The following is a 44,527-nucleotide window of genomic DNA, read 5'->3' on the forward strand; positions in this document are numbered from 1 at the left end:
TGGATGCATTTGTTGAAAATACCATCCAGGAAATCCGTGAAAAAGTTGGGGACGGAAGAGTACTTCTTGCGCTTTCAGGCGGAGTTGATTCCTCTGTGGCAGCAGGACTGCTTTCCAGAGCAATCGGCAAACAGCTTACCTGCGTATTTGTAGATCACGGTCTTCTTCGTAAGAATGAAGGCGATGAAGTTGAGGCAGTATTTGGACCGAATGGTCAGTTTGACCTGAACTTTATCCGTGTCAATGCACAGGAAAGATACTACAGCAAGCTTGCCGGAGTTACAGAACCGGAGGCAAAGCGTAAAATTATCGGAGAAGAATTTATCCGTATTTTTGAAGAAGAAGCAAAGAAGATCGGTGCAGTAGAATTCCTTGCACAGGGAACGATTTACCCGGACGTTGTAGAAAGCGGACTTGGCGGAGAATCAGCAGTGATCAAGTCTCATCACAACGTAGGAGGACTTCCGGAGTATGTTGATTTCAAAGAAATCATTGAACCACTTCGTGATCTCTTCAAAGATGAAGTCCGCAAGGCGGGTCTTGAACTTGGACTTCCGGAGAAGCTTGTATTCCGTCAGCCATTCCCGGGACCGGGACTTGGAATCCGTATCATCGGAGAAGTAACGGCTGAAAAAGTACGGATCGTACAGGATGCAGATGCAATTTACAGAGAAGAGATTGCAAACGCGGGACTTGACCGCAGCATCGGACAATATTTTGCAGCCCTGACCAACATGAGAAGCGTTGGTGTTATGGGTGACGAGAGAACTTACGATTATGCAGTTGCACTTCGTGCAGTAAATACGGTAGATTTTATGACTGCTGAGGCAGCAAAGATTCCGTATGAAGTACTTGATAAAGTAATGAGCAGAATTATCAATGAAGTTCGTGGGGTTAACAGAGTATTCTATGATCTGACGAGTAAACCGCCGGGAACGATTGAGTTTGAATAAATCGAGTTGCTTAAAAAAGCCAGTGTTTATGCGGGTTTCAGCGATTTCGATTAGTCTTTTGATAACAAATTGATAACAGTCATAGCAAGTGCCATTATTCTTGTTATCCAGTGGTTTATGGGTAACGGAACAATTAACAGGTGGCTTGCAGACTAAAGTTCGGAGCTTGGCTCTGAACAAATTCCATATTATAAACTAAGCCCTTAGCTGTGGTTAATAACCATAGTTAAGGGCTTTTTTGTCGTTGCCAAAGCATCTGTAGGGAGCTGCCAGTGGCAGGTCCTGTAGGTGCTTATTTATCTTTCAAGTGGTCTTTGAATGCTTCCACGAGAGCGTCACTTAATTCCTGTGATGGAACTTTTGCCCAACGCTGTGTGGTGTCGAACTCTGGATAATGGTAACGCCAGTTATCGTATTCTTCTCTGTTGATTTCTTCGGAAGATAGCTTGTCTGCCTGTTCTTTCCAAGCATACAGCATTTTGAGGAGTTCATATGCTTCTCTGCCTTTGTCCTTGTTGACCTTTAAGCATACCTCTCCGTCTGCTTCACTGACAGTAAGACCGTAAATATCTTCAAGGGTAAACAGAGTGTGCATAAGACCGATATAGCTGTCTATGTCAGGAACATCAAGAGCCTGTGGAGAAACATCAAGCACCTGTGCCAATGCATTTGTAAGGTCTGCTTTCGGTTTGCGTGTACCAGTTTCGTACTGTGCCAAACGCACATCAGCACTCTTTTCTGGAAAACCGATTGCTGTACCGAGATACTTTTGTGTCATACCACGCATTAGTCTGAAAAAATGTATTCTTTCGCTGATAGCCATAATGATACGCTCCTTTTATATTTAGTGAAATAAGTATAGCAGAAATGTTTAGTGGAAGTCAAGAAAAACCGAAACAAAAATGTTTAATATTTTCTTTGCAACCACTTGACAATAGCAAATATGTTTAGTAAAATAAATTACGAATTAAACAAATATGCTTAATGCGACAACTGAATGACCGTCCGAAAAGCCAAACCGCCAAGACCTCGTCGGAGCAAGTTCCGTATCGTTCGCTTGTGTGCAAGCACAAAAGCTCATTCGCTGCACTGCTCCTCCTCTTCCCCAAAAGTCTCCGACTTTTCGGGAACCCCTATACGAGCGAGCGCCTGATGTACTGCGGTGCATTGGGACAGCACAGCGCCTGCCGACAAGCAGGAGTGCCTGTTGGAACTTTAACACGGAGAAAGCGGCAAGCAAAAAATTATTTTAAGAAAGGAAGAAAAAGGATATGGAAAACAGATTTATCCGAGCCGAAGATGTGGCTCAGGAACTAAACGTATCAAAACCTTATGCATATAAACTCATCAGACAATTAAATGAGGAATTGAAAGCAAAGGGCTTTATTACGATTGCAGGGCGTGTAAATCGCCAGTATTTTTACGAAAGGCTCTACGGAGCAGGAAAGGGGGAAATGTAAATGCCGGTATTTAAGAATGAAGATAACGGTACTTGGTATGTGATGGCAAGGTATGTGAACTGGAAAGGGGAACGCAAGCAGAAATGCAAGCGTGGCTTTGCTACCAAACGAGAAGCACAGGAATGGGAAAGAATGTTCAAATTGCAGACTTCTTCAGACCTTGATATGAGTTTTGAAGCCTTTACGGAGCTTTATATCAATGATGTGAAGAACCGTTTGAAGGAAAACACGTGGCTTACCAAAGAGCATATCATACGCACAAAGATACTTCCGTATTTCGGGAAACTGAAAATCAGCGAGATTTCCACAAAGGAGATTATTACTTGGCAGAATGAAATGCTTGCCTATCGTGATGAGAAGAAAAAGCCTTATTCACAGACGTATCTGAAAACGCTGCACAATCAGTTGTCCGCCATTTTCAATCACGCTGTCCGCTACTATGAACTGCGTTCCAATCCTGCGGCAAAGGTGGGAAATATGGGACGTGAGGAACACAAGGAAATGCTGTTCTGGACAAAGGAAGAATACAAGAAATTCTCTTTTGAGATGATGGACAAGCCTGTTTCCTTTTATGCGTTTGAAATGCTTTACTGGTGCGGTATCCGAGAGGGCGAGCTGTTAGCTTTGACTCCGGCAGATTTCAACTTTGATAAGGAAACAGTCACAATCAATAAATCCTATCAGCGTTTGAAAGGGCAGGATGTGATTACTTCTCCGAAAACGAAAAAGAGCAACCGCACGATTAAAATGCCGAAGTTTCTGTGTGAGGAAATGAAAGAATATCTCGGTATGCTTTACGGATTGAAGAAGAAAGACCGTATCTTTACGGTGACGAAAAGCTATCTTCATCACGAGATGGACAGAGGGGCAAAGGCGGCAGGCGTGAAGCGTATCCGCATTCACGATCTCCGTCACAGCCACATTTCACTCTTGATTGATATGGGCTTTTCTGCGGTGGCGATTGCTGACCGAGTTGGTCACGAAAGTATTGATATTACTTATCAGTACGCACACCTCTTTCCGTCAAAGCAGATTGAGATGGCAGAAAAATTAGATGATTTAGGGAAAGGAGATTTTGAAAATGTCAGCTAAGAACAGAGATAACAAAAATCGTTGGAGGAATATCACAGTAGGGTTTCGAGTATCGCCCGAAGAAAACGAACTCATTAACAGAGCTGTAGCTCTATCAGGATTGCCAAAACAGGAGTATTGTTACCGCCGTTGCTTAAATCAGGATGTGGTGGTACAGGGCAATCCGAGAGTGTATAAGGCGTTGAAAACGGAATTTGCCACAGTCCTTGCGGAACTGAAAAGGATTGAAGCAGGAAAAGGTGTGGATGATGAACTGCTGAGTGTAATAGAACTGATTTCCATTATTCTCGGCGGTTTGAAAGGAGAGGATGCGAATGGAGAATAAAAAAGAAATGACTATTCCAAATGTATCTGCGGCAACAGATGCGGAACAGTCACTTTCCAAATGTACTGACAATAGTATAGTCAATCAGGATACGGATTTCAAGGGGTACGAGCAATCTTTTGAAGAAATGCAAAGGGAAATACTCAGACAGTTAGACCCTTCCTATCTGAAAACAGTATCAATGACAACGCTGTATGATACGGTGTTTGAGGTTCAGACACCACTTATCGACGGTCTGCTCCAAAGGGGAACTTACCTTTTCGTAGGTTCCCCGAAAGTGGGAAAGAGCTTTATGATGGCACAGCTTGCCTATCATATCAGCACAGGCACACCGCTTTGGGAGTATAAGGTGCGTAAGGCAACGGTGCTTTATTTTGCCCTTGAAGATGATTACCCACGTTTGCAGAAGCGATTGTTTCAGATGTTCGGTGCAAAGGAGACAGGCAATCTGTATTTCGCAACGGAATGTAAAACGGTCAATGGCGGACTGGAAGAACAGATAAGAGGGTTTATGAGGGAACACCCAGACACAGGCTTGATTATCATAGACACCTTAAAGCGTGTGCGTGAAGCAGGCGGAGCAGATTACAGCTACGCAAGTGATTATGATGTTGTGGCAAGGCTGAAAGCGTTGGCAGACAGTTACAAGGTTTCAATGCTTATTGTTCATCATACACGCAAACAAAAATCGGAAGATATATTCGATATGATTTCAGGCACGAATGGTCTGATGGGTGCGGCAGACGGTGCATTTGTTCTCAGTAAGGACAAGCGTACTTCCAACAATGCCACACTTGATGTTGCTGGCAGAGACCAGCAGGATATGAAAATCCATCTTGTAAGGGACAGCGAGCGATTGGTGTGGAACTTTGCAAAATCGGAAACGGAGATGTGGAAAGAACCGCCCGAACCTCTGCTTGAGAAGATAGCGGATACGCTCTTTTCGGAAAGTGACAGATGGGAAGGAACTGCTTCGGAACTTTGCGAAAGGCTTGCGGTGGATATAAAGCCGAATGTACTTTCTTTAAGGCTCAGTATCAACGCAAGCAGGCTGTTTCGTGATTACGGTATCCGTTATCAGAACAGCCGCACACACGACGGAAGAAAGGTTTCACTTTGGAAAGAAACCGAGCAGACGGCGTGACAAACGGTGTCAAAGGTGTCAATGTTTTTGAGAGCAGCACGCTGTGAAAAACATTGTCACCATCGTCACACTTTGACACCGGATAAAGTTTAGGGGAGTGTGCAGAGAGTGCCTTTTCAAAGGCGGCTCTTTGGTCTCGCCTGCTGGCTCGGTCGGTTCGCAGGCGTGTGTGCCACCGGCACACGCTCACCCCTCGGAGAGCCTTCGGAGAACGCAAAACCTGTTTACAGGTCGCATTTTTGATGGGTGTACCCGTCAAAAGTGCTTTTGCGTTACTTTTGACAAAAGTAACAAAACCTGAGAATGTTGAAATTTACAGATGGGAGATGAAAAAATGCAGAGAACGATAAGTGCAATGGTCGGTAAAGGCTCGGTCAATCACAATAGCCGAAAGTTCCGAGCAGAAAATGTAGACGGAACTCGTACTCATCTCAATATCGACTACTGCAATGAAAATATAAAGACAGTTTATCACGAATTGTTTGATGAAGCATTGGAAAGATACAATGCCAAGCAGATAAGGTCAGACCGAAAGATAAAAGATTATTATGAAAAAATCCGAAGTTCCAAGCAGGAAAAACCGTTCCACGAAATCATTTTACAGGTGGGCGGTAAGGGAAATATGAACGCCGATACGGAAAACGGAGAACTGGCAAAGCAGATTTTAGATGAATACTATCAGGGTTTTCAGGAGCGAAATCCACAGCTTCGGGTGTTCTCGGCTCATCTGCATATGGATGAAGCTACACCACATCTGCACATAGATTTTGTACCTTTTACCACAGGCAGCAAGCGTGGACTTGATACAAGAGTGTCACTAAAGCAGGCTCTTGCAACGCAAGGTTTTAAGGGCGGCAGTCGTGGCGATACGGAGTGGTCGCAATGGATACAGTCCGAAAAAGAACAGCTTGCGGCGGTGATGGAACGTTATGGGATTGAGTGGGAACATTTAGGCACACACGAAAAACATCTTTCTGTTTTGGATTATAAAAAGCAGGAAAGAGAAAAAGAAGTGGCGGCATTAGGTGCGAAAATCGAGCAGAAACAGATTGAATTTGATGTGTTGTCGGAACGAGTATTGAACTATGATAAGGCAAAAGACGAGCTGTCAAATCTTGAAATAGAGCTTGATACTGCACCGAAATATCAGTTGCCAGAACCAGAGAAATTTATGACTGCAAAGGCATATAAAACCAAAATGGCAGAGCCGGTTGTAAGGAAATTGAAGCAACTTGTCAAAACGGTGCTTGCCCGCTGCTTTGAGGGGTGGGACAACTATCATAGGCTGAATACAGCGAATGCACAGTTATACCGCACCAATCAGCGTTTGGAGAAAGTCAATGAAAGATTGACCGAAGAAAACAAAATCCTAAAAGCAGAAAATAAAGATTACAGCCTGCTCCGTAAGGTTTTTGGTCGCAAACAGATAGATGATTTGTTGGAGCAGGCAAGAACAGTTAAAGGTCGCAAGCGTGATAATACACGATCACGATAGACAAAAATCACAGGAGGAAAAGGAAAATGACAAAGACAATTTTTGAAGAAATGGGCGGAACTTATAGACAGGTGGGTGATTATTTATTGCCGAACATCACAGTACCAGCCGAAGAAGAAATAGAGCCGATTGGTTTATGGGGGAAACGACATGCAAGGCATTTAAAGGAACACTATAAAGTGTTATATATGAACCTGCTGACAAGCGGAAAGCTGCATAGTTATCTTGCAGAAGTCGATAAGCAAGCAGAGGATATGTTTCTTCGACTGGTAAAGGAATATGCCGACAGACAAGATGTGACGGAACAATTAAAGAAAGATAATCCCTACGAATGGATTGGAAGAATGAATAATATTCAGGCTTGTGTGAGGGAAGTTGTAGGAACGGAGTTGATTTACACATAAGCGTTTTACGGTATGGTGCTCCTGCGTTTGCTGGAGTGCTGTGGTTGTGGTTGTAAAGAGGTTGTGAAAGATTGAATTTCGTAATGGTTGGATGTATAATTAGGAAGTGAAAATTTTAATTTGCACTTCCATAAGGTGAAATGTATTGACACAAAAAATACAGTATGATAGTATTGCCATTAGAAGAAAGAAAGGCACATTTTGTGTAAGGTGAGGAAATGATTAATAGATAATTTGATTTAAGTAAGACACATATAGTTATTGAGCCTGTAGAGAATAGGTTTGTTTTGTGTACGCTTAAGTTGGATTATCGCAAGAGGCATTTCCTTTGTTTTCCTTTTGGAAAAGAAATAAGGGGCTATTTAGCGAGTCTATTTTTGCGTATGCAAAAAAGACTCGTTTTTGTGTGTTCAAAATAATAATTGGCTCAGACTTCGAAAAGGAGAAACTTTAATGTTGCAGATAAAAAAATTAAATTTAACACATAAAAAAGACCTGAGAATAATTCTTAATGATTTCAACCTTGTGCTAAATGATGGAGATAAGGCAGTTATTATTGGAGAAGAGGGAAATGGGAAATCGACATTAATGAAGTGGATATACAATCCGTCGCTTGTAGAAAACTATATAGAAGCAGATGGGGAAAGGATAATGGGACACGAACGTCTTGGTTATCTTCCGCAGGAGATGCTCGATGAAGATAAGGAAAAAACAATATACGAATATTTTTCTGAAGAGGAAATATTCTGGGAGAAAACGCCTAAAGAATTGTCTGTTATTGCGGGAAAATTTGGAATGAAAAATGATTTTTTCTACAGTAACCAGACAATGGGTAGTCTTTCAGGAGGCGAAAAAGTCAAGACACAACTTATGAGGCTTTTCATTCGCGATGTTTCTGTGCTGTTGTTGGACGAACCTTCCAATGACATCGACATTGCGACGCTTACATTACTGGAAAAAATCATAAATGACTGGAAGCACATTGTGCTTTTTATTTCACACGATGAAACGCTGATAGAGCGTACTGCCAACATGGTGATACATATCGAGCAGATTATACGAAAAACAAAGGCGAGATATACCGTGGCAAAGCTTCCCTATAGACGCTATGTGGAAGAACGGCTTCATAAATTTGAAATCCAAAAACAGCGGGCACTGAGTGACCGTAGGGAGAAAAAGATTCGCGATGAAAAATATCAAAGAGTTATGCAGAGTGTACAAGGTGCATTAAGAAGTTGTACCAGACAAGCACCGTCTGTTGCCAAAAACTTAAAGGACAAAATGCATACGGTTAAGGCAATGGAACGAAGATTTGAAAAAGAAGATGAAAATATGACTCAGATGCCGGAACAGGAAGAAGCAATCTTTGTCAAATTAGGGGATGAAAACTCACACATTCCCGCAGGAAAAACGGTCATAGAATATGAACTTTCAAAGCTTGTGACTCCGGATGGCAAAAGAATTTTAGCAGAAGGAATTCATTTAAAAATAAAAGGTTCAGAAAAAATCTGTATGATAGGAGCCAACGGGGCAGGAAAAACGACTCTTCTAAAAAAGATAGCGGAAGAACTCCTAAATCGGAATGACATTAAAGCAGAATATATGCCTCAAACTTATGAAGACCTGCTGGATTTGGATGTTACACCGGTTGATTACCTTGATAAAACAGGAGATAAAGAAGAGCGTACAAGAATTAGAACATACCTTGGTTCACTTAAATACACACCAGATGAAATGGAGCATCCGATTCGGGAGTTATCAGGCGGACAAAAGGCGAAAGTGCTTCTCTTGAGGATGAGCTTAAGTGGTGCAAATGTTCTTATTCTGGATGAACCGACAAGAAATTTTTCACCATTGTCCGGTCCGGTAATAAGAAAAATGCTCCGAGAATTTCCGGGGGCTGTCATTAGCATTTCTCACGATAGAAAGTATATTGAAGAGGTGTGCGATAAAATATATCAGCTAAATCCTAATGGATTACAGCTAATTGGTGATTGATAACAAAAAGGATGAAAGACTGACAAATTTCAGGCTTTTAGTGAGTTGGAAAGCATACAAAGATTTGAATTTGGAGGATAGATTATGGTACGTACAGAAGATGCATGTGAAATTATAAAATATGCTTTGCAAAACGAAATTAAAGTATATTTAGATGGCGGATGGGGTGTTGATGCACTTCTTAAAAGAGAATCAAGAATACACAATGATATTGATTTGTTTGTTGAACTGAAACATTATCATGATTATATTTATGTGATTAAGCAGCATGGATTTGAGGAAGTAAATACTGATTATACAACGGATGGTCATACTGTCTGGAAAGATGATAAACAAAGAATCATTGATTTACATTGTTTTGAATTTACAGATGACGGAATTGTTTATGAGGGAGATATATTTCCATCAAAAACTTTTTCCGGTATTGGAAAAGTTGGAGATATAACTGTTTCTTGTATTGAACCATTGAGTCAGGTAATGCTTCATTTGGGATATGAACACGATAAAAATGATGTGCATGATGTGATGCTGTTGTGTGAAACATTTCAAATAGCAATACCAGATGAATATAAGGAAAAGTAAAATTTCAGTTTTGTGTTGAATCTCTAAGCAAAATAGCTTATAATTTGACATGCTACATATAGTTATTATCCACAGTTATCGAGTAGGTGTTATCAATGCCGATAACAAAATGATAACATTAGCTCGTATAGGCAGGATAATATGGATATATCAAATAATCAAAAGAACGAGAAACATTACAGAGAATAATTCCTAAACAAAAAGCGTTAGTCTTTGTAGAGTTTGAATAGTTGAAGCTGAGCTGTAAAGCCTTTGTTTACAAGGGTTTTACAGCTTTTCCTTTATAGGATTGCATTTTCATTGCATTATTTTTTTTCAACTGTTCTGTGATAGATTGCTGTATGTTGATTGCTGGTATAATTAGCAATGCTTTCAGTAGCAGATTGTACTTGTAATATTCCAGTCAGCTTTTTAGCAACTTCAAGATTCGTATTTGGATACAGATGACCATAAGTGCCGAGTGTTGTCTGTATTTTTTCATGTCCTAAACGTTCCTTGATAAGTAAAGGATTTTCGCCCATGCTGATAAGCAATGAAGCGTGTGAATGTCGCAAGGCATGAATTTTAATACGATGAACACCTGCTAAATTTGACAACTTTTCCAAAGCTCTGGGAAGCGTTGTTTTACTGGTTGGAGTTCCGTTATAACTTAGTACAAGTGGACAATCGGGAAGAACCTGTTGCTGAACACTTTGCCAAGCCTTTAGCTCATTGAGTGTATCTGAATCAATATAAATAGTACGGATACTTGCCTGTGTTTTCGGCTCAACGAATTTATAGTCCGTCATTGTTCGGTAATATAATGTTTTGGTAATGCTAAGCAAGCCTGTTTCAAAATCTATGTCTGACCAATGTAATGCTGACGCTTCGCCAATTCGCATACCAGTCATAAATAATAACCAGAACGATATAAACAGATAATGTTCATAATAGTCTTTCTTACAGAGTAAGGAAATAACCTTTTGAAATTCTTCTAATGTCCAGAAATCAACTTTGGTTTTCTTGCTTTTGATATTGCCTATCATACGAGAAGGATTTTTCTTCGCAATTCCAAGAACAATAGCTCTGTCAAATGCGATAGAAAGCATTCCCTGTACGATACGAATGTAATTAGGGCTAAAATCTTTTGCAAGTTTCAACTGCCAGTTTTGAACATGAATAGGTTCGATTTCGTCTGTTTCCATTTTGTAGAAATAGGAAAAATGTTTCTTGATGGTAGTAGCACGATTAAGATAAGTGCTTTCTTTTACCTGTGTTTTATACCATGGCAGGTAGGTTTCTTCTATAAATTGCTGAAAAGAAACGCCATCTTTTTTTGTTGTTAATTCTTCGGTAGAAGCTAACACCAGTTTTGAATATTCTTCCTTTGCTTCTTTTTTCGTTCTGAATCCACTTCGGTATTTCTGTATCTGTTTTCCGGTAATGGGATTGTAGCCTAAATTAGCTCTGAAATAATAAGTTCCGTTATCTGCTTTCTTAATAGGGTCTTTTGCCATGATTTCACTCCTTACATGATATGCAAGAAGTACAATCAATCGTTTGTGTCTGATAATGTAATCCCTAATAATTCTTCCACGGCTTCTTTGGGTACTCTGTCCAATTTACGGGATTGGTAATAAGTATGCCCTTTTTCAATCATAAGTTTTTTTGCTTTTCTTATGATGTCTGCCGAGAAAGAAGTTCCATAACCTAGTGCTATGAGGTCTTTTTTTGTTACGGTAATCATAATCCTCCTTTCCATAGACCAGATAAGGAAATCTCAATATCTTGTCTATCAGTATATCAAATGATGAGCAAAAAAGCTCTATTAAGATGATTTTTTCTTGCAAAATCGTTGTTAGATAGTTTTACAAGCAATCAGACGGCTTCGGCAAGCTCCGCTGGTATCTCAACCATTCCCATTCCTGTGGGCTGAACCGTGTCATACGGGTGTATCATTATCCTGTGTTGCAGGTCATGGCAGAACGACTTTTCCAACGGTCGCTCCCAGATCATTGCATGAATCGCTATCTCCCGATTGGAAAAGTCACGGCGTACAACCTCTGATGGCTCACTGCAAGCACAAACGTATCTGACTGCTTTATTCACTTGTCAAAGAACTGTTAGGCTCTTGTCAGCCTGTATCAATTCATTTTTACAAATGGACTGATACAGAATGATAAGAAAAAGCGGAACAGGAAAGAGGGGAGTTTATTAAATCATGCTCCGCTCAAAGATTACTTAATGTTCGTCTATTTCAAATTCACATATCATTTTCAAAAGGGCTTCTCTGATACGTCCCTTTAATTCCATATCAACCACAATGTATACGTTGCCGTATTCATCGTAAAACGGGCGTAAACAGCATTTTGATATATAGGCTTCATAGAACAGCAACAGCTTTTCTATGGCGTTTTCGTTACCGTCCACGGCTGATGATATGAGAAAAAATGATGGAAGTGTGTGTTGCTTATTCTTCATTTGTTTTCTTCTCCTTTAACTGCTTTCTGATTTCTTCAAGTGAATTTCTTCTGTGCCTATATGATGTGCTTCGGTTGATATTCAGCTTTTCGCCTATCTCCGAATCGCTCATATCCAAGAAGAAAAACATCAATACAATGTTCCGGCTTTGCTCCGGCAACTGTTTCAGTGCTTCTGCAAGTTCTTCATCAAGTACACGGATTTCTGTACCGCACACATCGAATGTTGTATATTCACTTTCGTAATCGTCCCATACAATCAATTTCTCAACAACAATCTCTGGAAGCTCACAAAAGGATACTTCCTTTGCCTGTCGTCTGGCTAATTCCTTGCGGTAGTTGCGGACAATGCCTTTCACAACCTTTTTGAGCTTACAATCAAACTGACACTGTATTGTCTTTTGGAAGTCTGATGGTTTCAAAATCACACCCCCTTTCTCTATAAAGTGAAAAGTATGTATCCCTCTTTCCGCACCATATCTGTACGGCAGGGTGTGATTTGTTGCAGGATTGAAAAAATTTTTTGTAAATATGAAAACAGCCTATTTGCATCAATAACAAATAGACTGTTTTTAAAACATCTGATATATGAGTTTTTAATTCATGTTCAAGGACTGATGATGTACTAAGAAAAAAACGGAATAAATTCGGTTGTTGGTATAGACTGCCTGTTTTACTTAGAATCACAAATTGCTCCTTGACCAGAGCAATCCTGTGAAAATAGAAAAAGGACAGCTCTGGTTATACCAAAACCGTCCCTATATTTTTGGACATTATAAAAGAGATTACTCACAGAACGGTTTTTTTTATTTACCGAACTAGGTAATACTTTATTTGAATTTATAGTGCATATAATATGAGTTTTTAATACATTCTAATCGCACAACATGAAGTATAAACTCATGCTAGGTGATTAAAAATGAGAAAAAAGAAAGATACACACAGCTTTGATTTTCGTCCTTTAGGACTGGCAATCAGAGAAGCCAGAGAGAAAGCAGGGCTTTCCAGAAATGATTTAGGCGATAAAGTCTTTTACGGAGAACGTCATATCGCAGATATTGAAAATATCGGAAAACACCCTAGCTTTCAGTTATTCCATGATTTAGTTACAATGTTCAATATATCTGTTGACGAGTATTTCTATCCAGCGAAGAATGTTGAGAAAAACACAGCCCGCCGTCAGATAGATTCGTCACTTGATTTATTGAGTGATAATGAATTAAAAATCATTCAAGGTACGATTGACGGTATCTTGAACAGCAGAGAGAATAAGAAGTGATTTGCTTCTTGTTTTCTCTGTTTTCCTATACAGATTCTTCAACATTTATTTGTTGATCTGCTCCGCAGGCAACAAATAAGAGCCGACTATCCTTATTTCTTTATCGTAAATTTACTTGTTACACAGTAATGAAAAAAGCCAATAGTTTGTAACTGGACTTTACAAACTATTGACTTTACATTTTGATGTCCACTCTTCAATGAATTATCATACGAATATATCTTCAATACTTTATAATTCAAGAGTAATAATAAGGCTATTGGCATGTACTTTTGCAACAATATTTCCGCCAAGAATGGCAACAAGTGTTTTTACTACCGCAAGTCCCAATCCTGTACTTCCATTATGTCTTGATTTATCGCCTGTATAAAAACGGTCAAAAAGTCGATTGCAATCAATTTCTGAACTGTCACTCATTGGATTTTCAATGGTAAATATAATATTATTATTTTCTTTCTCCATAAGTGTTATTTTTATCGTTCCAACAGAATACTTAATTGCATTTGTCAACAGATTTTGTAAAATTCGTTCTACCATATTTTTATCAGAATATACGTATATTGAATAATCTGGGAGATTTATTTCGGGTAAAATATTCTCCTTTTCTAATGCAACGGCATTTTCCGTAATTAAATTTATTAACATATTAGATATATTAAACTTTTCTTTTTCTGGAACTGTCTGCTGTTCTGCCAAAATAGAAAGGTCATAGAATGTTTCTACCAATTCTTTCATTTTTTCGGCTTTGCTAAAAATCACTTTTACACGCTGTGCTTGACTGGATTCCAAATTTTCTTTTTGCAATAATTGTAAATGACCAAGAATGACTGTAAGAGGTGTACGTAAATCATGTGATATATTAGCAACAGATTCTTTTAAATACTCTTCATTGCGTAATACGCCTGCGACAGCCTGTCGTTGTCTGATATTATATTGATTCAATATACCAGCCAGTCTTTCTAAATCTTTATCAATCAACGAAATGTCTAACATCTGCTGTGAATTTCCAGAATTCAATTCATTAACTTGATCCGCAAGATTACGGATTTGTTTTTTTAATTGAATATATCGAAATAGCAGTATTACTAAAAATATTGTTATGATAATTAAAATCCATTCTATGTTAGACATTTTCTCCACCTATTTAAAATCACATTTACAAAATTTTATCCACGAAAGCAATACCAATATACCAGACCATATACATCCTACTAAAATAGCTATCGGTTGAAAAAAGGTTTTCATGCTGACAACGATTCTGATTTGATAAGTAGGTAAAAAACCGACTGGTAATCTCAACATCATTCCATAGCCAAGATATAAGCTAAGACCAAAAATAATAATTGCTGTAACCGAGGTTGCTTTTACAGCATCCTGTAAATAGCAACAAATAAGTATTGCAATTAGAAATATCGCACTATTAAGCAGACAAGAATAAATGATTGCTTTTATAATATTGTAAAAAAACATTCCCACGTCTGCAACACCAAAGCGTCCAAATTCCCTTATGCACCCTGAAACTGGATAGACAAGAGCCATAAGATTAAAAGCAATTAAATACGATATTATTTTACTTGTAAAAATTTGTTTTCTGGAATGTCCAGCACTGACCTCTAAGTTTATTGTTCTCTTAGAAAATTCCTGTCCTAAAATCAATGCAAGTATAGCCGACATGATGATAAGAAGAAACGTAGAATCATACACCATTCCATTAAAAATATCAGCAAGAGAAGAAGCAATTTCTTCTGTCGGTCCCATGACCTCTGTAACATAAGTATCTGCTGTAAAAAATCCTAAAATAAATATTCCAATCATACCACACCAGTAAATAGAATTATGTAACAACTGATATTTTTCCAGTTTTAATAATTTATCCATAAAAAACACCTCCGGTTATTTCAAGTCTGTATGTAAAAAAGCACTACCTGCAATGAAATATAAAATAAAATTCCATAAAAAATCTACAAACAAGCAAAAGTTTGTCGAATAGACCTTTTGCAATGAAATTAACCTAAGTTGTCCCATTGGTATTATTCTGCTGATTATTTGTGCAGATTCACTGTTCAGCAAAAAAATCATAACAAAAAATAAAACCATTGAAACTGTCAGTGTTTTTCCCATATCACGAAAAATAAAAGCAAAAAACATCGGTAATGCACACAGTGTTATCATGGCAAACAGAGTTAGTAAAACCATAGTATATGTGCTATCATTCCAAAAAAGTTTTTCTCCAATATAAAATTGACTAATAATTCCATGTACAAATAATGGAAATACCAGAATGATAATACAACCTATTTGAGATACAATTAACTTTACTCTAAATATAGAACTTCTTTTATGTCCGGCAGTAATATAAGTATTTAAAGTTCTTCCACTAAAATCACTTCCAATGAACAATGCTATAAACACTATACTCAAAAAATAGAGTAACGGAATATTGTATAATGATGCCATAATTAAGTTTGAAGAGCGTTCTTTACTATCTAACAGCAATATGCTACTCAAAAGGAGATTGAATATTCCAATTCCCCAAAAATACCAACTGTGAAACAACTTATATAACTCAGTTTTTAGGAGATTTGACATCTTTTGTTCCTCCTATTTTGCTCAAAAAATAGTCCTCCAAAGTATCGCCAGATACAGAAAGTCCTGTTACAAGAATGTGCGATTCTGCCAAAGCAGACGCAACTGTCTCTAAATCATTCAAATAATCATACAAACGAATTATGCCATCTGGCATTAGTTTAAAGTTATCTGTATGAAGATTCTCTTCCAAAACCAGAACCGTTTTCTGAACATCTGTTGTTTTAATAGCTATATGTCGTTTACACCGTTCATTTAATTCATAATCAGAAATCTCTTCTATAATTTTTCCATGGTCAATCAGAATAAATTCTGATGCTGTTTGATACAATTCTTCTAAGATATGGCTTGAAACCAAAATGGTCATACCATATTCTTTATTCAAAATTTTCAATAAATTTCTGATTTCTACAATTCCAGCAGGGTCAAGACCATTGATAGGCTCGTCTAAAATCAATAGTTCTGGTGTATTTAAAAGTGCAATCGCTATCCCCAATCGTTGACGCATACCTAATGAAAAATTGCGGACACTCTTTTTACCTGTATCTTGCAATCCAACCATATCTAATGTCCTTTTAATAACTGATTTATCTGGTATGCCTCGTTGAATACGCTGTACTTCCATATTTTGATAGGCAGTCATTGACGGGAATAGAGCAGGCGTTTCAATCATACTTCCAATTCGTTTACGCTGTTTCTGCAATTCTTCTGTTCCAGAATTTCCCCATAAAGAAAGTGTACCACTTGTTGGAAACGCAAGCCCTGTGACTAATCTTAAAAAAGTAGTCTTACCTGCTCCGTTTTGACCAATAAATCCATAAATTTTTCCTTTTTTTATTTGTAAATTTATGTGGTCTAATGCTAATGTTTGTTTATATTCTTTGGTTAAAGACTTTGCTTCTAAAATAATTGAACTCATATCCCAAACCTCCTTTACTTAAACCAGTATAACGGGCAATTTTAAAGAATTTCTTAAATCGTAATGAGAAAAGTTAAAAAAATAATAAAGCTAAGGAACGTTTAATCCTTAGCTTTATGTAGGCGGTAGCCAATGCCCCAAACAGTATCAATAAATTCTGTATCAGAGCATATCGCTTTTAATTTATTGCGTAAATTACTGATATGAACATTAAGTGTATTATCCTCAGCAATATATTCCGTATCCCAAACACTTTGAAAAAGATTCGATTTTGAAAATACTTTATCTGGATATTTCATCAACAATTCTAAAATGCCAAATTCTTTAGCGGTTAAGGATAATTCTATTCCATTCAAAAATGCTGTATTTTTCTCTAGGTCTAAAGTCAGATTGTTATATTGCAAACATTCTGTCTGGCTATTTTGAAATTGTACTCTTCGCAGATTACTTTCAATTCTGGCAAGCACTTCTTCCATATCAAAAGGTTTTGTGATATAATCGTCTGCTCCCAGACGAAGCAAGTCGATTTTATTTTGTGTAGTTTCTTTCGCTGAAATAATAATAACAGGTATCGTAAATTTCTTGCGTACATCAGATAAAATAATATCACCACTCCGATAAGGAAGCATAATATCAAGTATAATCAAATCAATTTTTTCTTTATTCAAAAAATCCAGAACATGAAGTCCATCATATTGGCAATGCACAGCATATCCTTTTTCTTTTAGAAAATCAGCCAATAACGCATTTATTTCTAAATCATCTTCAATAATCAATATTTTATTCATTAGCCTACCTCATTCCTGCAATGCTACTTTCCCATTATACATTTAAGGTTGTATTTCCTCAATACCATTGCAACCAATTATATGAGAGGGATTCTTATTTTGTCAATCTAATTGTAAGCAGAATAGTATAGATTGGATAAACAATTACCATACTATTCTGCTGTAACATTTATTCTACAATCTTCCAGTTATCGTCCTTATGAAGCACAAGCTCATACTGTGAGATTTGCGTCATTTTCGACTTGTTATCCAGATACTTTACGGACACGCTGACTTTGAGGTTGTCGCCGTCTTTGGTAAAGACAGGGTTTACCAGTTCCGAAAATACATAGTCGCCGGATACAGGAGCAAGCACTCCGTCTTTGACATAATAGGCAAGTTCCTTTTCCGTAGCTGTCGGGTAGAGCTTAAAGAATGTTTCCAAGAAAGCGGTAGCGTCCTTGACTGTGTCGGAACTGACACTAACATCGGCTTCCTGTGTTTTGGGTTCATACTTTGATTTCTGTATTGCCGGAGCAAGGGTAGGATTCTGGGTAATGACCATTGCACCGTCTTTATCCACATGAACGGTCACGGTGTAGTTTTCTGTGACTGCCTGTGTCTGTTCTCCCTCTTTTACCTGCTGATCTACTTCGTAGGCAACGGTAAAATCGTCCGTTCCAGACTGTTCCACGTTCCAGACCAGTACATTTGTAACGGTCGCACTGATCGGTATGTCCGTTCTGATGGTATCGGCGTTCAAGTCCTGTAATTCTTTGGTAAGGTATTTACTGATTTCCGTTGTCCTTGCTTCAATGGCTTCCTTGCTGGTATCCCATGAGTAGTAGGCTTTCGCAAAGTTCTTGACGAAATTCTCAATCCCATTGGTGTCGTTCAATCTTAGCTGAATGATTTCTTTTTCATGTACCGTGTGGGTGTCAATAGCGGTAAAATTCTTATACACACCAAAGCTGGTGCTTGCTAAAAGCACCGCCCACAACAGCAGGACAGATTTTTTATGTGTCCCGACTTTCATGGTACGCACTTTCTTATTCTTAGGTGCTTTCTCTGTTTTTTCTTTCTTCTTAAACATATTTCAAGTCCTTTCTATTGTTTGATTCTTCCGGCACAAATGATGTGCTGTTGCCAGTAGGCAGAGGTCAAATCGGTATAGCCGATTGGATTTCCGGCATGATACATCTGATTGTTACCCACATAGATTCCTACATGGGTAACATAGTCACTGGTGTTGTAGGTGGAATGGAAAAAGACCAAATCGCCAGCCTGTGCCTGTGACAATGGGATATGCTGGGTTGCGTCATACTGTGCCTGTGCGGTTCGTGGCAGGCTGATTCCGGCTTTTCCGTAGCACCACTGGGTAAGACCAGAACAGTCAAAAGAGGTATTCGGGTTACTGCCACCATAGACATATTTCCAGCCTTGATACTTCAACGCTTCATTCATAACCGCCTGTACCGTTTCGTTACTGAACTGCTTCACGGTCAGATATTGGTTGACCAGCTCCACATAAAACATATTCCCGTAGTTATAACGCCAGCCACCATTTTTACTGACTGCTATCGGGTTCGTATAGGTCACTTTTGTACCGCCGGATTTATTCTTTGCGAAATTCTCTGCAAGGTTGAAGCTGTGCTTTTTCCCGTTCTTCGCCACATAGTCTGCATAGCCACCACCATAGTTATAAGATTGAATGACCACGTTAATGTCATTCATACCTTTGGCTTTACAGGAAGAAAGCAGGGACGCAAAATATTTACACCCCTGCTTAATGGATTCTTCTGTACTTAATGAGTTTGGCGGTAGTCCAAGACTTTCGCTGGACTGCATGACATCGGTAGCCGTACCGCCACTTTCCACCTGTATGATGGCAAGCAGGACGTTCACATACTCCGAGATACCGTTTTCTCTGGCGTATTTTTCTACCATCGGCTGATGTTTGAGGACATCGGCTGACAGGTTCATTCCAGAATAGACAGGCGAATAGCTGTTTGAACTGTCGTCATCTTCACCGGAAATCAGTATCCCGAAAAAGAGGACAATGGAGAAAAGGACAGGAAATATCGTACCTATGATAAGGATACGCTTTAATCTCATTTCTTCCGTCCTTTCTCCGGTTGCTTCGTAACAGTCTTACGATTTTGTTTTTGGTTGACCTGTGTTTTCTGTACCGTAGATTTCTTATGATTGCTGATGGATTCTGCTACGTTTGGCTGGTTCGCTCTGGCAACAGATTTAACCTGCTGTTCCTGTCTGATATTGGTTCGGACGGTTTCTTTTCCAGCCTTGAATTCTGCATTTTTTACCACAGGAGAAGTAGCAGGACGTTTCATATCCGGCTTCGTAACTATATCGGTCTGTGCAGGTTTTGGAACAGGTGTGGCAACAGGGCGTTCATGGCTTCTGGTAGCTCCGGCTGTCGCTGATCCATTCGCATGAACTGTCTGTTTTGCTTCCTGTGCTTTCTGCAATTCCTGTTTTTTCTGTGAGATATTTTCCCTGTGCAGATTGCGTTTCTGTGTACGCCGTTCCTGTCGGTTTTCCCGTTCTTCCACAACGCCACGCTTAAAGTCTGATACATTATCCTTTGCTTTCTGTTTTGCAGAGTGGACAGCATAACCAGCCTGTGTCGGCAAGTCTTTCACATTTTCTTTCAGAGAGGAAGCACTGTCACGGACTTTATTTTTCGTATCCATCACAGCACCTACCGCAGAACCGACACGGCTTCCCATGCTGGCAGAGGTATTTTCCCGTTTCTTTGGCGGTTGGTTCGTTGCTGGATTTCCGGCTCTGACAACACTTGCACCAGCCACTGCACCTGCAACACTTCCAGCACCGACAGCCCTTGCAATCCTGTGTTCCATACGTCTTGCCCGATGTCGCATGAATACCATCGGTCTACGGAAAATCCGGCGACCTATCTGCTGGCTGTCATTGGCATTCAGGCTGAACATACTCATTAGTTCTCCGAGTTTCATATAGATTCCGGCAAAGCAGATTATCTGCAAAAACGCCACCATAAAGAACGGATAGTCCGTGGAGATGTTGTAGAACATACTGGAAATCGAAAATGCCACGGTCACAATCAGTGTGATTCCGGCTCTTGTCATAATGGCATTGAACACACGGACAACTGCCTGTTTCGCCATATTTTCATAGGTTGGTATCATGGACAGTAAGAAGCTGACAGGCAGAAACATGGCATATATGATAAAAAGTATCTGGGAAAATAACATCATGCCGGTAAGCAGGAAGATAAAGATTGTAATACCGAGATTGAAAATGAGCAGGAAGAACACCATACCCAGACGGTTGACGACCTGTGGAATGGTAAGGTTGTCATTGTCGTTATCTTCAATCTCTGTTTTCACAACATTTTCCCTTGTTTCCCCATCTTCATCGGACGGGCTGGCAGATACCAGAGCTTCTACACGGTCAATCCCGATTTCTTCGGTATCGCTGTTCCCGAACTGCAATAACAGCCACGGTTTTTCTACCTGTATCGAAAACAGGCTGTCACGGATAAGGTCTACGCTGTCTTTCCCTTTGCTTTGTGAATCGGGGAGCATGATTTTTGTCCCCAAGTCCAGAGAAGCGGTGCTGATGTCCGAACTGAAATCATTGATTTTCTGGATATAGTTGGGAGCATAAGCAATAAAGGACGCAGACACAATGAACACCACCACAAAGTTAATAACAGCGTGAAGTGCCGTGCTTGTTTCCCGTTTGAGAAGCCCTGTATAGGCGGTATAAACACCTACAATCAGAATGATAATGAGCAGGAATCCCACATAGAATCCACTGCTGGAAAATCCATGTTCGGTCACTCCAGCAAGTGTCTGGATACTTTCCCCGATACTGTCTGCCATGTCATTGATGAAGTCCAGCTTATACGCCTGTTGCACCACATATCCTGTGGCATTGCTAAGATACAGGCTGATTGTCCAGACAAAATTTGTGATACAGTAAAGCCCGTACTGCACCGATTTTCCAATGCCGTCCAGCCAGTTCCACGGAAGCCATGACCAGCTATTGTCCACAAAGAAATCAAGCTGATAATTGGAAAGTGGATACTTTGAATACAGGTTGTCTGCATTGACTGCATCATCGACCAGTCCAGACGCATGAGCCACTGTCCCAAGCAGGGACAGCAGTACCAGCGTGACGGTCACGGCAAGCAGAACCATTTTCAGTACATGGAATACCTTTTCTCTTGTGATAGATTTCATCATTCCAAATCCACCTCACTTTTTATCGGCGGTCTGGTATCAAAGGCATGGAGCAGTTCTACAAAGACAGGGTGTATCTGTACCACACCGACACGCCCGTATAAATCCTGCATTAAGCATTGTCCGTTCTCCAAATCCCTCAACCGCTTCTGGTTATTTTCGTCCTCACTGTCCAGCCCGAAAAACTCTAAGGTCTGCTTGATTTCATTGGTATCTGTGGAACGGAACGCAAATTTTAAGCCGATGTTATTTTTCAGACTTTCTTTTGATACGTCCCCAGAGGACTGTGTGACAAAATATACTCCGGCGTTCATGGCTCTACCAGCACGCACCAGTTTATTTGATAAGGTTTCGCCCTGTGCCACATTTAGAAACGCCCATGCTTCGTCCAAGTCCACGATTTTGAAAATACTTCGGTCACTGTGAATGAAATCAAGGGCAAAGGTACTGATAACAATTAAGATGGATACCGACAACAGTTCAATGGTCGTGTATTCCTCAAAGGTAGTATCCTTATCCGGCAGAACCAAATCTGCAACCTGTATGATGTTGAGCTGGTTATCCAGACTGATTGCATTTTCCACCGAACCGTCCGAGAACAAAAGCTGTGCAAAATCATAGTCCGTAAAACTTTCGATATGGTCTGCAATGTTACGGGATACGGCGGTATCCTCTTTTCGCAGTTCCTCAATGACCTGCAACAGCCCGTGGTTCTGATTCTGGGATACCGTGCGGACAGCTTTTCTAAGGACAGGAAACTTTTCGCCATCACGACTGCTGATACCTGTAAGGAACGTCAGAATATCAATGGCAAGACTTTCAGCGTCCTTGACATCTTTCATAATCACATACGGGTCTAACAGCCCTTGATTGCTGGAATCACTGGTAATGTTTACAATGTTGATTTCCTCTGCAATCTCCGGCAGTGTTTCTTTCCAGTTCCCACGCTCACTTTTCGGGTCTAGGATAACTGCCTGTCCACCGAACAGAACGGAATAATACACCAGCAGGTTATTACAGAACGATTTTCCACCACCAAGCGAACCTACAAAAGCAGAAGCCAACGCATTTGTGACCGTACCTTTTACCCCTTGACTGGCAAGGGACGGTTGCAGGTAGACATTTCTTCCCGTATCCACGGAATAGCCGATATAGATTCCTGTATTTTCTCCCAACATCTGGGTAGCACCAAAGCCAAGTCCGGCTAAAAAGTCGGATTTCACATACTGGATATAATCATTGATATAACGTTTGCTGGCTGGAAGAAATTCTCCATGCAGTCCCATCATATCTCCGGCAGGGCGAACCAGCTTCACGTTCAAATCATCGTAAAAATCCTTGACTTCATCACAACGGCGTTTCAGTTCGTCAAGATCGGGTGCAGACACCCGTATGACGTAACTTAACTTATACATACTTTCCTTGCTCTGGTCTAAATCTGTTTCCAGTTCATCGACACTGTCTAAGGCTTCCACCACATTTGAACTTGTTTCATTTCCGGCTTGATAGGCGTGATTGTCCAAGTCCTTTAATTCCTTTTTCTTGTTGCGTACAGTGGTTAAGGCTTTCTTATTCCCGACAATCTCAACATTCATGGACGTATCCACGGGGAATGTGAACTGCTGTTGCTGGAAATAAAAGATTTCCGATGATGGGAAGTCCAGCTCTCCGACAATGGCATTGACTGTAAAGTAGGATACATAGCTTTCGCTGTCCTCATGTTCCAGACGCAAATATCGCTGGCTTTCTTCCACCACACAACGGGTAGGACGGATAAGGTCATAATACTTAATCAGTGTTTCTCTCTTTAATTTTCTTTTTGGCAGAGGATACACATAATCTTCATAAGCTATCCCGTCCCTGCCGTAGAGGTGTTCCATCAGATAGGCAAAATCTTTGGCTTCCAGTCGGCGGATTTTGAATCTACGGGAGATTTTGTTTTCCAGCAGTTTTTCCATCTTCGCATAACGGTTGATTTCATTATTGCTCATGGAAACAAAGTCATTCATCAGCGTGTGCCTTACCTCATTCAAAAACTCACGGAATGTCAGAAATACCGATTTTTTGATGTTCTTCAGATTGACTTCGTCCTCTGTGACCATAAGCTTGAATCCCAGAAAGAAACGGTAATCAACTTGATTGTCGCCTATCATGGATACAAGGGCTTCGGTCTGGTCGTCTATCTTCTGGATTGCTACCTCACGGAGCTTTCCAGTTACCAGCTTCTTTGACTGTTCCTGTATGCTTCGGATTGAACTTTCAGTTGCAATCTGCAACGCATGAATCTTTCCCTCACGGGACTGTGCGATAAGCTGACGGAAGCTGTCATGCACAAGGTATTTCTGTTCTGGGGATAAGAATGAATAATTGTACGGTATCAGCTCATAGTAGGCGAACACCTCATTGTCCTTATTCCAGACAAGGTTGTTGTCGATATATTTAATCGGGAACATAGGTCACACTCCTTACTGCCGTGATAGTTTCCTCAAATTTCTGCTTATGCAGGTTCACGGCTTTTCCGGCATAAGTCACTTTGGGACGCAGAGCATACAGCACCATCGTCTTGATGTAACTGTATGGCTTTTTCCCGTCAAAGGTTTTCTGTGACATAAACCATGTGAGGGCAACGGGAATCCCGAAATATTTTAAAAATGCTCCCTCAATCATGGAAAGTGGCGGTACATCTGCAAACAGAATGATGATAAATTCCGTCAGTACAAACCATGTAATCTGGGTAAAGGTCACAGGGAATGGCAGGTTTACATCATTGATGGCATACAGTACCTTTTCCACGTTCCAGATACTTGTATAACTTCGGATTTTCTTCACTTGTAAATACTCCTTTCTTCATTTTCCTAACAACAGGGACAGCCGGATTTTCCAGACTGCCCCAAGAGAAAAGCTGACAGTAGCACCAGTGGCGGTGCTGATCTGCCAGCCCTTAACGCAGTACCTCACAGATACCAGCGTTTGTTGCAATAAATGTCCCCTCTATATCGAGGTCACGCCCGTAGGCTTCATAGTCGATATAGTTCTGTAAAGAGGACGGGATTTCTCCGAGTACCTGTTCTTCATCAATCAGATAGTAGGCTACATCGGTCATTGTTTCACAGCCGGAATACAGAATGATGTCGTCTTTATGCTCCACCAGTTCTTCCAGACTTCCATAGCAGGATATAAAACTGTCCAAGTCGTCCAGCAGGTAATCGGGTAATTCTTCCAACTGCTCATAGATACGGTTCAGTTCTTCAATGGAAGTGTATTCGCTAATCTCCATCGGGAAGTTGTCCGTATCATGGATTGCGTATTCCTCATACTCTGCATTTAAGCCGATACGTTCAGCAATCACTTCTTCGTCCAACGGAAAAGAGAACCAGTCGCCGACCAGTTCTCCCTCATTGTACTTGCCAAGATTGGCTATATAGACTTGCATATCATCAATCATAAGCGGTCACTTCCTTTCACTCATTGTATTCATAAAATCTGCCATGCACACACAGGAAATGTTCTGATGTTTCTTCCATATCTGAACAGTTCCGATGGTATGTAATATTGCAAAGTCCGGCTTCCAGCTCTTGCAGGTTTGAAAACCATTCTCTTTGAATTGCAGGTATATCTTCGTGTGGGATTTCACTCTCTGAAATTGCAAGGCAGACATTATTTAGCAAGTCGAGGTCTGTATCTTGCAGGATTTCAAAAGGAAAATCATAATCACTGATAAGATAACGGTCACTGTCCGGCGGTAAGCCGATGGATTGCTTTAATGCTTCTATGTTGCAGGGAAGTGTAAACCATGCACAGCCTGTATCTTTTTCCTGTTCATCAAGATTGATAACAAATACTTTCATTTCTGCCATAAGCAATACCACCTGTCAAAGTTTAAACATACCATTGTTGCAGACAGCATAACGTCCTTTTTCTTCCAGCTCATGAGCGTAGGATTCCAGATTAAAATATTTCTTTCCCTTTTCGGATAAAGCAGAAAATTCAATGTTATGTTCCAAGCGGTAACGGGCAACGTCCATGATGTTGTGGCACTCTGGATAAAACAGAAATTCTTCTGATTTCTGCAATAAATCCTCAACACCGCCACAATAGGGAATCAACTCTTTGTATGCCTGCTGAACTTCTGGCGATAAATCCGTGTAAGCAAAGTACAGCTTGTTTAACCGTCTGACAGAAGTTGTCCTTACAATGTCGCCAGCAAAAGGGAGCTTCATATCAATGATTTGATAATCATTGCTGTCAGCTTCCACGCCGAGCAGGTCACGGAACAGCTCATAATCAATGGGTAAATCAAACCAGCGAGAGGTTTTATCCTCTGCTAATTTAGTCGTTTCAATCAATACGCTACATTCTTCCATAGGCTTTACGCTCCAATAATCTTATTAAATAACTGTAACAATACGTCTTTTACGCCGGACGCATTGAATACAAGACCAACGGCTACTAAGGCAACTACCAAGAATCCGATAAGTTTGGAAAACTCACGCTTGAATCCCAAGTAGATTCCGATAACAACAATCGCCATCAGCACAAGGCTCTGTGCGTTGCTTAAAAACCAGTTATAAAGGTTCTGTCCAAAATTCATGCTTTCTTTTCTCCTTTCAGTTCCATCATTTTTCGGTCAGACTGTCTGCCAGCCTGTAAAATACACATGGCAATCACGCCAACTGTTCCACCTAAAGAGAAGAACAGGAAATCAAATAATAATCGTTGCATGTTTCAATTCTCCTTTTCCAAAATCACATCTTCGGTAGATGTGGTCTGTTGTTCGATTATCTTGTAGTGCTTTTCTGTCAGTTTCGTGGATTTACGGATTTCTTTCAGATAATCAATCCCTGTTTTCGCTGTGATTGTTTCCAGCATTTTAAGTGTCGGGTCAACCTGCCGTTGAATCCAGCGTAGGGTTCTGTCCAGTGTGTAGGGTTCGGGTTTGGTCGTGAGCTTTAACGGCTCTCTGTTTTCCCCGATGAACCACGCCCAGCGGACAGATAATTTCCAGTCGCTCCGTTTCTTGTCTGCTTTCTTATCCACAAAGCGTACATAACGGTTGATAATAGAAAATGCCGTCCGTTCAGCGTCATAGTAAGTCAGCAGGTCACGGACAGCATAATAAGCACGTTCATTTTTTAACCGTATTTCAAATCTGTTTTTTATCGGTGCTTCCTCAATGGGAATCCCAAGTTTGATGTACTGCTCATAGCTTTTTTCATAAACACAGAAGTACACCTCACTTTTCAATGAGCCGATATAAAGTGTATAGCCCATACCAGCCTTGTCCTGTTCCTCATGCTTGACCAGTTCGCCGGAAGCATAGGACTTAAAGGAACGGAACACCGATACACATTCCTCATTCCGGCATTTTTCGGTCAGTTCTGGAATATCTAACATTCCCGTATGGTCATTGATGGCAAGGTCAAGGCGTTTCATCACACCACCGTCCACCAGAGCGTCCATAAGGAAATCATACCAGCTCCGTTCCTGTGCCAGCAGATAACTTTCAAACTGGCGACAGCCTTTTCCTTTCAGTTCCAGCAGGACACCTTTTTCTTCATCGGGAGAAGTATATACGAAAATATCTCCGATGTAGTAGTGTTCTGTATAACTGTAATGCCCGAAGTCCTCATGTATCATGTACTGAATATTGAGCTGTAAAATATCTTTGATGATGTGTCCAATATCCAGTGTCGGAAACCGTATCCTCACATAATCAAACAGCATGGTAAGCGGTGCTTCTGGATTGAATTTTTCCAGAGCTTCCAAAAGTTTTACTTTCATTTCTTCTGTGACCGCCACCTTGCCGGATTCGATACGGCTTAAATGTTCACGGCTGATTCCAGCCATGACCGCAAGTTTCGTCTGGGATACACCGTACTGCAAACGTCTGTCTGCAAAATCCTGTATCCACTCTGTATCATTCAGCGTGATACCCCCTTTACGAAAAAACTGTGACATTTTTAATCCGATGTCACAGCAGTAAAAAAAGCTACCAAACGTTTGATTTTAGCCAAGAATCGGTAACTTTTGTGTATGTTTCCTTGTGATTTGTGCCCCTCTGTTAGATACCGAGGGGCTTGATATATGCTGGCGTGGCTACCGCCACACCAGCAAGGCTAGTCCGTACCTGTGGCTTTCGCTTCGCACGCCACCTGTCCGTCCTGCCTTATGTGTGCAAGTCCCCCAATCGTACCCAAGAAATCATAGCCTTTGGGTACAAGGGGAGTATAAAATTCAGATATGACACTTGTTCCCACATCACAGTATCCACGTCCTTTGATTCGCTTCTGGAAGAACTGTTTTTTTACATCACTTCCAAAGAGCATACCGTAGCCGAGTTCACTCATGCGACCAAGTCCCACACGGAAATTGAAGTTGTCTCTGATACCGTCCCCGAAATACTTTGCGTCTGGACGCTGGCAAGCCACAATCAGAAAGTATCCAGCCTGCCTGCCGAGCATGACGATTTTCTTTAGCTGGCTTAACAGGGCGGTGCTTTCTTTTGTTGTGAGCATTTCTAGGAAAGCCACGTATTCATCAAAGATAAGGAACTTTGGAGCAAGCCCCAGATAGGCATAGTTTTCCCCTGTACGGTAGTTCGGGTGCAGTTTCATTTCTTCCGAGCGTGTGACCATGCCCTCATAAAAGGCATTGACGCAGTCAATCATATCGTCTTTCGTGTGGTAGACATTTTCCATGACCATTCCCAAGTCTGCAAGGTCAGCGTTCTTCGGGTCAAGAATGTATAAATCCGCATTGGTTCTAAGCAGGGCTTCAATGATGGTCAGCAGAAAATAGGTCTTTCCACCACCTGTACCACCGCAGATAAGGGCATGGGGGAGTGAATCATATTTCCATACCAGATTTTTCATTAACCGCAGACCGCCGTTTTCTGCAATCATTTCATCAATCGAAATACGGTTCGCTATCATATCATAGAGCAGGGTGTATTCGATGTATCCGTCATGCAGTGTTTTGTCGGTAAGTTCACAGTACAGCCCCGATTCCAATTTATCCTCTAAGGACAGGAGCTGTTCTTGATATTTTCCCATTGTGATTTCACACAGAATATGCAACAAACCATTGTCCATCTGGTAGTAGATTTTTGGAAACCACACGATTTTTTCTCTTGATCTGCTTTGCAGGTCAGTGAAAAAACCGCTGTCTTTGGTGTTTTCCGCTTCATACCATTTATTTTCCAGCACCATACGAGCCAGTTTTTGTCGGTGGAGCAACCGCTTGATACGGTCATATCCATAACGGTAGTAGAGAAAAGCGACCAATGCACAAACACCAGTCGTTATCAGAACCGTAATGGAATTGTAGGCAGTCCAAGTAATTCCGGCATGGAGCAGGTTAAAATCTTTCCAGTCTATAACAAAGAGCTGTCGCAGATTCAGTAGCAGGAACACCGCAACGAACAAAAGCAACAGCCAACCGATACAGAAGTGATAGACCAGCGATTTGTCACTGGCACGAATCCTGTTACCTTTCTTTTTCCACGTCATACGCTAACACCTCTTATTTCTTCGGCGGTTGCTGTGGAGCATTGTTCTGTGGATTTCCGGCATGAGTGCCTTTGTTCTTCAAAACAATATCGTCTGCTTTTACATACCAGTCCACATCTGCACCACGGTAATTTGCATTGGCTACCGTATCTGCAACAGGATTGATAAGTTCCACTTCGGCGTTGTAGTCATAGTCCTTTAAGGGAACAGTCGCCGGAACGGATACCTGTATCATGCGTCCCTGTGTGTTGCACTTCAAATCGTAAGTACGCTCCTTGATTTCTTCACTGACCGTTCCATCTTCATTCTGTACATGAACCTCACGGCGTAATGCGGAGAACTTCAACACTCCGAAAGTCTTTTCTTTATCAATGACGATTCCATTTGCTAATCTCATAATCTGAATACCCCCTTATTTACTTTCTGCTGGTAACATATCGTCTGCAAGCAGGATATAATTGACAAATCCACGTTCCCCGATTTTATAACCATCGGTAGTGATTCGTGGGTTGATAAGTTTTACTTTCTGTTCCGGCGAAAAATGTTTTTCACCAGCTTTGGCAGGAAGCACAACGACAACATCATCAGCTCTCTGCACATCGGAATACAGGTTGTAGCTTCTGGTAATGACAGCCATACGCCCGTTGATTCTCTGCTGTTCCGTAGTATTTTCTCCGGCAAACTCCAAGTTTCCGAATGTCTTTTCCATATTTGGTACGACAAATCTTAATTCCATGATAATTGACCTCTTTTCTTTCTATATATAAGTTCTTTCTTGCTGTACTTTGTGGGGAGCTACACTCCCCACGCCCCTAGTGGACTTCACGCCCCCGTAAATCAGAGCTTCACGGGAGCGTGAAGTTGCAAAAAGGGTGGCGACCTTGAACGCTCCACCAACCGCTACATTACCGCCTTATGATTTCTTTCTACGGCGTTTGAAGTAAAGCATACCGCCAAGCCCTACGCAGGAAAGACCGAGCATGGCAAGATAAGCATAGATATTGGTATTATCGCCTGTTTTTGGGCTGTCACTTGTCTTAGTAACCATAGATGGTGTATCCGGCGTGTCGGTATCCTTTGGTGTGTCTGGGACTTCCGGCACTTCCTTGATTGTCACAGTCTGTCCATCGTCTGTGATGTCCTTATGTTCTGTCACTTTCTTTGGTTCGTCTGGATTGGTCATATCGTATAATTCCTCAAATGTGACAAGGCTCTTGCCACCAAGAGAAGAACCATCAAAAGTAAATGCAATCTCAACTGTCATTTTTTCATTGTCGGCTGTAAACTCATAATCATTGGATACTTTCTTTCCATCAATCAGAAGTTCTGCATTTTCCTCTTTTAACATCTGCCAGCCGGAAAGTTTGTATTTTGTTCCAACTTCCAGCCCATCTAATGTGACTTTATCCACAATCGTTACATCTTTTCCGGCTTCGATTTCTTTCTTGCCGTTCTTGTCCGTAGCGGTCGTATGGATTTTGATGATACGTTCTGTGATAAGAACAGTCTGTCCATCATCGTTGATGTCTTTATGTTCGGCAACCTTGACAGGCTCTTTCGGATTGCTTATATCGTACAATTCCTCAAAAGTAACAAGGTTCTGACCGCCAAGAGCTGAACCGTCAAAACTGTAAGTAATCTCAACCGTCATTTTTTCACTGTCAGCAGTGAAAGTATAATTACTGTCTACACGTTTCCCGTCAATCAGAAGTTCGGTGTTTTCTTCCTTTAACATCTGCCAGCCGAAAAGTTTATATTTTGTTCCAGCTTCCAAGCCATCAAGTGTGACTTTGTCCACGATCTTGATGTCCTTTCCGGCAACAATCATTTTTTCGCCTGTTTTCTTGTCGGTCGCTGTGGTATGGATTGTGATTTCTTTTTCGTATTCATCAGTAAGTGTCCCTAAATCTACGGTCACTTTATTTCTGGATACGACCACCTCAAAAGCTGGAATCAGCTTAAATCTGGCGTTGGAATCACACTTTAATTCCTCAATCACATAGGTATCATAGAGTAATGCACCTTTGCTGTCGTCTGGTTCAGATGTACCAAACCATACACCGTCCTCACTGGATTTTCCGGCATTGGTATTGACCTTGTGGGAAGCCCAGCTTGAAGCAGTGGAGAACTGACCGTTTTTGTCAGTAACTACGATGTGGGATTCTCCCGTTGTCTTGCTTGTGATTCTGAACGGAACACCTGCAAGGCGTTTGTGTGTACCTGCACCGATTTTTACACCCTCAATATCGCCACGTTTAATCTGGTTGTAGACAGAGTGGGATTTATCGGTCAAGTCCACGATTTTTCCATCTTCCGTGATAGAAAAGTCGATTGCTTTTGCACCGTCTGTTAAGTAGCCCTCTGGTGCTTTGCTTTCTTCTAATCTGTAATTTCCGTAAGGGAGTAAATCAGCAGAAGTAGAAGCAATTCCATCAATGCCTGTCTGAATCTTCTTGACAGTTTCATTCTTGTTGTATAGTTTTCCCTCAACCAGTACAGGACTGTCATTTAAGGAAATGATATTAAATTCTGTGTACTGTAAGGTTGCACTTCCTTGTGCTTTGGTATCCTTTGTTTCAAGGTCACGTTTCTGGATTTTTACACCGCCACGGATAACCTTGTCAGATACGGAATACTGGTTGCTTCCAGAAAGTACGGCAAGTTCGCCATCTTCGGAAATCTGTGTAAGGTATGTTCCCTTAATCTGTTCAGAACTTCCGTCAGCCTGCATATATGCACCATCTAATAAGTAGCCGTTTGGTGCTTTCGTTTCTGTGACAGTGAGTGTACCAAGTGGCAGTACATTCTTACCGTCCTGTGTATAGAAGCTGTCGCCGGATACTTTGTAGCTGTCGGCAAGTCTGGATACATAATGGATAGTTCCGTCACTGTCTTTTTCGGCAACGGTTTTGGTTGTCCATGTACGGGTAGCCTTTGCAGGAAGATTGTCTGCATTGTAGTAACCGTCATAATAGCTCCATGTGAACTCTGCACCCTCTAAAGATGCATTTCCCTGTGGAGTGGATTTTCCTGTTTCCATGTCAATTTTGAATAAATCAATCAAAGTCTCTGTGACCTTTGGAGTGTCAGCAACAGTTAATGTCGCTGTTTTTCCAACTTCCACATTTAAGGCATGGACAGTAGAATCCAGCTTGTAACCCTTTGGAGCAGAAAGTTCTTTGATGTAAACTGTTCCGGCTTTTACCTCAACTTCTTTGGTATCGCCGTTTCCATCGGCAGTAAGTGTGGCAAGCTGGCTGTTACAGCCCTTATCAGAATAGACACCAAATGTCGCACCCTCAAAGGAATAGTTGGCATTTCCATCTGTGACCGTGGGATTGGAAGAAGTCTTTTTGACCTTTGCATTTTCCACATTTAACTTCGCCCAGAACTGTCCGATGTCCTGTCCTTCGCCAGTATAAATGTAACCGCCACATTCATAACGTCCCTTGTTTGCTTTCACAAATGCTTTCGCACCAGCGTACACTTCATTCTGTACCGCCTGTGAAATTTCATTATAGGAAGCTCTGACGTTATCGCACTGCCAGCCGAGCTGTTCACTCAATCTCTGCCAGACAACACACTGTTCCAGCAAGTATCCCTGTTTGTAATTCAAGTTCGTATGAGAAGCGGTATATTGCTTGACGTACTCTAAGGAAAGAGCAACGTCCGCAATTTGAACGCTACTCATACGGGTGCTTGCGTCAGAACGTGTTTTATATCCATTCTTAAAACTGGTATTGATGTCCACACAGTAGGCAGTTTCGCCCTCAACTTTCATGTGTCCCTCATTGAATGTAGATTTGATAGAATCGTCATTCATAACGTGTTCAATGTAGCCGACACGTTCTGCTGATTCTGTCCAGTATTGATTGCCGGAAGCATGAACCGCCGTCACTGGTAATGCCGTAAGAATGGTTGCAAAAGCAAGCGTTCCTGTCAGCAATCGCTTTACTAGCTTATTCATATTTTCTCTTTCTCCTTTCGGTTTTGGGTATGAAAAAAGACGCTCATTTATTGAACGTCTTTAACTAAATAGTCGATATTGAGATTTGGGATTGGGTACAAATCAGATAATTTTGATTGCACCTCATTGCATTAAAATTGCATTTTTTAATATTTTTATATGGTTTTATAGTTACTTATATTGCCTAAAAATGGCTTAAAATCAACGATTTTGCTTTATACTCCGCACTGTCTGTCTGGAGTTTGAGTAATAAAAATTTTCTGGAATCCCTTATAAACAGGGCATTTCAGGGCAGATAAAGTTCTGTTTGATAACAAAATGATAACACGAGAGATTTTGGCATTATTTATCCGAAATCTTGTGGTTATCAGGTAATATGTTTGAAACCAACAAAAAGGTCTTACTGAATTGAGTGAAATCAATTTGGTAAGGCCTTTTTCGTTGGTTTTTATTTGCAGTTTTTTGGATAATTATACCGCCACTGGTCATATTCTTCCTGAGTGATTTCTCCGGATTTTAGCTTTGCAGCTTGTTCCTGCCATGCATGGAACATATCAAACATAGAAAGGCAGGTGGTTCCTTTGGATTTGTCCAGCCGGAGGCAGAGTTCTCCGTCAATCTCACCAATATGAAGTCCGTAAAGGTCTTCTAATGTAAATAAGGTATGCATAAGTCCTACATAGCTGTCAATATCCGGGACAGCCAGTGCATGCGGAGAGACATCAAAAATATCAGCCAGTGCATTCAGATAGTTTTCTTTTGGACTGCGGGCACCTCAGCAGAGAACGAAGGATTGGCTTTACAAATCGTAGAATCCAGAGAAGACGTACAGCTTTTGAAGGAAAGTAAAGAACAGGCGCTTAGAGATAAAAAAGCCGCAGAAAAGCGTGCAGAAACAGCAGAAAAACAATTAAAAAGTCTGGAAGAACGCAGGGAACAGTTACAGCCGATTATGGATAATGTGAGTAAGGAAATAAAAGAATATGGAACAGTTAAAATGTTGTTACCGGAAGCTGGCACGTTGGAACGGGCAGCGACCTACCGGGACAAAAAAATCAAACCGCTGTTTCTTCAGATAAAAAATAAGGTTGCGGCAATGGCTGCGCAGGTTAAAGAACTTACAAAAGAGGTGGAAAATTGGAAGAGTATATATGTGAGTAGAAAGGGTGATCGAAAGGCTGCTCTTTACGAAGATGAAAATAAAAATTGCTGAAAAGGTATGAGTTTTGTAGTGTAAAACTCTTTTGACATTGTGTTTTCCGTTAAGTAAAATATCTTTGATAGACAGATAATGAAAAAATGATTATTCTTGGCTCAGATCAAGAGAACAAATTACTTGCGAAGGGAGGAAATTATATGGAGCTGAGTATACAGATAAAAAAATACCGAACAGAGCTTCATCTATCACAGGAGGAATTGGCAGAAAAGGTATATGTAACAAGACAGACAATTTCTAATTGGGAAAACGAAAAGAGTTATCCTGATATTCATAGCTTGTTACTTCTTAGTTCATTGTTTAATGTATCTCTCGATCAATTAATTAAAGGAGATATAGAGAAAATGAAAGAAATTATTAGCGAGCAAGAAATTAAAAAGTTTAATTATTATGGTTCCATCTATACAGTTCATTTGGCCGTGTTGATTATATCGGCAGTACCTTTGTTTATGTGGCTCGGAAGGTATGCGTATATTCCGTTTGGGATTTTATTTATTATTACAATGTACTGGGCGTTAAAGGTTGAAAAACTAAAAAAGAAAAATGATATACAAACCTATAAGGAAATTGTTGCATTTACGGAGGGAAAAAAATTGGATGAACTTCATAAGGCAGTTGAAGTGAGAAAACGTCCTTATCAAAATATATTAAAGGTTATTATCAGTGCGGGTGTTACAGCGATGATTTGCTTCTTAATTGGAGTACTGATGCACTTATTCTTGAATTAATTAAATTTAAGGATTTTTGATTTGTAGAATTATAAAATAGAGCATTTTTCTCGCAGATTTTAACTGGTAGTTAAGAAATCGAAGCCATAATTAAACGAAGGCTCAATTGTAAACACATATTAGAAATACTATAATGAGAATATAAACAGGAGGTAGGAACAATGCAAATTGGTGAGAAGATAAAAAACTATCGGAAAACTGCTGGATTAACACAAGAACAGGTGGCGGATTATTTGGACGTTTCTACTCCTGCGGTAAATAAATGGGAAAAAGGAAACACATATCCAGATATATCATTACTTCCGGCAATTGCTCGATTATTAAAAATTGATATGAATGAATTATTTTCATTTCGTGAAGAATTGACAGAAAAAGAGATTGGACAATTTGTGAATGAGCTTTCGGAAGTTTCATTGGATAGCTTTATAAAAGCTTTTGAGATGGGAAAAAATAAAATAAAGGAATATCCTCATTGTGATTCGTTGATTTATTCAATTGCTACTGTTTTAAATGCGGCGTTAACTTTATCCGATGTTGATGATGAGAAAAAGTTGGAATGCAATAATGTGATTGTTGAATGGCTGGAACGAACTGCTGAAAGTCCGAATGAAAAGGTAAGGCTTTCCAGTATTTTTATGCTTGCGGCGAAATATATACAAATGGAAAAATATAAAGAAGCAAATATCTTTTTGGATAAAATTCCAGATACTGTGATAGATGCCACAATTATGAAAACGAATGTACTAGCACACCAGGAAGGGACAGATATTGCAGCGTTCTTTTTAGAGGGAAAATTGATGCAGACAGTTACGAATATACAAAACTATCTGTATAAGTTGATAGAAATGGAAGAAGAAACCGGAAATCATTGTAAAGCAGAGGAGATTGCCGAAATCACAGAACATATGGTATCGTTATTTGGTCTGTGGGATTACGGTAAAGTAGTACCATATCTATTGATTGCCGTGTATCGAAAGGATGTAGAAAAATGTATTCAGTTGATAAAAGAAGTGCTGATGGAGTCACAGAAGCCATGGAAGATGGTGGAATCACCTTTATATTACAGATATGCGGATACAGTGCAGGGAAAGTCTTTTTCAGGTGTTGGAAATAATTTTGTTCGTGCATTAGCTACAGAAATTGAAAATAAAGAAGAGTATGAATTTTTGAAAGGAAATAAAGAATTGGAGGCAATTTTTTCTCAATATTTGAAATAGATTGCGATAAAAGTATATAGAAATGATAAAATAAAAGCTGTAAAAATCTACGTTGAATTTTACAGCTTTTTGTGTATAATAGAAGTAGAAGAAACAATTTAAAATCAAAGGAAGGAGCTGAAAGAATATGGCAAATATTTTACCAGTATCTGATTTGAGAAATTATAATGAAGTCCTGAAGAACTGTCATAAAGGAGAACCAGTATATCTGACTAAGAATGGCAGAGGACGTTTCGTTGTCATGGATATTGAAGATTATGAGCGTGACCGAGCAGAGAAAAAGCTTCTGATGAAGCTACAGGAAGCTGAAGAAGCAGTGAAAGACGGAGAAGGCTGGTTGGATCTGGATGAACTGAAAGCGCTTGTGGGGGAATAAGATGTTAAAACTGCGGATCAATCCGATTGTTGCAAAGGACTTGAAGAATATCCGGGATTACATTGCCGAAGATAACGAGGAATATGCCGCAAAAACCATAAAGGAAATTTATGGTAAATTTGAAAATCTCCAGATGTTTCCTGAAATGGGGTCGGATCTCTCCAAACGGGTCAGCTTTCGGACAGATTATAAATATGCGATATGGGAAGATTATGTTATTATGTACAAGGTCGGTAACGAATATGTAGAGATTTATCGTGTAGTTAACCGATATCAGGATATCACGAGAATCTTTGATTGATAACAGAGATGTGATAACAAATTGATAACACCGTTCAGTACAGACCGTGGACTTTGGACAGTGGAACACATATAAAACCAGATAGAACCATAATCCCTATACAAAAGTGTATAGTGATAAGATTTTATTTGCGAGTTTGAGTAGCTTGAAAAATCGCGGGAAAGCCCATAAATAAAGGCTTTGCGGGGCGGCGAAAAGACCAAATGGAGTGCAAATGGAGTTTAAAAATTATTTTTTTCTCTTATTTATATTCCAGATTCACCTGCAAATTTCGTGAAATCAGTTATTCTCATAAAATAAAATTAGAGTAAATATGAAGAACAGTTTGTTTTGATTGAAGTGATTTTCGTCAAGGCAGACTGTTTTTTTGTTGCCTGCATTTAGAAAACAGATACCACAGAATCCTGCGTGTTCACTGCGATGAAAGCAAATGTGTTCATTGTGGAAAATGTCTGCGTGTCTGCCCAATGAATGTGGAGGTCAATAAGGAATCCCGCAAACGAAAGAGAGGAACGGAGTGCATACTCTGTTATGAATGTACGAAGGTCTGTCCGACCAAAGCATTGCATTAAAAAATGGAATTGGAGATATAGCTGCAATGGCAAAGTCGAGTTTTGTACATACACCAAAAAATAAAAGATATAATTTGGAATGTAGATTATGATATACTGCAAACAAGATATAGTGCAAAATGTAACAGGAAGGAGTACGCACAGTGTCAGAGAAAAAGAAATTTACAGTATACGTCGGAAGTGTAGCACTATGCGTAGGTGTGGCAGTTCTGCTTCATTATGTGTCCTTTACCAATCCTTATCTGCAATCTATTTGTCACCTTTTAAGGCCTTTTATTTATATAGGACTTTATCTGGTATGGGCGATTTCTTTTCAAAAGAGAATTATCCAAAAGGAACCCCGTCGTTGTTTAATAATGATTGCAGTGATGATGGTTTTTTGGATGCTCGTTCGTATGTGTAAATTTGAAATACCGTATGAGATGCCGACAGCACTGCGCTACGCCTGGTATCTTTATTATATTCCTATGCTGTTACTCCCTACGGTCAGTCTTTATCTGGCATTTTATATACGGCAGCTGGAGAATTATAAATTACCGGAAAGACGGTGTCTGCTGTTTTTTCCGGCATTGTTTCTGATAGGGATTGTATTAACGAATGATCTGCACCAGTTAGTTTTTACTTTCCCGGAGGGAAGACTGGGGGAAGCAGCTTCCTATGAAGTAGGAGTCTATGGATATGGAGCAATGTATTATGCTATAGTCGCCTGGGATCTTGGATGTCTGCTGGTGGCACTTTTGATTATTCTATTAAGGTGTAGAAAAATTAAAAACAGGAAAATGCTTTGGATGCCTTTTGGTGCTTATGGTCTGTCGGTTGTCTATGGCATCGCCTATTATCTGAATCTGCCCTTCTGGAAAATATTTTCAAGCGATATGACAGCTGCATTATGCCTTCTGTTTGCTTTGATCATTGAAAGCTGCATCCAGTGCGGATTGATCCCTTCCAATACAGGATACGCACAATTATTTGCAGCATCTACAATTTCAGCACAGATTACAGATCAGAGTGGAAAATGCATTTATCAATCTCAGGATTCGGAATGTATTGCACCGGAAATCGTAAGGCAGGTAGTTCAATGTCCGATCATGTTAGAAAATGGGATCAGGCTGTCGGGAAAACCAATTTTGGGAGGCTATGTGTTGTGGAAGGAAAACCTGTCAGAATTACAGGAAATCGTAAGAGAGCTTGAAGATCGGAAGGAAGAATTAAAAGATGCGAATCTGATTGAGGAAGAAAATCTGAGAACAAAAAGAGAAGTAGAAAAACTTTCTGTGAAGAATCAGCTGTATGATAAAATACAGAAACAGACGGCAAGGCAGAGTAAACTTTTGACGGAATTCATTGAAGCATATTCTATGGAAGAAGATGAGAACAAAAGGGAAAAAATATTAGGGAAGATAGTTGTGATCGGAGCCTATATAAAAAGGCGTAGTAATCTTATTTTTATTGCGGAGCAGACAGTAAAATTTCCGATAAGAGAGTTGGAGTTATGTTTCAGGGAAACGATAAAGAATCTGGAATGGAATCATGTTGAGGCAGGTTTTTCCACCGCGTTAGAAGAAATACGAAGTGAAGATGCTATGCAGATTTATGATTTTTTTGAAGCAGTCATAGAGGAATCTTTGGAAGATCTGTCGGCATCTAATGTAAATCTGAAACGCAGAGAGGCGCGGATCATCATGTCTATGAGTGTGGAATGCAAAACAGATCTGCAGGAAATTGCAAGACGATATGGAGCTTATGCGGAGCAGGATTTTGACGGATCATGGCTGCTTTCTCTGATTTTGGGAGGAGGTGGCGGCAAATGATAAAAACATTTGAAAACTGTTCACCGGAGTATCAGATTACGATTGTTTGTTTTTTTATTTTTTTGACTTTGCTGTGTATGATTCTGGTTATTTATGAAGGAACAGGAAAAAGACAAAGAAAGATGTTGCTGCCGGACAGTGTATTGCTTATAGTTATTTTCCTTATAACAGCTGTCTTGTGTGTGTGGCAATGGGCGTTTTACGAAGAAGATTCCATGATATTATTTAAAATACCGTATGTGATTTTAATTGTTATAGGAATTGGTGTTTTTTTATATGTGGGATTGAAGATTTTTGGAATTTATAAGTACCGCAAGAGCTGCCTGAGGGAAAATGCAGTTCAGGAAAGTCTGGACAATTTGCCGAGTGGAATTGTTTTTTTGATGGGAACGGAATGCCTAAACTGATGAATCGAAAAATGTATCAAATTTGCCAGAATCTGGCGGGAAGAGATATACAGAATATTACAGAACTGGAGGAAGCACTGGGACATCCTCTGAAAGAGAATGTATTTTATGATGTTGATTTGAAAGTATACTGCTTTGCGGATGGAAGTGTGTGGAAATTTTCAGAGAAAGAGATTATTACGACAGCCGGAGATCATTTTTTTCAAGTTCTTGCTTCTGAAGTGTCGGAATTATATCGGAACAAAGTGTTGCTGAAGGAAGAAAATCAGAAACTTCAGGAAATGTCTGTGGCTATGAAAGAACTTTCTAAGAATGTAATAACGCTGACCAGAGAAGAAGAAATGTTATCTATGAAAATGAGAGTGCATGATAATCTGGGATATAGCGTCCTGGCGGCACAGCGGATGTTGCTGCGCGAATCGGAAGCAGACCGGGATGTTTTCCTTTCGCAATGGAAGCAGACATTAGACTTGCTGAATAAAGATAACGAGTCTGTGAAAGGCGAACAACTGCACAGGCAGGTGCAGGAAAGAGCGGAGATTTTGGGTGTGAAAATCATTTATACAGGAGAACAAGTCTGGGAATCTCATATTTTCGAACTGATGGATATAATACTTTTGGAGGCACTTTCCAACTGTGTCCGCCATGCAGGGGCAAGCGAACTGTATGTAAAATGCAGTAGTGGGGAACAAGAATGGATTATGGTGATTACAGATAATGGACAAACAACGGAGAAGGATGTCAAAGAAGGAGGATTATCCGGTATACGAAAAAGGGTGGAGCAATGTGGAGGTACATTGAGAATTTGTGCGGAGTCAAAATTTTCAATAATCGTTAAGATACCAAAGGAGGTGCGGAGATGATACGGGTACTAATCGTGGAAGACCAGCGTATGGCTCGGGAAGATATGGAAAATTATATTCAGTCCAGTGGGAGGTATTGTCTGGCGGCTTCTATCACAAACGCAGCTATGGCAGAAACCGTATGCAGACAGAGCAGGTGTGAACTTGTCTTGATGGATGTCTGTACGGAGAATGATGAGAGTGGTCTTGTGGCAGCGGAGAAGATTAAAAAGACAATGTCCCAGATAAAAGTAATTATCGTGACTTCTTTAGTAGAGTGCAGTTTTATTGACAGGGCGCGCAAAGCAGGAGTAGAAAGTTTTTGGTATAAAGATGCCGGTAAAGAAGAACTGTTGGAGGTTATGGATCGTACGATGAAAGGGGAGAACGTGTATCCGGATGCTCCGCCGGTTGTGATGATCGGAACGGCGAAAAGCTGTGATTTTACACCTGGAGAATTAGCAGTTCTGCGATTAGTGGTGGAAGGAGAATCCTATAAAAAAATTGCAGAGAGCTTGTGTATATCACCGGAAACTGTAAAATGGCATATCAAAAATATGTTGCAGAAAACGAATTTTGATTCCAAAACGAAATTGGCGGTAGCTGTTACAAAGAAAAATCTGATTATAAATGGATTTTAAAAATAGCATTTTACTACCCATATGGGGAGTGCTTAAGACTCTGAAAACCGATATCATATACTATGTAAAAGTGTCTCAATCCGATGGTTCTGTTCTTTGTTGAGATGTCAGATTGTTTATAAGACACTGTCTGGAAAGGAGATAAATAATATGAGATATATTATGAGAAGAATCTGCCTGTTCTTGGTAATGATTGCGGTTATAGTTTTTACAGGGTGTGGGCAGAAGAAAAAAGAAGATCCGGTAACCGTTACATTGTGGCATGTATATGGCGGACAGACAGAATCGCCATTAAACGATCTGATTGATGAATTTAATGAAACGATTGGAAAAGAGGAAAATATCCGAGTACAGGTTGGCAGTGTTACAAATACGAATACGATACATGAAAATGTACTGGCATCCGCATTTGGAGATCCGGGAGCCTCTAAACTGCCGGATATGTTTGTTTCCTATCCTAAAACAGTTCTGGCGATGCCGGATGATACGGAACTTGTAGATTATTATGATTATTTTACAGAAGAAGAACTGAACGAATTTATTCCGGCTTTTTTGGAAGAAGGTGTCATTCATGAAAGACTTTCCATTTTGCCGGTAGCAAAATCAACGGAAGTTATGTTTATCAATAAAACAGCATTTGATCGTTTCGCGAAAGAAACAGGAGCGAAGATGGAAGATTTAAAAACATGGGAAGGACTCTTCGCAATGGCAGAACAATATGCTGCATGGACAGATAACCAGACGCCGGACATTCCTGATGATGGAAAGAATTTTTTCGTTCATGATTATCATTTTAACTATTTTCAGGTAGGTGTAGAATCTCTGGGTGAAAATTTCTTTAAGGGAGAAAATCTGGCTTTCGGACCGGAATTTCAAACAGTATGGGAACCTTATGCAAAAGCGGCACTGTCCGGAGGAGTATGGCTTCGCAGCGGTTATGCAACGGAACCTTTGCGAACGGGAGATTCGATTGTATCGGTGGCTTCGTCAGCCAGTGTGTTATATTATTCTGACAAAGTTACTTATGCGGATAACACATCGGAAAAAATAGAGATTGTTTCCATGCCATGTCCCGTATTTGCCAGGGGGGAAACGATGGTCATGCAGCGAGGTGCCGGCATTTGTACGGTGAAATCTACACCGGAAAAAGAAAAGGCCTGTATTACGTTTCTTAAATGGCTGACGGAGGCCCAAAAGAATGTGGAATTTGTGACCAGTCTTGGATATATGCCGGTAAAGCAGGAAGCTTTCGATGTTTACCTTCCGGAGGCGATCGAGAAGTTAAGTGATCCGATGTATGTATCCCTGTATCAGGCTTTTTTAAAGACGCAGGAGAACTATACATTTTATACTGCTCCGAAATTGGATTCCTATCTGGATCTGGAAACAAAGTTTGAAGAACTTATCAGGCAAATCTTGTCAGTAAAGCGGTTGGAGTGGCTGGAAGACCCGGAAGATATGGATAAACTTGTTTCAGAGACATTAGAGGATTTCAAAGCAACATACACACAATAATGTCTGCCGGATCGGCAAAAAGAGGTGGCTGACATATGGGAGAAAAGAAAATAAATTTTTGGAAGATTATAAAAGGAATAAAGAGACAAAGCATCCGTATGCAGCAAAGACTGATTGTTTATTGGTGCGTGGTGATTTTAACACTTTTTTTAGTGACAGTTCTATTACTCAGTATTTTGGGAGTCCTTCCGGGAATGGATTTTAAAGTACGGGAAATGTTGTCTGCCCAGCAGAAAAATACGTTGTCAACTATGACAGAGCAGACTGATATTATGATGGCGAGAAGTATTTCTTTATCGGAAGACATTACAAAAGAATTGAATCAATGCCTGACAGCCAATGGAAAGACATTTTCAGATTTGAATGATAATCCTCAGTTGATTATGGATTTGGAGGCTGCGTTGTATCCCTCCTTGAAATCGGCATTGGACGTGAAGTATTGCAGTGGAGTTTTTGTTGTATTGGATGCAACGGTAAATACGAAGACGGAATATGCAGATACATCACGCATGGGAATCTACCTGCGCCTGTCTGATTTAAAGGCAGTAAATACAAGCAAACAGCACGTAGTTTTTTTCAGGGGAAATGCTGATATTGCAAGAGCAGAGCAGGTACAGCTCCATAACCGTTGGAATTTAGAATTTGATACGTCCGCATTGTCGGGGTATGAACAGATTATGCAGTTTGATGGAAACCGGCTGGTAGAGAGCTGCCTGTGGACAGACCGGCTGGAGCTGAGTGATACATGGGAGGATGTGCAGCTTTTATATGTCCCGGTTTTAGACAGTACCGGAAAAGTACGCGGTTTGTGCGGTATGGAGATGAGTAATCTGTATTTCAGGCTGTCTTATCCTATGGTGGAAGGTTCCTGTGGGAATATAGTGACAGTACTGGCTCCTGTGGACAAAAAAGGAAACATCTATCTGGATAAGGCGATGTTCGGAGATACAAAAGAAACGTATCTTTCACCATCAGGAACGATGACAGTGAAGAAAGGAAAATATTATAATACATATTCTACTGCTTTCGGGAATTATATAGGCAGGCATGAACTGCTTGGATTGAAGAGTTGTAATGGTATGCCGCTTGCGGTACTGACATTAATATCAGAAGCGAATTATGAAAAATTAACAGCGGACAATCGAAGGGACTGGATCATCGGTACGTTGTTGTTCCTGATTTTATTATTGGTTGTTTCTGTCGGTATGTCCCATCGTTTTGTGAAGCCGATTCTTCGGAGTTTAAAAGCACTGCAGGAGGATACGCTGACGGACGAAAACTTATCAGGCATTTCAGAAGTGGATGCACTGGTTGATTTTATGCAGAAAAAAAGGAATACGGAGAAACTGGAAAATGGAGGCATTCCTCCGAATATAGAAGAAATGCTCAAGGCGTTTGCTTTGCGTGTGGAAACTCTGACTCCGTCAGAGAGGATGGTTCTTCAGTATTATGTTGATGGATATACGATACAGGAGATTGCTTCATTGCTTTATATCAGTATTGGAACAGCAAGAAAGCATAATACAAATATGAATCGAAAACTGGGGATAACTGTCAGAGAGGAATTAATGCTGTATATTGAGTTATTTCGAAAATGCGATCAGTTAGATAAGCTGACATATAGCAGAACTGAGTAAACGAAAAAGAGTCTTTACAGCAATGTCATGATGCCAGGGTCAAAAGCCCCAAAATAGAACCTTGAAAATTTAATATTTT

Annotated in this window: 47 protein-coding genes and 1 pseudogene (1 of these 48 only partly in view); 22 read left to right on the forward strand and 26 right to left on the reverse strand. The window is 40.2% G+C overall.

Features of this window, described 5'->3' with window-relative positions; translation table 11 throughout:
- A protein-coding gene (guaA, locus tag PGU50_RS06420) for a glutamine-hydrolyzing GMP synthase (RefSeq protein WP_117558786.1) crosses the window boundary here: on the forward strand, positions 1-953 show its 3' portion. Its footprint begins 595 nt before the window's first position; 953 of the gene's 1,548 nt are visible here — the last part of the coding sequence; its start codon lies beyond the left edge, outside the window; its stop codon occupies positions 951-953.
- Between the two features lie 292 nt (positions 954-1,245).
- On the opposite strand, the gene PGU50_RS06425 is transcribed toward guaA, so the two are convergent.
- Positions 1,246-1,776 carry a helix-turn-helix domain-containing protein gene (locus PGU50_RS06425; protein ID WP_009247529.1) on the reverse strand — a complete coding sequence of 177 codons (531 nt, stop codon included), beginning with the start codon at positions 1,774-1,776 and terminating at the stop codon, positions 1,246-1,248.
- A gap of 448 nt (positions 1,777-2,224) precedes the next feature.
- Here PGU50_RS06425 and PGU50_RS06430 point away from each other — a divergent pair, with 448 nt between their 5' ends.
- From PGU50_RS06430 to PGU50_RS06465, 8 genes are all read left to right on the forward strand, one after another.
- Positions 2,225-2,413: a transcriptional regulator gene (locus tag PGU50_RS06430; protein WP_009247528.1), complete on the forward strand. Its 189-nt coding sequence runs from the start codon at positions 2,225-2,227 to the stop codon at positions 2,411-2,413.
- On the forward strand, positions 2,414-3,505 hold the full coding sequence (locus PGU50_RS06435; protein WP_009247527.1) for a site-specific integrase: 1,092 nt from the start codon (positions 2,414-2,416) through the stop codon (positions 3,503-3,505).
- Entirely contained in the window at positions 3,495-3,830 is a 336-nt protein-coding gene (locus PGU50_RS06440; protein ID WP_009247526.1) for a plasmid mobilization protein, read from the forward strand. Before PGU50_RS06435 ends, PGU50_RS06440 begins: the two co-directional genes overlap by 11 nt.
- Complete coding sequence (locus PGU50_RS06445) at positions 3,820-4,974, forward strand: AAA family ATPase (RefSeq protein ID WP_009247525.1); 1,155 nt, start codon at positions 3,820-3,822, stop codon at positions 4,972-4,974. The genes PGU50_RS06440 and PGU50_RS06445 overlap by 11 nt, the downstream gene beginning before the upstream one ends.
- A 355-nt stretch (positions 4,975-5,329) precedes the next feature.
- A complete protein-coding gene (locus tag PGU50_RS06450; protein WP_019190307.1) occupies positions 5,330-6,469 on the forward strand; it encodes a plasmid recombination protein in 1,140 nt (379 codons plus the stop codon).
- A gap of 26 nt (positions 6,470-6,495) precedes the next feature.
- Entirely contained in the window at positions 6,496-6,873 is a 378-nt protein-coding gene (locus PGU50_RS06455; protein ID WP_009247523.1) for a TnpV protein, read from the forward strand.
- Positions 6,874-7,326: 453 nt separating this feature from the next.
- Positions 7,327-8,871 (forward strand): ATP-binding cassette domain-containing protein, encoded by a 1,545-nt coding sequence (locus PGU50_RS06460; protein ID WP_009247522.1) that lies wholly within the window; start codon positions 7,327-7,329, stop codon positions 8,869-8,871.
- Between the two features lie 84 nt (positions 8,872-8,955).
- Complete coding sequence (locus tag PGU50_RS06465) at positions 8,956-9,453, forward strand: nucleotidyltransferase domain-containing protein (RefSeq protein ID WP_009247521.1); 498 nt, start codon at positions 8,956-8,958, stop codon at positions 9,451-9,453.
- Between the two features lie 305 nt (positions 9,454-9,758).
- Here the strand turns inward: PGU50_RS06465 and PGU50_RS06470 are convergent, their stop codons facing one another.
- The 4 genes from PGU50_RS06470 to PGU50_RS06485 all read right to left on the reverse strand — a co-directional run bounded on the left by PGU50_RS06470 (position 9,759) and on the right by PGU50_RS06485 (position 12,334).
- Positions 9,759-10,949, reverse strand: coding sequence for a site-specific integrase (locus PGU50_RS06470; RefSeq protein ID WP_009265204.1), 1,191 nt, complete (start codon positions 10,947-10,949; stop codon positions 9,759-9,761).
- A 35-nt stretch (positions 10,950-10,984) separates the two neighbouring features.
- Positions 10,985-11,179 carry a DUF3173 domain-containing protein gene (locus PGU50_RS06475; RefSeq protein ID WP_009265203.1) on the reverse strand — a complete coding sequence of 65 codons (195 nt, stop codon included), beginning with the start codon at positions 11,177-11,179 and terminating at the stop codon, positions 10,985-10,987.
- A 494-nt stretch (positions 11,180-11,673) separates the two neighbouring features.
- Positions 11,674-11,913, reverse strand: coding sequence for a helix-turn-helix domain-containing protein (locus PGU50_RS06480; RefSeq protein WP_005423216.1), 240 nt, complete (start codon positions 11,911-11,913; stop codon positions 11,674-11,676).
- Positions 11,903-12,334 (reverse strand): RNA polymerase sigma factor, encoded by a 432-nt coding sequence (locus tag PGU50_RS06485; RefSeq protein WP_044925118.1) that lies wholly within the window; start codon positions 12,332-12,334, stop codon positions 11,903-11,905. Before PGU50_RS06485 ends, PGU50_RS06480 begins: the two co-directional genes overlap by 11 nt.
- Before the next feature lie 497 nt (positions 12,335-12,831).
- Here PGU50_RS06485 and PGU50_RS06490 point away from each other — a divergent pair, with 497 nt between their 5' ends.
- Complete coding sequence (locus tag PGU50_RS06490) at positions 12,832-13,191, forward strand: helix-turn-helix transcriptional regulator (protein ID WP_005342894.1); 360 nt, start codon at positions 12,832-12,834, stop codon at positions 13,189-13,191.
- 231 nt (positions 13,192-13,422) lie between these two features.
- Here the strand turns inward: PGU50_RS06490 and PGU50_RS06495 are convergent, their stop codons facing one another.
- The 21 genes and pseudogenes from PGU50_RS06495 to PGU50_RS06595 all read right to left on the reverse strand — a co-directional run.
- Positions 13,423-14,322, reverse strand: a complete 900-nt coding sequence (locus PGU50_RS06495; protein WP_118639047.1) for a sensor histidine kinase — start codon at positions 14,320-14,322, stop codon at positions 13,423-13,425.
- 9 nt (positions 14,323-14,331) lie between these two features.
- Positions 14,332-15,069 carry an ABC transporter permease gene (locus tag PGU50_RS06500; protein ID WP_055303142.1) on the reverse strand — a complete coding sequence of 246 codons (738 nt, stop codon included), beginning with the start codon at positions 15,067-15,069 and terminating at the stop codon, positions 14,332-14,334.
- A 15-nt stretch (positions 15,070-15,084) separates the two neighbouring features.
- A complete protein-coding gene (locus PGU50_RS06505) occupies positions 15,085-15,780 on the reverse strand; it encodes an ABC transporter permease (RefSeq protein ID WP_055165788.1) in 696 nt (231 codons plus the stop codon).
- The gene (locus tag PGU50_RS06510; protein WP_035403278.1) at positions 15,758-16,696 is read right to left on the reverse strand and encodes an ABC transporter ATP-binding protein; all 939 of its coding nucleotides are present in this window, start codon (positions 16,694-16,696) and stop codon (positions 15,758-15,760) included. The genes PGU50_RS06505 and PGU50_RS06510 overlap by 23 nt, the downstream gene beginning before the upstream one ends.
- Positions 16,697-16,797: 101 nt before the next feature.
- On the reverse strand, positions 16,798-17,484 hold the full coding sequence (locus PGU50_RS06515; RefSeq protein WP_005342931.1) for a response regulator transcription factor: 687 nt from the start codon (positions 17,482-17,484) through the stop codon (positions 16,798-16,800).
- A gap of 169 nt (positions 17,485-17,653) precedes the next feature.
- Entirely contained in the window at positions 17,654-18,556 is a 903-nt protein-coding gene (locus PGU50_RS06520) for a conjugal transfer protein (RefSeq protein WP_270246476.1), read from the reverse strand.
- A gap of 14 nt (positions 18,557-18,570) precedes the next feature.
- On the reverse strand, positions 18,571-19,578 hold the full coding sequence (locus PGU50_RS06525) for a bifunctional lytic transglycosylase/C40 family peptidase (protein WP_009265194.1): 1,008 nt from the start codon (positions 19,576-19,578) through the stop codon (positions 18,571-18,573).
- Positions 19,575-21,713 carry a CD3337/EF1877 family mobilome membrane protein gene (locus tag PGU50_RS06530; RefSeq protein ID WP_270246477.1) on the reverse strand — a complete coding sequence of 713 codons (2,139 nt, stop codon included), beginning with the start codon at positions 21,711-21,713 and terminating at the stop codon, positions 19,575-19,577. The genes PGU50_RS06525 and PGU50_RS06530 overlap by 4 nt, the downstream gene beginning before the upstream one ends.
- Complete coding sequence (locus PGU50_RS06535) at positions 21,710-24,163, reverse strand: ATP-binding protein (RefSeq protein ID WP_270246478.1); 2,454 nt, start codon at positions 24,161-24,163, stop codon at positions 21,710-21,712. Before PGU50_RS06535 ends, PGU50_RS06530 begins: the two co-directional genes overlap by 4 nt.
- A complete protein-coding gene (locus PGU50_RS06540; RefSeq protein WP_005611098.1) occupies positions 24,150-24,539 on the reverse strand; it encodes a conjugal transfer protein in 390 nt (129 codons plus the stop codon). The genes PGU50_RS06535 and PGU50_RS06540 overlap by 14 nt, the downstream gene beginning before the upstream one ends.
- 112 nt (positions 24,540-24,651) lie before the next feature.
- Complete coding sequence (locus tag PGU50_RS06545; RefSeq protein ID WP_270246479.1) at positions 24,652-25,155, reverse strand: antirestriction protein ArdA; 504 nt, start codon at positions 25,153-25,155, stop codon at positions 24,652-24,654.
- A 16-nt stretch (positions 25,156-25,171) separates the two neighbouring features.
- Positions 25,172-25,567, reverse strand: a complete 396-nt coding sequence (locus PGU50_RS06550; RefSeq protein ID WP_008371328.1) for a hypothetical protein — start codon at positions 25,565-25,567, stop codon at positions 25,172-25,174.
- Between the two features lie 15 nt (positions 25,568-25,582).
- Positions 25,583-26,074 carry an antirestriction protein ArdA gene (locus tag PGU50_RS06555; protein ID WP_270246480.1) on the reverse strand — a complete coding sequence of 164 codons (492 nt, stop codon included), beginning with the start codon at positions 26,072-26,074 and terminating at the stop codon, positions 25,583-25,585.
- Between the two features lie 5 nt (positions 26,075-26,079).
- The gene (locus PGU50_RS06560; protein WP_004844214.1) at positions 26,080-26,301 is read right to left on the reverse strand and encodes a hypothetical protein; all 222 of its coding nucleotides are present in this window, start codon (positions 26,299-26,301) and stop codon (positions 26,080-26,082) included.
- Positions 26,298-26,432 (reverse strand): DUF3789 domain-containing protein, encoded by a 135-nt coding sequence (locus PGU50_RS06565; protein ID WP_005611092.1) that lies wholly within the window; start codon positions 26,430-26,432, stop codon positions 26,298-26,300. The genes PGU50_RS06560 and PGU50_RS06565 overlap by 4 nt, the downstream gene beginning before the upstream one ends.
- A 3-nt stretch (positions 26,433-26,435) precedes the next feature.
- Positions 26,436-27,668 (reverse strand): MobT family relaxase, encoded by a 1,233-nt coding sequence (gene mobT, locus PGU50_RS06570; protein ID WP_330672457.1) that lies wholly within the window; start codon positions 27,666-27,668, stop codon positions 26,436-26,438.
- A gap of 158 nt (positions 27,669-27,826) precedes the next feature.
- Entirely contained in the window at positions 27,827-29,218 is a 1,392-nt protein-coding gene (locus PGU50_RS06575) for an FtsK/SpoIIIE domain-containing protein (RefSeq protein WP_270246481.1), read from the reverse strand.
- Between the two features lie 13 nt (positions 29,219-29,231).
- Complete coding sequence (locus tag PGU50_RS06580) at positions 29,232-29,615, reverse strand: YdcP family protein (RefSeq protein ID WP_005423181.1); 384 nt, start codon at positions 29,613-29,615, stop codon at positions 29,232-29,234.
- A 15-nt stretch (positions 29,616-29,630) separates the two neighbouring features.
- Positions 29,631-29,954, reverse strand: coding sequence for a YdcP family protein (locus PGU50_RS06585; RefSeq protein ID WP_005423177.1), 324 nt, complete (start codon positions 29,952-29,954; stop codon positions 29,631-29,633).
- A gap of 177 nt (positions 29,955-30,131) precedes the next feature.
- Positions 30,132-33,185, reverse strand: a complete 3,054-nt coding sequence (locus PGU50_RS06590) for a VaFE repeat-containing surface-anchored protein (RefSeq protein ID WP_270246482.1) — start codon at positions 33,183-33,185, stop codon at positions 30,132-30,134.
- A gap of 448 nt (positions 33,186-33,633) precedes the next feature.
- Positions 33,634-33,957 (reverse strand): annotated as a pseudogene (locus PGU50_RS06595) (helix-turn-helix domain-containing protein); the annotation flags it as partial.
- 21 nt (positions 33,958-33,978) lie between these two features.
- Between PGU50_RS06595 and PGU50_RS06600 the strand changes: the two are divergent.
- The 12 genes from PGU50_RS06600 (at position 33,979) to PGU50_RS06655 (ending at position 44,448) form a co-directional block, all read left to right on the forward strand.
- The gene (locus tag PGU50_RS06600) at positions 33,979-34,398 is read left to right on the forward strand and encodes a hypothetical protein (protein WP_270246483.1); all 420 of its coding nucleotides are present in this window, start codon (positions 33,979-33,981) and stop codon (positions 34,396-34,398) included.
- A gap of 143 nt (positions 34,399-34,541) precedes the next feature.
- Complete coding sequence (locus PGU50_RS06605; protein ID WP_270246484.1) at positions 34,542-35,129, forward strand: helix-turn-helix transcriptional regulator; 588 nt, start codon at positions 34,542-34,544, stop codon at positions 35,127-35,129.
- Positions 35,130-35,290: 161 nt separating this feature from the next.
- Entirely contained in the window at positions 35,291-36,346 is a 1,056-nt protein-coding gene (locus tag PGU50_RS06610; RefSeq protein ID WP_270246485.1) for a helix-turn-helix domain-containing protein, read from the forward strand.
- Positions 36,347-36,473: 127 nt separating this feature from the next.
- Positions 36,474-36,722: a type II toxin-antitoxin system prevent-host-death family antitoxin gene (locus tag PGU50_RS06615; RefSeq protein WP_005333597.1), complete on the forward strand. Its 249-nt coding sequence runs from the start codon at positions 36,474-36,476 to the stop codon at positions 36,720-36,722.
- 1 nt (position 36,723) lies between these two features.
- Positions 36,724-37,023 carry a type II toxin-antitoxin system RelE/ParE family toxin gene (locus tag PGU50_RS06620; protein WP_270246486.1) on the forward strand — a complete coding sequence of 100 codons (300 nt, stop codon included), beginning with the start codon at positions 36,724-36,726 and terminating at the stop codon, positions 37,021-37,023.
- Between the two features lie 404 nt (positions 37,024-37,427).
- Entirely contained in the window at positions 37,428-37,595 is a 168-nt protein-coding gene (locus PGU50_RS18115) for a 4Fe-4S dicluster domain-containing protein (RefSeq protein WP_334304138.1), read from the forward strand.
- A gap of 221 nt (positions 37,596-37,816) precedes the next feature.
- Positions 37,817-39,406 (forward strand): histidine kinase N-terminal 7TM domain-containing protein, encoded by a 1,590-nt coding sequence (locus PGU50_RS06630; RefSeq protein WP_270246493.1) that lies wholly within the window; start codon positions 37,817-37,819, stop codon positions 39,404-39,406.
- Positions 39,403-39,813: a hypothetical protein gene (locus PGU50_RS06635; protein WP_270246487.1), complete on the forward strand. Its 411-nt coding sequence runs from the start codon at positions 39,403-39,405 to the stop codon at positions 39,811-39,813. Before PGU50_RS06630 ends, PGU50_RS06635 begins: the two co-directional genes overlap by 4 nt.
- Positions 39,813-40,676: a sensor histidine kinase gene (locus PGU50_RS06640; protein ID WP_270246488.1), complete on the forward strand. Its 864-nt coding sequence runs from the start codon at positions 39,813-39,815 to the stop codon at positions 40,674-40,676. The genes PGU50_RS06635 and PGU50_RS06640 overlap by 1 nt, the downstream gene beginning before the upstream one ends.
- Positions 40,673-41,296, forward strand: coding sequence for a response regulator transcription factor (locus PGU50_RS06645; RefSeq protein ID WP_118217431.1), 624 nt, complete (start codon positions 40,673-40,675; stop codon positions 41,294-41,296). Before PGU50_RS06640 ends, PGU50_RS06645 begins: the two co-directional genes overlap by 4 nt.
- 150 nt (positions 41,297-41,446) lie before the next feature.
- Positions 41,447-42,811: an extracellular solute-binding protein gene (locus PGU50_RS06650; RefSeq protein ID WP_270246489.1), complete on the forward strand. Its 1,365-nt coding sequence runs from the start codon at positions 41,447-41,449 to the stop codon at positions 42,809-42,811.
- Positions 42,812-42,846: 35 nt separating this feature from the next.
- Positions 42,847-44,448 (forward strand): helix-turn-helix transcriptional regulator, encoded by a 1,602-nt coding sequence (locus tag PGU50_RS06655; RefSeq protein ID WP_270246490.1) that lies wholly within the window; start codon positions 42,847-42,849, stop codon positions 44,446-44,448.
- The last annotated feature ends 79 nt before the right edge of the window (positions 44,449-44,527 follow it).

Origin of the sequence: Coprococcus sp. AM11-30B (assembly GCF_027674365.1) — a bacterium.
In the GTDB taxonomy this organism is placed as follows: domain Bacteria; phylum Bacillota; class Clostridia; order Lachnospirales; family Lachnospiraceae; genus Allocoprococcus; species Allocoprococcus comes.

Excerpts from the sequence above, each read along its gene's own strand:
- PGU50_RS06590 (WP_270246482.1), bottom strand. The coding sequence starts at position 33,185 with ATGAATAAGCTAGTAAAGCGATTGCTGACAGGAACGCTTGCTTTTGCA.
- PGU50_RS06515 (WP_005342931.1), bottom strand. The coding sequence starts at position 17,484 with ATGAATAAAATATTGATTATTGAAGATGATTTAGAAATAAATGCGTTA.
- PGU50_RS06615 (WP_005333597.1), top strand. The coding sequence starts at position 36,474 with ATGGCAAATATTTTACCAGTATCTGATTTGAGAAATTATAATGAAGTC.
- PGU50_RS06450 (WP_019190307.1), top strand. The coding sequence starts at position 5,330 with ATGGTCGGTAAAGGCTCGGTCAATCACAATAGCCGAAAGTTCCGAGCA.
- PGU50_RS06535 (WP_270246478.1), bottom strand. The coding sequence starts at position 24,163 with ATGTTCCCGATTAAATATATCGACAACAACCTTGTCTGGAATAAGGAC.
- PGU50_RS06505 (WP_055165788.1), bottom strand. The coding sequence starts at position 15,780 with ATGTCAAATCTCCTAAAAACTGAGTTATATAAGTTGTTTCACAGTTGG.
- PGU50_RS06610 (WP_270246485.1), top strand. The coding sequence starts at position 35,291 with ATGCAAATTGGTGAGAAGATAAAAAACTATCGGAAAACTGCTGGATTA.
- PGU50_RS06455 (WP_009247523.1), top strand. The coding sequence starts at position 6,496 with ATGACAAAGACAATTTTTGAAGAAATGGGCGGAACTTATAGACAGGTG.
- PGU50_RS06545 (WP_270246479.1), bottom strand. The coding sequence starts at position 25,155 with ATGATTGATGATATGCAAGTCTATATAGCCAATCTTGGCAAGTACAAT.
- PGU50_RS06500 (WP_055303142.1), bottom strand. The coding sequence starts at position 15,069 with ATGGATAAATTATTAAAACTGGAAAAATATCAGTTGTTACATAATTCT.
- PGU50_RS06550 (WP_008371328.1), bottom strand. The coding sequence starts at position 25,567 with ATGGCAGAAATGAAAGTATTTGTTATCAATCTTGATGAACAGGAAAAA.
- PGU50_RS06510 (WP_035403278.1), bottom strand. The coding sequence starts at position 16,696 with ATGAGTTCAATTATTTTAGAAGCAAAGTCTTTAACCAAAGAATATAAA.
- PGU50_RS06585 (WP_005423177.1), bottom strand. The coding sequence starts at position 29,954 with ATGGAATTAAGATTTGTCGTACCAAATATGGAAAAGACATTCGGAAAC.
- PGU50_RS06480 (WP_005423216.1), bottom strand. The coding sequence starts at position 11,913 with ATGAAGAATAAGCAACACACACTTCCATCATTTTTTCTCATATCATCA.
- PGU50_RS06520 (WP_270246476.1), bottom strand. The coding sequence starts at position 18,556 with ATGTTTAAGAAGAAAGAAAAAACAGAGAAAGCACCTAAGAATAAGAAA.
- PGU50_RS06555 (WP_270246480.1), bottom strand. The coding sequence starts at position 26,074 with ATGGAAGAATGTAGCGTATTGATTGAAACGACTAAATTAGCAGAGGAT.
- PGU50_RS06440 (WP_009247526.1), top strand. The coding sequence starts at position 3,495 with ATGTCAGCTAAGAACAGAGATAACAAAAATCGTTGGAGGAATATCACA.
- PGU50_RS06470 (WP_009265204.1), bottom strand. The coding sequence starts at position 10,949 with ATGGCAAAAGACCCTATTAAGAAAGCAGATAACGGAACTTATTATTTC.
- PGU50_RS06495 (WP_118639047.1), bottom strand. The coding sequence starts at position 14,322 with ATGTCTAACATAGAATGGATTTTAATTATCATAACAATATTTTTAGTA.
- PGU50_RS06435 (WP_009247527.1), top strand. The coding sequence starts at position 2,414 with ATGCCGGTATTTAAGAATGAAGATAACGGTACTTGGTATGTGATGGCA.
- PGU50_RS06640 (WP_270246488.1), top strand. The coding sequence starts at position 39,813 with ATGAATCGAAAAATGTATCAAATTTGCCAGAATCTGGCGGGAAGAGAT.
- PGU50_RS06430 (WP_009247528.1), top strand. The coding sequence starts at position 2,225 with ATGGAAAACAGATTTATCCGAGCCGAAGATGTGGCTCAGGAACTAAAC.
- PGU50_RS06530 (WP_270246477.1), bottom strand. The coding sequence starts at position 21,713 with ATGATGAAATCTATCACAAGAGAAAAGGTATTCCATGTACTGAAAATG.
- PGU50_RS06620 (WP_270246486.1), top strand. The coding sequence starts at position 36,724 with ATGTTAAAACTGCGGATCAATCCGATTGTTGCAAAGGACTTGAAGAAT.
- PGU50_RS06580 (WP_005423181.1), bottom strand. The coding sequence starts at position 29,615 with ATGAGATTAGCAAATGGAATCGTCATTGATAAAGAAAAGACTTTCGGA.
- PGU50_RS06460 (WP_009247522.1), top strand. The coding sequence starts at position 7,327 with ATGTTGCAGATAAAAAAATTAAATTTAACACATAAAAAAGACCTGAGA.
- PGU50_RS06490 (WP_005342894.1), top strand. The coding sequence starts at position 12,832 with ATGAGAAAAAAGAAAGATACACACAGCTTTGATTTTCGTCCTTTAGGA.
- PGU50_RS06650 (WP_270246489.1), top strand. The coding sequence starts at position 41,447 with ATGAGATATATTATGAGAAGAATCTGCCTGTTCTTGGTAATGATTGCG.
- PGU50_RS06445 (WP_009247525.1), top strand. The coding sequence starts at position 3,820 with ATGGAGAATAAAAAAGAAATGACTATTCCAAATGTATCTGCGGCAACA.
- PGU50_RS06465 (WP_009247521.1), top strand. The coding sequence starts at position 8,956 with ATGGTACGTACAGAAGATGCATGTGAAATTATAAAATATGCTTTGCAA.
- PGU50_RS06560 (WP_004844214.1), bottom strand. The coding sequence starts at position 26,301 with ATGAATTTTGGACAGAACCTTTATAACTGGTTTTTAAGCAACGCACAG.
- PGU50_RS06575 (WP_270246481.1), bottom strand. The coding sequence starts at position 29,218 with ATGACGTGGAAAAAGAAAGGTAACAGGATTCGTGCCAGTGACAAATCG.
- PGU50_RS06475 (WP_009265203.1), bottom strand. The coding sequence starts at position 11,179 with ATGATTACCGTAACAAAAAAAGACCTCATAGCACTAGGTTATGGAACT.
- PGU50_RS06425 (WP_009247529.1), bottom strand. The coding sequence starts at position 1,776 with ATGGCTATCAGCGAAAGAATACATTTTTTCAGACTAATGCGTGGTATG.
- PGU50_RS06525 (WP_009265194.1), bottom strand. The coding sequence starts at position 19,578 with ATGAGATTAAAGCGTATCCTTATCATAGGTACGATATTTCCTGTCCTT.
- PGU50_RS06655 (WP_270246490.1), top strand. The coding sequence starts at position 42,847 with ATGGGAGAAAAGAAAATAAATTTTTGGAAGATTATAAAAGGAATAAAG.
- PGU50_RS06565 (WP_005611092.1), bottom strand. The coding sequence starts at position 26,432 with ATGCAACGATTATTATTTGATTTCCTGTTCTTCTCTTTAGGTGGAACA.
- PGU50_RS06635 (WP_270246487.1), top strand. The coding sequence starts at position 39,403 with ATGATAAAAACATTTGAAAACTGTTCACCGGAGTATCAGATTACGATT.
- PGU50_RS06605 (WP_270246484.1), top strand. The coding sequence starts at position 34,542 with ATGGAGCTGAGTATACAGATAAAAAAATACCGAACAGAGCTTCATCTA.
- mobT (WP_330672457.1), bottom strand. The coding sequence starts at position 27,668 with ATGTCACAGTTTTTTCGTAAAGGGGGTATCACGCTGAATGATACAGAG.
- PGU50_RS06645 (WP_118217431.1), top strand. The coding sequence starts at position 40,673 with ATGATACGGGTACTAATCGTGGAAGACCAGCGTATGGCTCGGGAAGAT.